The organism is Sporosarcina sp. E16_3 (assembly GCF_017347125.1).
GTDB lineage: Bacteria > Bacillota > Bacilli > Bacillales_A > Planococcaceae > Sporosarcina.
In genome coordinates, this window is sequence record NZ_JADPRX010000020.1 from 1 (window position 1) to 57671 (window position 57671).

The window sequence follows — 57671 nt, forward strand, 5'->3', positions numbered from 1 at the left end:
TAGACTCCAGGCGCCAGCCGCTCGGGTCATAAGCAATCCAGCTATGTGGCAAAGAGCGCCACGTCGCTGGATCGACTTATGCCCGTCGCGGGCCTACAGGATGTAGGTCATGCAGCTGTTGCCACAGGAAGTGGCGCACTTAAGCTGCGTTCCTTTTAGGCGCCTTGCGCATTTCTTATTATGCTTCGAACGAAAGAGGTGGATTACGCATGGATAATGGTTCGAAAAAAGATATCATGTTCGAGCGAATGCGTGAAAAGAAGAAAGAAGTGAAAATCGTTAGAAGGATTGTACTAGTAATCGTACTTGTTCTAGTGCTTATTGGCTTAATTGGTGGCCGCTACGTCTATAAATACATAACAGGGGCCCTTCAACCCATCGACCCGGATTCCGAAGAAGTAATTGAAGTTGAAATACAAATCGGGTCTGGCGTAGACACGATTGCAGCGAAACTTGAAGCAAAAGGAATCGTTAAAGATGCTCGTCTGTTCAAATATTACGTGAAGTTCAATAATAATTCTCAGTTTCAAGCAGGGACGTATGGCTTAACGAAATCGATGACGCTTGATGAAATCATTGAAAGTTTAAAAACAGGAAAAGTATATAGAGAACCTGTCTTTACAATGACTGTTCCAGAAGGACTGACATTGAAACAAATTGCTAAAATTGTCGAAAAAAGTACCGGAATTCCTGAAAAAGAATTCCTCGTCTATGTAAATGACGAAGCAACCATCAATATGTTGATGGGGAAATATTCAAAAATCCTGACAGAAGATATTAAAGCAGAAAACATTAAATATCCGTTGGAAGGTTATTTATTCCCAGCGACTTATCCGTTTTTTGAAGAAAAACCATCAATTGAAACAATAGTCGATGCGATGCTTCAAGGGACTGCGCTTAATGTAACACCTTATCTTGATTATCTTCAAAGCAATGAAAAATCGGTTCATTGGTTGTTGACGTTCGCTTCACTGCTTGAAGAAGAGGCGACGGCGCAATCAGATAGAGAAACGATTGCCAGTGTATTTTACAATCGCATGAAGATAGATATGCCACTTCAAACGGATCCAACAGTTCTTTACGCACTAGGCGAGCACAAAGATAGAGTGCTCTATAAGGATCTTGAAATAGAGGATCCATATAATACGTATGTCGTCAAAGGATTGCCACCTGGACCGATTGCGGGAGCAGGAAGGTCTTCGATTGAAGCAGTTATAGACCCATCTAAAACGAACTATCTATTTTTCTTAGCTGATAAAAAAGGTGTCAATCATTTTACGGATACTTATGATCAACATTTGGAAAACAAGGCACTTTATTTGTCAGGGGATTGACGGTTTTGAACTGGAGATGAACGCAATGGATAACTATAAGACATATGTTGCAAGTTTCGTGAAAGAAAAAGATCCGCTCATTGTCGAAATGGAACAGTTCGCTGTTGAACATCATGTTCCAATCATGGATAATGACGGTATCGATTTATTTATTAGCCTATTACGACTTCAAAATCCTGAACGAATCCTTGAAATCGGCAGTGCAATCGGCTATTCGGCAATCCGGATTGCTGGGGCACTGCCTAAGGCTTCAATTGTGACTATTGAAAGAGACACTGAACGGTATTTGAAAGCGGTTGACTACATCGCGCGGAGTGGTTTTGAACAACGGATTGCTATTATTGAAGCGGACGCGTTGTTAACGGACAGTGCTGACGTTCTTGATAAGACTTACGATGCTCTTTTCATTGATGCTGCCAAAGGGCAGTATAAACGATTCTTTGAAAAGTATGCGCCTACCCTCAATACTGGGGGCGTTATTTATTGCGACAATATGTTTATGCATGGTATAGTGCTGCTCGAAGATAAGGATATCCCAAGGCGAAACCGTACGATGATACGCAACTTGAAAGAATTTACTGAATGGGTTATGAATAATCAGGAGTACGAAACGTCTTTGCTTCCGGTTGGAGACGGGCTATTAATTGCAGTAAAAAAATAAGAAGACATTAATGTGGATATCCTAGAGTAAAGGGATATTCTGATGCGTAAAGGGAGTTTGAAATGAAATCTAGAAAACCTCTCGTCATCGGTATTGCAGGTGGCTCAGGATCGGGTAAAACAAGTGTTACCAATTCAATCTACGATGTGTTTAAAGAGCATTCTGTGGTCGTTATTGAACAGGATTATTATTATAAAGACCAGTCTCACTTGGAATTTGAAGAACGCTTGAAAACGAATTATGATCATCCACTGGCATTCGATACAGATCTACTAATTCATCATGTTGAAACGCTTATTGACCGAAAGCTCGTGGAAAAACCCGTGTACAATTATTCATTACACACGCGGTCTGAAGAAACGATTATTATCGAACCAAAAGATGTCATTATCCTAGAAGGGATTTTGGTTCTTGAGGACGAAAGGTTACGTGACCTGATGGATATCAAATTATTTGTCGATACAGACGGAGATTTGCGTATTATTCGTCGAATTATGCGTGACATTAATGAACGTGGTAGAACAATTGAATCGGTCATCGAGCAATATTTGTCCGTCGTACGCCCAATGCACAATCAATTCATCGAACCAACGAAGAGGTATGCCGATATTATTATTCCAGAAGGCGGCCATAATGAAGTCGCAATTGACCTAATGGTTACAAAAATAAAAACAATTCTTGAATCTGGAACAGAATTGTAATATGATAATGACAGAATTCTATACAGATTTAGCACTATGTCGCATACCTGTTGTAGGAGTGGCATAGTATTTTTATGAACAGGAATATTAGGGAGTGGTGTTGTAATGATTACAGAAAAGAAATTTCCAATGACTGCAGCAGGTAAACAAAAGTTAGAAGAAGAGCTAGACTATCTGAAATCGGTGAAACGAAAAGAAGTTGTCGAGCGCATAAAAATCGCGCGTAGTCACGGGGATCTTTCGGAAAACTCGGAATATGATTCCGCGAAAGAGGACCAAGGTTTCCTTGAAGGTAAAATTGTATCGATTGAGTCGATGATCCGCAATGCGGTAATCATCACTGCAGACGAACTAAATACTGACGAAGTACGCCTTGGAACAACTGTCACATTCAAAGAACTGCCAGACGGAGATGAGGAGACATACACGATTGTTGGTTCTGCAGAAGCGAATCCAATCGAAGGTCTTATTTCAAATGATTCACCAATTGCAAAAGGCCTTATCGGTCGTTCTAAAGGTGATCAAGTTAGAATTATTACACCGGGTGGAGAAATGTCAGTTACTATTCTTGATATAAAATGACTTACTGATAGCCGCCCTCTATTGTGAGGGCGGCTATCATATTTAATAAGTCAGAAGAACTTTATGGAACAAATTTCGTTGCTACTCGTCAACTACATACTGGCAGTTGTCAAAATCTTAATTGGAGTTGATATGCTTATGACGGAACGAGAACCTGAACTTTCGAGAGTTGAACGGAAAAAAGGCCGTAATCGAAATAAAGTATTGAATAGTATGATTGCGGTTGTTGTCGTACTTATTGTTGTCGCTACAGTAACAATTTTCACTGGCAACAAGAGTGATAAAGAACCAAGCGGTATTGAAGAAACGGCAAATGGTAGTCCTGTCAATGACGATGTGGCAGAAGACGTTAAAGAAGACGTTAAAGATGACGATAAGGATAACGGCATAGAAGATAGTAATTCAACTACGGAGGAAGAGACGTCTGAACCAGCGAACACGATAGAGACTGATAAAGCAGATGAAACAACTGCTGGAGACGATAGTGACGAGCCTAGTTCGGTTACATCCGTTCCTTCAGACGACGCAATCATTGCCGAGACGGTAACTGACACGGCATGGAAACCTATAGGTACGACACAAACGGGTGAGCATGTGTCTCAGTACGATGTCAAATCAGTTGATTGGAATGAGAAAAAACAAGCACTTGCCTATGCAACCGGTCTATCACAAGACTCAATGATCTTTTGGAAGATTAAAAACGGTGGTGGACCGCAGAAATCTATTGGAATCGTTTCATCAAGGGATAGCTCACAGAAATACCGTGTCTACCTCGAATGGGTGGATGGCGAAGGCTGGAAACCTGTAAAAATGGATAAATTGACGACATTGGACTTTAAGTATTAAATTGACATAAAGCAGTGTAGTGGAGGGATTACTATGAAGATAGCAATAATCGGTGCAATGGAAGAAGAAGTAACACTTTTACGTGAAGAAATCGATTCAGGTCTTGCGATAACAATTGCGGGGTGTGAATTCATCGAAGGAAAAATCGGTGAGCACAACGTTGTACTTGTGAAAAGTGGAATTGGTAAAGTTAACGCCGCGATTGCAACGACGCTTTTGCTAAGCAATTTCAAGCCTGATGTTGTTCTCAATACCGGCTCAGCAGGTGGATTCCATGAGTCACTTGAAGTCGGCACGGTCGTTATTTCCAATGAAGTGCGTCATCACGATGTCGATGTAACTGCATTCGGCTACGAGCATGGTCAAGTTCCAGGACAACCTGCAGCGTATCCAGCAGACTTAGGACTTGTGGAGGTAGCTCGTGCTGCTGTCGAAGAAATCGGAGCACATGCGCACGCGACAGGACTCATCGCTTCGGGTGACACGTTCATGAGCAATGCTGATCATGTTAAAAAAGTGAAGGAGACATTCCCACTGATGATTGCTGCGGATATGGAAGCATCGGCTGTCGCTCAAGTGTGTCATCAGTTTGGTACCCCGTTTGTTGTCATTCGTGCACTATCAGATATTGCAGGAAAAGAGTCATCAATTAGTTTCGAAGAGTTCCTTCCAGTTGCCGCACGTCATTCTACAGATATTGTTTTAAAAGTCATCTCGAAACTTTAAGCATTTCGTGGTAAGATAGGTATACGAATAGATCTTGCAGATATTCTTTTTTCGAGGAGGGATTTTACTATGTTATTTTTAATGGCAGGCGTATTTATCGCATCAACAATCATTGCAGTCGTCATCTCCCGTGAAGTTAGCGCGGACTGAGCTGTATAAGAAGAGGCGTTTCCTATGCTGGGATCACTCCCGCGTGGAAACGCCTTTTCTTTATTGCTTGGGGATTAATAAAATATCGTACTTTGGATAAGTTGTAACGTAGAGATTTTACGTCTAGACTCCAGGCCATCCGGGAGGGATTGTACTGAATCCCTCCTGCTTGTCAGGGCTGTACAGGTGCTTGCGCTTTTGTTCCTTAATTTAAATCATTGTATTCATGTTTGAATAACTGATACAGTTTAACGATTGCGCGTTTTTCGATACGAGAGACATAGCTTCTCGAAATGTCGAGCTGCTCGGCAATTTCTTTTTGCGTCATAGGCAGGTCATCTAACAGGCCATATCGTCTTTGAATGATTTCAAGTTCCCGGCCATCAAGCTTTCCAAGGTGTCTGTACAGCCTTTCTTTTCTTTCTTTCTCTTCGACGGCATCTACCGGGGAGTCATCATCAGTCTGAAGCAAATCAGCAATTTGTAAGGATTGACCATCTTTATCCATGCCGATTGGATCGAAGAGGGAGACGTCTTTTTGTACCTTTTTCTGTGTTCGTAAATACATGAGTATTTCATTTTCAATACAGCGGGCGGCGTACGTGGCCAGTTTCGTTTTGCGATCCGGGGTGAAACTGTTCACCGCTTTCATAAGTCCAATTGTTCCAATTGAGATATAATCATCAAGTAGTTCGTGTTTTGGGTGGAATTTTTTTACGATGTGGGCGACGAGCCGCATATTACGCTCAATCAATTCATCCCGAGCATCCTCGTCACCTTCTGCAAGACGTTGCAGGCAAGCTGCTTCTTCCTCTTTGGATAGAGGGCGCTGGAAAGCCTGCCCTCTAATATAGCCAATCACTGCAGGAATTTCGAGCCATAGCTGGACAATCGCCATGACAAACCCGCTCATCGGGCCACCTCCTGTGTCGTTGTATGACAGCATATGCGGTCGGGTCTTGCCGTATCACCGTTTTTTTAGTCGGACAGGCGATAAAGGATGTCCTTGTTTTGGCCAACTTAAGTGAGATGAATGTAACTTGCGTTTCTCTAATCGAGTCGCTGTCTAGACTCCGGGCGCCAGCCGCTCGGGTCATAAGCAATCCAGCTATGTGGCAAAGAGCGCCACGTCGCCGGATCGACTTATGCCTGTCGCGTCTAGCGGGCGCCCTCCGCTTTTCTTATAAATGCATGTAAGTTACGTTATTATGTTATAATTGTTTCAGATTAAGTACTATATCGGAGTGGATATCGTGTATAAGTATTTTTTGCCGGATGAGTATGTGAAAGACATTTTTCATATTCAACCTGAAGCACTAAAAAATAAGGGAATCAAAGGGGTAATCACGGACCTGGACAATACGCTAGTCGCGTGGGACAGGCCTGATGCAACACCTGAAATCATTGAATGGATAACATCAATGCAAGATGCTGGCATACAGGTTACCATCGTTTCGAACAACAATGAAATGCGTGTCAAAGCCTTTTGCGAACCTCTCGGCATTCCATTTATAAATGATGCACGCAAGCCAATGCGGAAATCATTCCAAAAGGCACTTAGCTCTATGAACGTCAAAAAAGAGGAAGTCGTCGTCATCGGTGACCAGTTACTGACCGATATACTTGGCGGTAACAGAAAAGGACTACACACGATACTCGTAGTGCCAGTTGCGACGTCAGACGCCGCCATCACGAAGTTCAACAGGAAGATTGAAAGAAGGATCATGGCGGGATTGAAACGCCGTGGCTTGATTAAGTGGGAGGAATAAGCTTGGAAGAAATTAAATGTATCGGTTGTGGAATAACAATCCAGACTGAAGACCCGAAATTGGAAGGCTTTACGCCGCCAGCTTCTTTAGAAAAAGAGGACGTTATTTGCAAGCGTTGTTTCCGACTGCGCAATTATAATGAATTACAACCCGTATCATTATCCGGCGATGATTTCCTTGCTATTTTAAATGGAATTGGTCAAAAAGACGGGTTGGTCGTTAAAATCGTCGATATTTTCGATTTCAATGGTAGCTGGATAAACGGTCTGCATCGCTTCGTTGGTGCTAAAGATATTTTATTAATCGGTAATAAAGCAGATATTTTACCGAAATCAATTAACCCGAACCGTCTTATCAACTGGATGAAAGCTGAAGCGGCTAAACTTGGCTTGAAACCTGTTGATGTTTTGCTTGTTTCTGCTCATAAAGGAAAAGGGATGGAAGAAGCACTCACAGCGATTGATAAACATCGCCGTGGGAAAGACGTGTACGTAGTCGGCTGCACAAACGTTGGGAAATCAACGTTCATCAATCGCATCATTAAAGGAGCGACTGGTATCGGAGAAGTAATTACGACTTCCCATTTCCCAGGAACAACTTTAGATCTTGTTGAAATTCCATTTGAGGATGGAAAAGCTATCTATGATACACCGGGGATTATTAATCACCATCAGATAGCACATCATTTAAATGCAAATGATTTGAAAGCAATCACACCTAAAAAAGAGTTGAAACCGTCAGTATTCCAGCTGAACGCTGAACAGACACTATACATCGCTGGTCTTGCGCGTTTTGATTTTATTTCTGGTGCCCGTTCGTCGTTTACAATTCATGTTTCGAATGAATTATCGATTCACCGGACAAAGCTTTCCAATGCGGATCATTTGTACAAAGAACACCTTGGCGGGATGCTATCACCGCCATCTGGTGAATCGCTTGAAACGCTACCGCCATTTGTGCGTCATGAATTTTCGATTAAAAAAGCGAAAACGGACATTGTTATTTCGGGGCTAGGTTGGATCACGATTCAGCATCCTAATGTAGTCGTCGCAATTCATGCACCTCGTGGGGTCGATGTTGTACTACGCCCTTCATTAATCTAGAGGAAGTTCAAAAAGTCCGGTGAAAATAAGTCTTCAGATTACGTTGTCAGCTTGCTACTCCGCTGCTCACGTGTATTGAGTGCATACGCTGCGCTGCTCGTTGCTGCGCTTCCTAGTACTCCTCGGCTCTTTTCATCCTCCTTTTTGAACCCTTATCTAAGGAGGGACTCATTATGAAAAAGTGGTATGCAGTTATCGGAGATCCAATCAAACAATCAATGTCTCCGGGTATGCACGAAGCTTGGTTTGATGAAGAAAGTATTGACGCATGCTATATTCCCATACATGTAACAGCAGACAGACTGCGGGAAGCGGTAGAGGGCTTGAAGAATTTGGGCTGTTCAGGGTGGAACGTTACAGTTCCGCATAAAAGTGCTATCATCCCGTTTCTTAATCAGTTGGATGCTTCCGCGCGACAAATGAACGCAGTGAATACTGTCCATGTACTCGGGGACGGCACGCTCGTTGGCTCCAATACAGACGGTAAGGGATTTGTCCGTTCGTTGGAAGAAGCCTATGGTGAGAAGTGTAAGGATAAAAAAGTTCTCGTTATCGGAGCGGGCGGTGCTGCACGCGGTATCTCCTTTGCACTTCAGTCCGCGGGATATGGCCCTATCTTTTTCACGAACCGTACACTTGAAAAAGCCATACAACTAGCAGATGACCTTTCCAATTCGGCGGTATTATCGGTATCGGATGCAGAATTATCTCTATCTGAATTCGGCTTGATCGTCCAGACGACATCGGTCGGTATGAACTTTTCGCAACTAGGAATGCCTTTAAATCCGGGAAATGTTTCTGAAGGAACTGTTGTGGCTGATATTATCTACAATCCCCTTGAAACGGAATTCCTTTCAGAATCCCGTAAAAGGGGAGCGCACACATTGAACGGGGTCGGCATGTTCGTCCATCAAGGAGCGCTTGCGTTCGAGACTTGGACAGAAGTACGCCCTGAAACAGGATTTATGATTGACAAAATAACGACAACTCTTGGAGGATAAATTACTATGTTAACTAATAAACAAAAAAGCTTTCTTCGTGGCGAATCAAATCGTCTACAACCACTTGTCCATATTGGTAAAAGCGGATTGACAGAATCGGTTATCACGCAGATTGAAGAAGCGCTTGAAGCAAAAGAAATTATTAAAGTAACAATTCTACAAAACTGTGACCAAGACAAAAATGAAATTGCGGCGAAACTTGAAGAACAAGTTGGAATTGAAGTCGTTCAAGTTATCGGCAAAATCATTGTTTTATATAAAGAATCAGTTGAGAAAAAACGGATCGAACTTCCATAAGGAGGTAAGCACCATATGAAAAAGATTGGCATTCTTGGCGGTACATTCAACCCGCCTCATATCGGACATCTGATTGTTGCGAATGAAGTAAAGCAATCTCTCGGTCTTGATGAAGTTCGGTTAATGCCGACAGCGGTTCCACCGCATAAAACTGCACCTGGTGATGCGACTGCTGAACAGCGATTGCAGATGGTGGAACTTGCTGTTCAGGCTATTGATGGCTTGACCGTATCCGCTTTTGAAGTGGAACGCGGCGGTGTTTCCTATACGTTTGATACGATGAAACAATTGATAGAGATTGAACCGCAAAGTGAGTTTTACTTTATCATCGGCGGTGATATGATTGATTTGTTGCCTAAATGGCACCGTATTGAAGAACTTGTCACGCTTGTCAATTTCGTAGGTGTTGGACGTCCAGGGACTATCGGAACAACAGATTTTCCAATTATTATGGTGGATATCCCACAAATTGAGTTGTCTTCTACATTGATTCGGCAACGCTTTTCCGACAATGGCGCCGTCCAATTGCTTATCCCGCCTGCGGTGGAAGCTTTTATTCGCAAGGAGGGTTTGTATGGAAGTTGAACAGCTGAAAATAGAAATCGCTAAACGTATGCCGATACGGCGTTATGAACACGTTTTACGGGTAACGGAAACGGCAAAAAGATTGGCTGAGAAGTACCAACTTCCAGTGATTAAAGCTGGGCAAGCGGCGCTATTCCATGATATTGCGAAATTCATGGACAAGGCTGACCTGCATAACGTTTTAAACACAGCAAACGAAGATTCACGGCTCTTGTCATTTCATCACGAGTTGTGGCATGCTCCAGTTGGGGCAATTATCGCTCGTGATGAATTTGGGATTTGCGACGCGGATATCCTGAACGCAATCCGCTATCATACAACCGGTCGGGCAACTATGTCCCCGCTTGAAAAGTTGATTTATGTTTCTGATATGATTGAACCTGGACGCAGCTTTCCAGGAGTGGATGAGTTAAGAGAAAAAGCTGAAGAAAATCTTGAAACAGCAATGGAAGCCTGCATTTATCAGTCAGTGCAATTTCTTGTGAATAAAAGAGTACCGGTTTTTCCGGATTCGATAGACTGTTACAATGAGCACCTTAAATAAGAAGGGAACAGTGAAATTATGACTACTACATTACTAGAAACAGCTTATAAAGCAATCGACGATAAAAAAGGCGAGGACATCGTAGTACTGAATATGGAAGGGGTATCGCTTATCGCGGACCAATTCATTATCTGTCATGCGAATTCAGGACGCCAAGTTCAAGCAATTGCAAAAGAAGTAGCTGACAAAGCTTCTGAAGCTGGATTTAACACAAAAAGAATAGAAGGAATGGACATGGCTAGATGGGTACTCGTCGATCTAGGCGATGTTGTTGTTCACGTATTCCACAAAGACGAACGTGGTTACTATAACCTTGAAAAGCTTTGGGGAGACGCACCAATGTTGGACATGGCTGAAGAGAGATGAATCAGGCTTATTCCGAATTCGCTTCTGTCTACGATGAACTAATGACCGACATTCCCTATGACGCATACATTGATATTATTGATGTAGCGGCAGGGGGGATTGACGGTAAACGTGTACTAGATATCGGATGTGGAACGGGCCTATTATCCATGAAACTTGCTAAGCAAGGAGCACAAGTGACTGGAATCGATCTTTCTGCCGACATGTTAGCGGTGGCAGAAGAGCGTGCACAGTCGCTTTCTTTGCCTGTGCAATTTATCGAACAACCTATGCAACAGCTTGAGGGGTTTGCGGACTATGATGTCGCTGTCATCGCCATTGATTCATTAAACTATTTACCGAATCGTGAAGATGTTCTGTCGACATTTCGTCAAATCCATTCGGCCCTTGCGGTTGGTGGAAAATTGATCTTTGATGTCCATTCAACTTTTAAAACGGATGTCATTTTCATGGAAGGTCCTTTTACGTTTGATAATGGTCGAATAACATACATGTGGATAACGGAAGAAGGCGAAGAACAACACTCCGTTTATTCTGAACTGGCCTTTTTCGTTAAGGGCGAAAGTGGTTTGTATAGGCGTTTTGATGAGGTTCATACGCAACGAACGTTTCCAGTAAGTGACTACGCAGATATGCTTATGGACACAGGTTTTTCGATTGAACGGATTTTTGCAGATTGGGAAGATGAAGCGCCACACGAAGAAAGTGAACGAATATTTTTCCAAGTACGAAAATAAACCTTTTCAATTGGTAGGCATTCATTTATAGTAGAATGAACTCCATATGGATGCCGCCGAAGAAAGGGTGACTGTACTGTTTCTTTCGTTTGTATCCGGTAAATGGCGTAAGATTATAACCCCAATTGCAGCGATCGCTGTCATATCCGCTTTTCTGTTCTTCCCCAAAGGACAGGCTGACGATGATACGTTTGTCATGAGCGACCAAAACCCATTCCCTGAATTAATTGAAGAAAAGATTGAAGAAGAAATTGTAAATAGCGTTCAAATTGTTCCAGCTCCCATCGTTGTCGATGTGAAAGGTGCTGTTAGGCACCCTGGTGTCTATGCGATGCAAGATGGAGACCGCCTGATTGATGCTATTAACGCAGCAGGAGGCTATTTGCCAAACGCTGATTCCAGAATGCTGAACCATGCTATGAAACTGGCAGATGAATTTGTAGTCTATGTACCGGTCGATGGAGAAGAAGTGCTAGCTATTTCCTTCACCCCAGTAAGTGGGACAAGTACGCCTCAAGATGACGGAAAAGTCAATATTAACACCGCGGATGAAACAGAATTGATGACAATCCCTGGTATAGGCCCGTCAAAAGCGGCTGCAATTGTTCAATACCGGACGGATAAAGGTTCTTTCAAATCGCCTGAATCATTGATGGAAGTGTCTGGGATTGGCGAGAAAACATTCGAAAAACTAGAGCCTAAGATTACAGTGAATTGATTGAAGTACAATCTAGGATGAGAATGTGCTAAATATGTTGAAAAAGTGAATACCTATATAAACTAAGCGAAGGCGCCTTAACAAGGGTAGCCGAAGCCATAAGTCTGACGGCGAAGCTGTCTGGCTTATGGCGAGAGGCATCCCCGAGCGCCGCAGCGAATTCATTGGGGTTCTTTATTTTTGACATATATAAACGAAATAAATATTGGAGGCATTCACAATGGAGCGAATAACGTGGGACCAGTTTTTCATGGCCCAGTGCCATCTATTAGCAGTTCGAAGTACATGTACAAGACTTTCCGTCGGTGCATCGATTGTCAGGGATAACCGAATCATTGCAGGCGGCTATAATGGTTCCATATCAGGGGGAGACCACTGTATCGACCACGGTTGCTATGTTGTCGGGAACCACTGTGTGAGGACTATCCACGCGGAAATGAACGCATTGCTGCAATGTTCGAAGTATGGCATACCTGTTGCAGGATCAACGCTGTATGTGACGCACTTCCCATGTCTGCAATGTTCAAAAGCAATTATTCAAGCAGGCATTAAGCATGTCATCTACGCAACAGATTATAAAAACGACGAATATGCATTAAAGCTTTTTGCGCAGTCGGATGTTTCCGTTCTGCATATTCCATTTGATGAAAAGAAAGTTGACTTTTCCAGTGAGGGTAAGTTAGAGCTTTTCAATGAAATGCTGCTAAAAATGCAGGCATTAGGCGCTGGAAATGAAGAACTCGCCCCTTACAAACAAAGGGTGGATAGCTTATTCGACAAATGATTTTACGTGTTCGTTTCATGTATCTAGCAATTCCGGTCGCCGTATCAGCATTTGCTGCATACGGTCCGGTTTATCTCCTACTCTGTAATCTGTTTCTTCTTCCCATCTTCTTGAGCAGAAAAGAAGATTTCCTCACACCTATCCTCGCGGTTGCGACCGCTCTCTTCTCTTTTTTCTATATTTCAGCGACGATTCCCATAATTAAAGAAACCGGCGATGCAACCCTTAGCCTCACTTGGACCGATAATGTAAAAATTGACGGCGGCAAGATGAAGGGGTTTGCGAAAACCTCTACCGATGAAATGGTTTACGCCATCTATACAATCAGCAGTGAACAAGAAAAAACTCGTTTTCTTGAGATGAATATCCCGTCCGTGACATTTACGATGTCAGGTTCATTTCGTGAACCGGATATACCTTCACATGATTATTCTTTCGACATGCTGAAATACATGAGAATGTACGGAGCATCGGCAATATTTGAATCCGACACAATTATTCAGGCAGATAAAAAATCTGGCATCTTGACACGATTATCTGAACAGAGACGGAAAGTGAAAAATCATATCGAAGCCACATTCCCTGAAACGTTAAAAGTGGAAGCAGAAGCATTGCTTATTGGCGACCGGAGCGGGATGGACGAAGAATTAGCAGCAAATTATCGCACCCTCGGCATTACGCATCTCTTTGCAATTTCAGGGTTGCATGTCGGACTGCTGACATTCATGTTACGGGAATTGCTGCTCAGGGCAACTATCAGGAAAGAAACAATCGATACACTTCTTATGGCCCTGTTGCCTCTGTATGCGGTTATGGCTGGAGGGGCACCTTCTGTCTGGCGTGCGGTATCCGTGACTATACTCGTTCTTCTTGCGTCGTCAGGAAGGGTAAAGGTGAGACTGGATGATGCACTTGCGATAAGTGCGGCTTGTTTTATCCTTTATCAACCATTTGTTGTATTTCAGCCAGGGTTTCAGCTGTCTTATCTAGCAGCCTGTTCACTCATCTACTCTTCAGGTATTTTAGCTAAAGCAAAGACTGCCATTGGAGTTTCGTTTCTCGTCACATCAATCAGCCAACTATCTTTGTATCCAGTCTTACTCGTTCATTTTCATGAACTGTCTATTTCATCATTTGTTGTTAATCTTGTTTATGTTCCACTGTATTCGCTCATCATTTTACCCGCAAACATTGTTTTACTGATAATGACATCAGTGTTGCCGAAGGTAGCTGGTCTATTATTCATGGTATATGAGCCTTTCAGGGGGATCGTAGGGGATGTAACCAGTTGGATTTCATCTTTACCCTATCAACTATGGACACCTGGAAAACCCGATGCGCTTTGGGCTTCTCTTGCTGTAGCGGGAGTCTTGTTGTTTTTCATTCGCTGTGAGGAAGGTGGCAATGTATTAAAATCGTTGCCAATTGTACTCGTTCCTGCACTCGTCATTCATTTCATACCGTATATGGACAGCTCGTTAAGAGTAACGTTTCTAGATGTCGGACAAGGGGACAGTATTGTTATCGAATTACCTTTTCGACAAGCGGTATATGTGATTGACACAGGCGGCACAATTACATTCGGGGAGCCGAATTGGAAAACACCTTTAAAACAGTTTGAAGTCGGTAGGAAGATCGTTGTACCTTATCTGAAAGGCCGTGGTATCACAACAATTGACAAATTGATTATTTCTCACGCAGATGCAGATCATATGGAAGGAGTAGATGAGGTTTTAGAAGAGATAAAAGTTGCTGAAATTCATATTTCACCAGGAAGTGAATTGGAAGTAGCGATGATAGAGATCATTCAGTTTGTAGGGGACAAACGCATTCCGATGTTGTCGATGAAAGAAGGAGTCTCATGGACAAAAGGAAATTCGGCTTTTTATTATGTGGCACCTAAAGAAGGAGAATATGATGGGAATGCAAGTTCACTTGTCTTATTCATGAAAACATCGGGGCCTTCGTTTTTATTGACAGGAGATATGGAAAAAGAGGGAGAAGCTCAATTTCTTCGCGACTATGGGAATTCTGATTTTGGTCCCGTCATTTTGAAGGCGGGGCATCATGGCAGCAGGACATCGAGTACGGAGCCGTTCGTAGATGCGCTTCGACCGGAGCTAACCATCTTTTCGGCAGGCAGGAACAGCAGATACGGACATCCTCATCCAGAGGTAGTTGAAACGTTTGTAAAAAAGGGGTTACCGACGATGTCAACGGCCGAATTTGGATCGATTACTGTAACTGTTAAAAAAGATCAATTTGAAGTCTCAAGCATGAAAAAGTAAAAAAACGGACACAACACCCTGGATAGGATGTATTGTCCGTTTTTTAAAAACATATTAGCCAGCGACTACGTCGATTATTGTAGCAACAACAAAAATAGCTGAGAATGCTACGAAAGCGACTATAAAGCCGATTCCTGAATCGATTAAATCATTACGTTTGGACTGTACATCGTGTTCAAACTCATTCATTGCTACACCTCCTGATTCCATTATAGTATAGATGATTCCGTAGCAAAAATCCATAGCAATCAACTTTTTAAACATGTCCGGCTGTAACTGACACAATTTGTTCATACAGTCGTTTTACTATACTGTATAATTGGAATGTACTAAATCGAAAGAGGTGGATAATGTGGCGAATGCAATATGGAAGAAAATAGCCGCAGGGGAAATCGATCCGGTCTACTTATTGACTGGTCTCGAACAACATCAATTCGACACCACAATTACCCGGCTGAAAAAAGCATTACCTGATATTGATGCTGCATCAGTCATTCGGTTTGACTTGGACGAGACTCCTGTAGAGGTGGTCATTGAAGAGGCAGATACACTACCATTCCTCGAAGACCGTAAATTGATCATAGCTGGAAACGCATCATTTTTAAAAGCGTCGGATAAAACCCGGGAAAAAGTGACACATAATTTGGAGATGTTGGAAGCATGGCTGGCAAATCCGTCACCGACAGCAACGGTTGTATTTATAGCACCTTATGAAAAATTGGATGCACGAAAACGGATTACCAAAATAATTAAAGAACATGCGACTGTCATTGAATCAAAACGACTGCAAGGGAAGGATCTGTTCACATGGATTCAGCAGGAAGCGGGGGCAAATGGGTCACGAATTGGATCCGCTGACGCAGAGTTTCTCGTGAAAATGGCTGGGGATGACTTGCTTACTTTGTCATCTGAAATTGGGAAAATGGCTACATATTTGAATGGTCTTGGGGACATCACGGCAGATGTGATTGAGTCGCTCGTACCACGGACACCAGAAATGGATGTCTTCCGATTAACGGATGCTTACGTTTCTGGAAAAGTGTCGAACACTGTAGCCATTTACCATGACTTATTACGTAACGGTGAAGAACCAATCATGTTGACCTCATTAATTGCTAGTCAGGTAAGGCTCATGGTGCATGTGGGTTTACTTCATAAAAAAGGATACCAGCAACATCAAATTGCAAAAACGTTAAGCGTCCATCCATACCGGGTGAAATTGATGATGGAGAATAGAAGTTTGCCTAGTTCTGAGCGTTTACTATTGATTTTAAGTAAACTCGCGGCCATTGACTATAAATTGAAATCATCAAGTGGAAAAAGGGAACGAATTCTGGAGTTGTTCTTTATGGAGCCATTAAGGAAATAAAAAAAAGGCCGTCCGATAATCGGGCGGCCTTTCTTAGATTAAAAATTAAAGTGCTTTTTTAGTAAGACGTGCTTTTTGACGTGATGCAGTGTTTTTATGGATAAGGCCTTTACGTGCAGCTGTATCCATTTTTTTGATCGCATCTCTTAGTAGGCCAGTAGCGTTTTCGTCTTTAGCGTCAAGAGCAGTTTCAGCTTTACGTACAGCAGTACGCATCGCATGCTTTGTATTCGAGTTTTGCTCGTTCGCAGCAGCGCTTTGTTTTACGCGTTTGATTGCAGATTTAATGTTTGGCATTTCATTCACCTCCAATTTCAGGTAAGGCAAGAGTGTTTCCACGAAGTTTAGGATATCACTTTCACAACAAGCATTATTTTATCAAATCAAGCGCCAGATTGCAAGAACAAAAGCGCAAGCACCTGTTCAGCGCCGCCAAGTATTAGACGTGAAATCCCCATGTTAGAAAATATCCACAAGTCAAGAGATTTATAAATTCCCTGGCAACTAGAAAATTTAAGGAGTGGTGGCCTAATTTCCTGGCGTTCTGCCGGCCTCTGAACATATAGCCGCTGAATACTGGATAATTAATCAAAGAACAAAGAATATTTCCTAGTCACATCGCACAAACTTAAAGGTGAGGTGATTGTATGGAGAAGTATGATTTTTATCGAACGGATCTTCTAGATGAGAGTGAAGAAATGGTCCGTCACCGAACGGCAAATGAAAAAAACAGGTTACAAGAATCGGATGGGGTTTTGTTTGGTGAAAAAAGATTAGGTCGGGTCATCGTGACTTCTGTAAAAGTCGATGCGCAAGGTGAGGAAAAAATCGGTAAGAAGCAAGGAACCTATATTACGCTGACTGTCCCAGCACTAACAGCGGATGATAGGGAAGGGCTTGCAGATATGGCGCGTGTGTTAATTGAAAAACTGGATGAGATCCTTGTGGATATCACAACGCTCAAAACGGGAAAGATTCTTTTGATAGGTCTTGGCAATCGTGACATCACCCCCGATGCTGTCGGCCCGCTGACGATGGACAGGTTGCGAGATATTGTGCCTGGCTATTATTCCGAAGAGGGTAGCAAAGTATTCGTCTATGCGCCCGGTGTGACAATTCAGACGGGTTTGGAAACAGCAGACTTTGTAAAAGCTCTTGTTACTGAAATAAAACCAGACCTACTTATCGTCATCGATGCACTTGCGGCAAGAGATAGCTCCAGGTTATGCCGAACGATACAGTTGACGGATACAGGTATCCATCCAGGCTCAGGCGTAGGCAATAGCCGAAAAGAAATATCGAAAGAGGTACTTGGAATACCTGTAATCGCAATCGGAATTCCGACTGTAGTTGACGGTCCTGTACTTATAGCGGATGCCATCAATTCAATGTTTGGTTATATTGCTTCGAAAATTGAGGAGAAGGACAGCCCTTCATCGCGCCTTTCCGTCACTCCATGGCTGCATACTGAAAATAAAGATGCTGACCGAGCCAACCTGCTACCAATTTTTGGCGATTGGGCGACGTGGCCACACGAAGATCGTATCCAGTTGTTTGAAGAAGTGTTGACGAACCATGAATTACGCACATTCGTTTCTCCGAAAGAGATTGATTCGTGGGTTGCTCTTTATGCGGAAACACTTGCCGATTCATTGACGAACTGGATCTCGACTATAAAAAACAGGCATTAACTCGTGTTCCAACGCATATAGTTGGAACACGGAGGGATGCCATTTGAAAAAAACACTGCAAATATGGGGCACACTTATCTTATTTCTCTTCCTGTTTCCAATGCTTATAACAACATTTCCAAAGGGACAGTCGGCGAAATCTTCTAATCTCGTGAAAGAGTCTACTTACATGGTATACGCCGCGAATATTTTGGAAGAGGAAATAGTGCCAGAGACAATAATAGAACCAGCACTAGAGCCAGCATCAGTGACCGAAGGGAAAGCGCTACTCTATTTTACCCATTTCCACGAAGCCTTTAAGCCGGTGACACAAGCGAGAGAAGGTAAAGTCACTGTATCCCACCAGACTGAAAACATTACAAAGTTTGGCGAGAAATTGAAAACGCAATTGCAATTCAATGGAATTGAAACGGATATGTTAGCTGTAGAAGTGCCCCATACCGGTGCCTATAATGCGATTAGACCACATGTCAAGAAAAAGATGCAGGAAAAAAAGTATGATTTGATAATCGATCTTCATAGGGATTCCGCTGGCCCGGATATAACAACTATTGCGTTCAATGATGAACAATATGCGAAAGTAGCATTTGTTATAGGCATGGAACACTCAAATTTTGAGCGTAATCGAGCAAATGCAGTTCTACTGAAAAATGAAATGGAACTGCTTGTGCCTGGAATTACACGAAATCTAGTCATGAAGCATGGAGCAAACGTTGATGGGAAGTACAATCAGGACCTTGATCCGTCTCTTCTTGTCGTGGAGCTTGGAGGAATCGGGAACACTGAAGATCAACTAAATCGAACAATTGCTGTCTTAGCAAAGGCGGCTGCAACTGTCATTGAAAATTCAAATCGCGCCGAATATTGAAGTATGCGCAGTTCAATTCACTAATTCTAATTAAAAACGAATTTAAATTTTAAACCATAGAGCACCAAAAGGTTGAAAGTCCTATTTTTTATGCATTATGTAGCATTAGAGGTTTTTTATTTTTCATCTGAGCCTCATTGTGACAGGCGAAAGAGAATCTGTATTTGCCCCATTGCCTTTGTAATCTAAATTTACTCATGAAGTCAGACATTATGAAAACTTGTCTTCTGCAAGTTGGGGCGTTTGTGTGATGTAAGTCATCAAGGGCTTTTTTTGGTGGCTCAGTAAATGTAATGAAGATTGAATAAATCACGTGGACTCGACTTCAAAATAAATTGAGGGTTACACGATTTGTTCAGACGTGTAACCCCCAATTTATTACTCTATAACATCGAACCATAATGGTGATTTATCTTCGGAATCCTCATTATAATTGATAGTGATTTCCTGACCATCCTCAATGTCAGCGATTGCATAAAAGTCGATTGATAGATTGTCTATATTATAGGTGAACATTGCATTTGGCGTATAGGAATGGTTATAAAGCGAACCATACCCAAGAGCAATTGCTGTATGTTCATAGTCGTCACCCCAGGTGAAGCAATAATTAAAGAGTATTGTCTTCTTCAAATACTTCCATTCATTTTTACATGAAATCAAAACAGGCGAAACCTCAATAAGTTCACCTGTTTTAATAGCCCGTGTAGCATATAGTCCTCTACCGTATTTCCCAGTATCTTTTAAACAGATTGGTAACACTGTAGTGTCTCCTTTCTACCATTCTTGATTAATGTATTGATTTAAAACAAGGTAGAAAAACCATAGACTCCGTTAGTTAAAATTGATTAGCTGCGTCTTCAAGTAGTTATTGCGGTCGCGGATGAATTGATAAATGAAATCCGGTTCACTATCGAATAGATCAATGGCGCTTTGTTTATAAGGATCGAGAAGAATATGTGGTCGTAAGGCTTCGTGCAAGGTAACTATTTTATTTTCCATATAGTCTACTGTAAATTTGGTTTCCAAAATTTCCGTCAAGATGTTTTTATAAAGTTTACGGAATTCTGGGACACGCATAAGAAGATAGCATAGATGGTTGTTCTTCTTTCCATCAATAGGGACGTATTCATAGTGCATGGCTCCTCCGTCGACTTTCCGACCCCAAGTACCATCATAATCCCAAGGGATGATTTCAAACAGACCTGTTTCACTATTACGGTACAGCGCATAATTATGAGTGAATCCATCATTATTCATTGAACAAACAGCTCCAGCGAGCCAGCGCAAGAACTTATCAATATCAATATATCGAGAAATTTCACTTGGGAAATCAGCAAGAGGTACCATGTTAATTTTATTTATCAACTCAATTACGATGTCGTCGTCTGACGGTTCTCCAAACGCTCGTTGATAGCCCAAAAGAAGAGATTTTTTCATCTTATCGTTATTTAGCAAAGAAAAGTTTGCGTTATTGTTGACTGCATAATAAATAGGACCTACGGGAAGGCCTCTATTTTTCAAGAAATATTCATCAACGGATTCTAATTGTAAATAGATACCTTTATGAGAGCCATTACGGTTTAAATTTATATGTTGACTCTTTGGTGATAAAACACCAATGTCATGAAGGAAGTCAAAAGAGAGTTTATTACGGATCAAAGAGGGGTCCTTGTATTCTGCGTTTAGGTGAATTTCGCGAGCACCCGCGAACATTTTCGGATCGATGAAATCAATTCGATAAGATCTTTTACGAAATTTCCGTGTATAAGATCCCCGATAGGCGATATCGATATCGTAGGAAATGCCTTCCGTATTCAAATATGCGGGAACAGGGTCGTTGTTCCATAAATCATCCCGTAAATCCTCTAAATTATTGTCTTCGATTTTTAACAGATAAGATGGAATTAGATAGGACATAAATTCTCTTTCCTTTCTATTATTCAATCCGTTAATAAAGAAATTCACTAATTATGGCTTGATAATGATAAATGCTTCCGCCTTATCAATGAATAATTGATTTAGCGGAAGCAATTACGTTATTTTCGGCTGCGACGTCCTTTACGTGGACCTTTCGGTGCGCCAGTGTTAGCGGTACCAGTGCCAGTACGAGTGCCAGTGCCGGTACGAGTGCCAGTACCAGTACCAGTACCAGTACCAGTGCCAGTACGAGTGCCAGTGCCGGTACGAGTGCCAGTACCAGTACCAGTGTTAGCAGTACCGGTGTTAGCAGTACCGGTGTTAGCGGTACCTGTTGTTGAAGTGCCCGTCGTTGAACGACGAGTTCTAGCTTTTTTCCCCTTTGGCATAAAAATCCCACCTTTTAATTTGAGTCTAATCCATTGTATTCAAAACATTCTTTACTGTGTCGGCAGCCTAACTAATACAGCATAAAGTCCACCGTTTTATTATGATCAACCCAATACATAAGAAACTAAGCGGACGCTCTTGATACTAAGGGGGTTCGCTTATTTTACATTTATCAACTTGAAAATCGAAAGCTAAGTCTGATTCTGCAGGAACTTAGGTGGTTTTTTGTACTTTCTTCTATATGTTTGTATCCCCGATTTTAAAGGTAAAGAGTTTTGTACTTGACCCACTATTCTAAATTGGGCTTTTGACCATCACTATGTCAACCCATGACACATATAGATAGCAGGACACTATAAAAGGGGGTTGGAATTTTATGAATACGGAAATGATCCATTCATTAGTTGATAGGGTAATAAAGGTAGATAGAGGAGGACCTGAATCCCGTGTTGGTAAGTTACTGGCAGCAGAAGAGGATTATATTACGTTGCTGAACGCAGAGGAAGGAATTATTTATTACAATACACAGCACATCAAAAGCCTAACTTATAATGCGAAAGATCAGGTGGAACTCGACGTTGATATTCCAAAAAACTTTACGTACATTCAAGCTAAAGATTTTAAAGGTGTTTTGGGAAAATTAACACTTCGGTGGGTGAAGATTAATCGCGGTGGACCAGAAACACTAGAAGGAATAATGGACATCGTTACTGATGATTTTGTAACAATTGTTGCAAATGAAGAAATTATCCGTGTTTCCCTGTTTCATATCCGCAACATAAGCTACGGAGTCAAAATTGATAAAGTAAAAAAAGCCGGCGAAAGTAATCAAGGAAAAACAAAAGAAAACAATAAACAAAAAGACGCATAAAAAGAAAGTAAATTACTATTTGATGCATTCGTCGCTTCTGTTAGCTGGAAGCGACGCTATTCTATTAAGGAGGGCCATAATATTGCATGAGCGAAAACTTCAACTAGCACTAAGCGACCTTATAAATATGGAAATTGGTTTGTTTCTTAGTGACAATCAATTTATTAGAGGGGTTTTGTTAGATGTTAAACAAGACCACATTGTTGTTGATGTGAATCAAAATATTTTTTATTTCGCACTGCAACATATTCAGGTTGTTTCAAATAATGCTAAAAATTTTTGTGTTCCGGCAGAAATCGTGTATTATATCGACAAAAACTATTTAGTGGATGTATTGAAAGCGTTGAGATATAACTGGGTGTCTATCAATGGTTTGAGTGACCAGGCGTTTTTCGGGGTGTTAAGCAGAATATACGATGATCATGTTACTTTAATAAATAATGCGGAATTACTCTATATCCCAAAATCCTGTATAGCCAATATTAATAGCAATCTATCCGAAGAACAGATTATTTTATTAAATTCACAGCAACAACTAGAAATCCAAAATTGTCAAAATGAAGATCAGGTGATCAGTGAACGTATACAAAAAACAACTATAGAAGTCCCTATTTTGGAGCTATCCGCAAGAGAGTGGTCGGAAGATGAAACTGTTACTAGTGAACAGCTGGAATTTCATCCGAAGACTAAAGTGGAAATGTATACCGAAATAGTAAAGTTGCTTAAACATAACATATTGAATAGGGATGTAGATAATGGGCTACGTGAAGACATCATTCAAAAAACAGCTATTCAAGGTTTCATTACTCACATAGATGATGAATCAAAGGGGCAGAATGACTTCACAGTTATAGATGAATCAGCAATGAAAGGAACTGAATTTGAAACAGTTACGAAAGAATACCCCGAAGTTTCATCACAGACTGTATCAATAGAAGTTACCATTCCATCAAAGTTGGTTGAACATGAATTAGTGGAAGTGGCTAACGAGTATTCACCGGAAGAGGATCATCCAGGTCTATTAGATTCAACTAATGAAGTAAGTATGGAAGAGCAATTATTCTTTACAGAATCCAAAATAAAACGTAGAAAAAAAAGATTGCTACTAACCGCATGGAGTACCATGAATAATGAACAACAGGCAATGGGAAAGCAAAACAATTTCGTCGTTGAAAATGAACCACCAGATAAAACTGAAAATGCCATAAAAACGGAACTATCTTTTGACCGTATTAATTCATTGATCCACCCTTTACATGATCAGTTTCCAACTGAGAACTTTGCAATTTTGGAAGAAAAACCTGACATTTCTGAAACGACTATCTACCAAATACCTGTAATTTATATTAACCCCAAAAAGGAAAAAGAAATGTTAGAAAAACAATACTTTGCTCTTATGAAGCATGCGGAAACAAATTGTTATTCTATAACTGAAAGACAAATAAATCTAACGGAAGAAGAGCAGTATCTTGCTTTAATGAAGCATGCAGCAAAAATGTACCGTGAATTTAGAAACTGACAACGCTATATATGGATTGGGGTCTTTTGAAAATAAATGAAAGATAGAAAAAGTCTTCATAGTTTATTCAGTCTATTTTATTAAGTTAAGAAGGAGGTGTGGGCTTGAATAATATTATTCAAAGCCTTGTCAAGCAAGTTGCGCAGATCGAAGTTTCCGGGAAGAAATTCATTAATGGTACTGTTATTGATTTAGGGAGCGACATGATAGTGCTTTTTAACGGGAAAGATTTTGTCTATATCCCATTAAATCATATTCAAAATTTTAAGGTTGATTGTGATAATATAAACGAAATAGAGGACCCAAAAGAGTTACCTAGTATACCTACGGAAGAAAATGAGGGAAATTTATCTTTTGGCGCGGTTCTTACACAAGCGAAAGGTAAGTATGTTGAAATCTATGTCGCTGGAGGCCGGCCCTTGCATGGTTATATTACGGCTATTATGAGTAATTACTTTGTATTCGAATCGCCCGTATATAAAACGATGTATATTTCATTAAATCATCTGAAGTGGCTGATTCCTTATGCTCAAAATGAAGGCCCTTATGGATTGGATAACCATGATGTTTCGTTACAACCGAATAGAGATTCGTTAGCAAACACCTTTGATATTCAAGTTGGAAAGTTAAAAAATAAAATTGTTGTATTTAATACTGGAGGAAATAAAAGTTATATAGGGAAAGTAAATGAAATCGAAGAACAAATCGTTGAAATTCAAACAGCAAGGGCAAATTTTATTTATCTAAACCTCGATCATATTAAAACAGTACACCAGGTGTAGTTCATATAGCATTTTGTTATATTGAAGGGTGAGTCAATTCGAGCTTCATCTTTATAATAAAATGATAAGAAGGGGATAATCCTTTCCAGGCTGACGAGAAATTATCGACAGCCTGTTTTTTTTTGGACAAGTACACTTCAGGTACCAGGCTTCTAATATACATATATTGCGTACCGTGATATGGACAATCCGGATGGTTGTCCATTTTAAAGGGAAAGTTGTGCAGTTTGAAAAGATATACATTTTGAGGGGGTTGGACATACATCCCGTTCCTGCTCGATTGAGGTGAATATACATACAAGGAAACGGACAAACAATGAAAGGTTAGTACTCTATTAAAAAGAAGGGATATGTATATGTATGAGTTTTCAAATTGTAATCACCGGTTTGGTGTTCCTAACGACTATGTTAGTGATATTTTGGAGACCTAAAGGAATGAATGAGGCGTGGCCCGCGTCAATTGGCGCGGCAATAATTCTATTAACAGGGATTGTTTCATGGGCAGACATTGTGGATATCATTGATAAGATCGGTGGTGCATCCATTACAATTATAGCTACGATTGTAATGGCTGTTATACTAGAGAGTTTCGGTTTTTTCCATTGGGCAGCTGCACTGCTTGCGAAATTATCAAAGGGTTCGGGCCACCGTCTATATTGGAATATCCAATTGCTATGTTTTTTAATGACACTTTTGTTTAATAATGACGGGAGTATCTTAATTACGACGCCTATATTAATTCTATTACTCAAAAACCTTCAATTAAAACCTCATCAACAAATACCCTACCTGTTAAGCGGGGCACTTATTGCAACGGCTTCTAGTGCACCAATTGGAGTAAGTAATATTGTTAACTTGATCGCCTTGGAAATTATTAATATGTCGCTTTGGATGCATACGGCTATGATGTTTGTCCCAGCAACAATAGGTTTATTATTTATGTCAGGCTTGATGTATTTAATTCTAAAAAATAGACTTCCTAAAAAATTACCCAGTTCTGCAAATGATATTGAAGAAGTATTTTTCAGTAAAAATTTCCACCCCTTAAAAACGAAGATATCGGTTGAGACAAAACAAAAACGTACTAAATTCATGATGAAGATTTTATTATTTGTCTTTATAATGCGTTGCCTACTTTTTGTTGCATCTTTTGCTAACATCCCAATTGAAATTGTAGCCGTACTCGGATCGGCAGCGTTGCTTTTATGGAGATGGTATCACTTACGTACTAACCCTGTGGATATCCTAAAGAAGACTCCTTGGCATATTCTAATTTTTGCTTTCTCTATGTATGTCATTATATACGGCTTACATAATGTGGGACTTACAGCTCTATTAGTAGAATTGTGTGAACCAATTGTGAATCAGGGATTATTTCAAGCTAGTTTTATTATGGGGGGATTAGTTTCAATGCTGTCCAACATTTTTAATAACCACCCAGCTTTAATGATTGGGACGATTACCCTAACTGAAATGGGGCTAGATCCAATTACATTAAAGACCATCTATCTCGCGAATATCATAGGGAGTGACATGGGATCTTTGCTGTTACCAATTGGAACACTTGCCTCTCTTCTGTGGATGCATATCCTAAGAAAAAATAAAATAAAAGTTACTTGGAAGGATTATTTAAGCGTAACGTTGATTGTTATTCCCATAACAACAATCGTAACGTTGACATTGTTATATTTTTGGGTACAATTGGTTTTTGCCAATTAAGATTGCTAGTTAATAATCTATATGAAGTGGGGCGGGGGATATCCAGATGAAAATATTTCCTGCTACTATAGTTTATAGGGAGAAAATGTTAATCGGATCCGAAAACAAACAATAAGAAGCCCAAATTGGAATCTAGGGAAAACTCCGGAAATGAATAAAGAACCCATCGTTAATAACGTCTTATTCCCTACTATTAAGAATTATAAAAGTAGTTAGGGGATTTCAGAGGTGATTAATAAGGATCCTTTTGTTAAATGTTTCAGCGGTTCTATATCTAGTAGGGTGGCAGTACTATTTTAACGTCAACTGATTAATTTACCGACGCGGCTCACAGAATTAGAATTCAAAGGTATAGGTTTGACCTAACCATTGAATCTTATGTGTAGTCGTTCTTTGTATGTATATGTTGTAATTGGAAGAAAAGGGACCAAATAATCCGCAATAACAATAATTAAACGACAAATGACGGTAATACTTAATATGCTCTAGAAAAAATCAATTCATCGATGTGTAAAGGGAATTAGTGGTACGATGATGCCTGGTTTGATGCCATAAGTTATTTAAGGTAGTATGAAACGGTACAAAATAGATCAAGTCGAATCATTATAAAGCCTGTTATATAAAGGTTTTAACACAAATATATAACAAGATGGACGGATATCTGCTATAATTCATATAGCTAAAATAGGAGTGAACTGACTATGAATCATGAACAGAGAGCAGCACGTCAAAAGAATATCCGGAACTTTTCCATCATCGCTCATATCGATCACGGGAAATCAACATTGGCGGATCGTATTCTAGAACAAACCCAAACGTTAACAGCAAGAGAAATGAAGACGCAAACGTTGGATTCGATGGATCTTGAAAGGGAACGCGGAATCACAATTAAATTGAATGCGGTGCAGTTGACGTATGCAGCTAAAGACGGGCAGGAATATACATTCCACCTGATCGATACGCCAGGACACGTCGACTTTACATACGAAGTGTCTCGAAGCCTTGCAGCTTGTGAAGGTGCAATCCTTGTTGTCGATGCGGCACAGGGAATCGAAGCGCAAACGCTGGCAAACGTTTATTTGGCAATCGATAATGAACTTGAAATTTTGCCGGTTATCAATAAAATTGATTTACCTGCAGCAGACCCAGAACGTGTGAGAAAAGAAATTGAAGATGTTATCGGACTCGATGCTTCAGAAGCAGTCCTTGCATCTGCAAAAGCGGGTATTGGAATCATAGATATCTTGGAACAGATTGTTGAGAAGGTTCCTGCTCCACAAGGGGATCCGGATGCTCCGCTTCAAGCGCTAATTTTCGACTCGCACTATGACCCGTACAAAGGGGTTATTGTTAATATCCGCATTATGCAAGGTTCGGTGAAGCCGGGCGATATGATTCATATGATGGCGACTGGTAAAAATTTCGAAGTTCTTGAAACAGGCGTTTTCACACCGAAAATATCGCCCCGAGATGAATTGACTGTCGGAGACGTAGGCTATTTATCCGCTTCGATTAAGAATGTTGGAGATACACGAGTTGGGGACACGATTACAAGCGTGAAAAACCCTGCAAGTGAACCACTAGCTGGTTATCGACGAATGAATCCAATGGTGTTCTGCGGACTATACCCAATCGATACATCGAAATACAATGACCTGCGTGACGCACTTGAAAAGTTAGAGTTGAATGACTCTGCACTTGAATACGAGGCAGAGACATCGCAAGCCCTTGGTTTCGGTTATCGTTGCGGATTCCTAGGCTTATTGCATATGGAAATTATCCAGGAACGTATTGAACGTGAATTCAATATCGACTTGATTACAACAGCGCCAAGTGTTATTTACAATGTAGTACTAACTGATGGTACTGAAATGAAAGTGGACAACCCTGCAATGATGCCGGATGCACAAAAAGTCGATTATGTTGAAGAACCATATGTAAAAGCATCTATTATGGTGCCTAACGAATATGTCGGTTCTGTTATGGAGCTGTGCCAGCAAAAACGCGGGAACTTCATGACAATGGATTACCTGGATTCAACACGCGTCAATATCATTTATGAACTGCCTCTTGCAGAAATCGTTTATGACTTCTTTGACCAATTGAAATCAGGTACAAAAGGGTATGCGTCACTTGACTATGAACTGATTGGCTACAAACAATCGAAACTCGTCAAAATGGACATCCTCTTGAATGGCGAGCACGTCGATGCATTCAGCTTCATCGTCCACAAAGACTTCTCATACGAGCGCGGAAAAGCAATCGTTGAAAAGTTACGTAAACTAATCCCAAGACAACAGTTTGAAGTACCTGTACAGGCAGCCATCGGACAAAAAATTGTCGCACGTTCGACAATCAAGTCAATGGGTAAAAACGTTCTTGCTAAATGTTACGGAGGAGATATCTCCCGTAAACGTAAACTTCTTGATAAACAAAAAGAAGGTAAAAAACGTATGAAACAAGTAGGGTCAGTTGAAGTACCTCAAGAAGCATTTATGGCTGTATTGAAGATGGATGAGGATTAAAGGCTGTAGATATGGGGTTTGTAATTGTTGCAAATCTTGTACTCAGGATTGAATTTAGTATAAAATGCACCGTATTTAAGCTTGTTTTTCATAAGCTTAATACGGTGCTTTTTAATTTTTCAAATTTACCTATAGAGTAAGCTACAAAGCTGATACAGACAATTAATCACGCTTTTTCGATTGAGTCAAGACACATGCCCTTTTTCAATAACAATTAACAAAAGCTAGAAATAAAATACTCCCTTGTACCAGACTGTTCGTCCAATCATTGCTCGTACTCATCCATATACTACGTAGAAGGCTGGCCAGCTTTAAAGAACAGCAAAGGGGGGATAGGATATGTGTTTTGAAAATCGGAATCGTCGGGTAGAGTTAGTCTGTAAGTGTCGGGAAGTAAGGTCTGATCGAGACTTTGATAATAGACGTCATTGTGATCGCGACTTTGATAATAGAAATCGTTGTAATCGCGACCGCGACGATAGATGTCGTTGTAATGAGAATCGTCGTAGACGTTGTAACTTTTGTAATTTTGGCTGGTAAACGTATTGGATTTTAAAAGTGTGAAATGAAAAAATTGCAATGCTTGCGGCAACTATGAAATTAAAGGCGACCATTCCATTACGGAATGATCGCCTTTTTTCGTTTATTTCTTCCAAAAGAAAATCTATTTATAATGTTACATGCATCGGCTTCTTCCAAAACAGTGCAATAATCGTGCCGATTGCTAATACGATAGCGGCAAAATAGTAGGGGTAGTTTAAGTCAACATCGAATAACACACCACCGATAATCGGGCCGAAAATATTACCAATACTTGTGAAGGTTGAGTTCATACCGCCGATAAAGCCTTGTTCATTGCCCGCAATTTTAGATAAATACGATGTAATGGCTGGACGAATTAGATCGAATCCAACAAACAGGAAGAATGTTGTCAGTAATATTGTGAAGTATGAGCTCACGAAGGTCATCAATAGGACAAGAATCGCTGATAAGGCTAAGCTGTAGCGAATAAGATTAATTTCACCAATGCTTTTAGATAAGCGATCAAACAACAATAGTTGCGCAAGAGCACCTACAATTCCGCTACCTGTAATGACGATGGCGATATCTTTTGGTGTGAAGCCGAATTTATGGTCGACGAATAAGCTGAAAAACGATTCAAACGCTGCGAGGCCAAATGACAATACGAAAATTAAGATAAACGCAATGGCATACATCGGAATGAAAAGACGACGAAAGCCTGTTTTTTGTCCTGGGATAGGCGCTTCTTCAGCTACGCGTTCGGGTTCTGTTAAGAGAATAAGTGATAGAATCGCTGCAACCGCTCCGAGTACACCTGCCGAATAAAAGGGTACTCGTGTGCCAATCTCAGCTAAAAACCCACCAATCCCGGGTCCGATAATAAAGCCTGTGCTAATCGCGGCGGACATATAGCCAATGGCTTTTGGTCTAGTGGCGTTTGTGGTAATATCCGCGATAAAGGCTGTTACAGCAGGCATAATAAATGCTGCACTGACCCCACCGAGCATGCGTGAGATAAATAATACCTCAACAGATTTACCAAATCCGAACAAAAACTCGGAGAAACCGAATACAAACAGGCCGAGTACAATCATAATTTTACGACCGTATTTGTCAGCCCATCGACCGGCAAACGGTGAGACGATAAGTTGTGTAATCGCAAATGCCGCCATCATATAGCCGACAACCGTACCGTTAATGTTTAGCTCGTTCATGATTGTAGGGAGGACGGGAATAACAAGCCCGATACCAAGAAAGGCGATAAATAAATTCAGTAGTAAGATGGCTAATGTGACTTTTTGATTTTTCAAAAAAAAACTCCTTTACATTTTAGTTGTTATAAACCACTTCTTTCAATTGGTTTTATAAAGCTTACAATTGATAACTATAATATGTTGAAGAAATGAGTAGTCGTTTACAGGATTTAAGCTTTGTGCGATACACCATAATGCTGTATGATACAAGTTAGTACATCCAATTAGCAAGAAGTATTTATTGCTGTCTTGGAGATGGAAGAGGATTAATTAATAAATGAAGAAGGGGGCGTCGAGCCCTCTTTTTTCCATGTATAGACTCTAACGCCTAGAAGTTCGGGGTCATTAGCCTTGAACTAGGCGTTAATTAAAGGAAGGAAGTGACGGTATGAGGGGTATGTATATCCACATTCCGTTTTGCCATCAAATTTGTCATTACTGTGATTTTAATAAAGTATTTTTCAAAAATCAGCCTGTCGATGAGTATATTGAATCAATGGGTCAGGAATTGGCGATTATGCGGCAGGAAGGTATTTCATTCAAAGAAGTGGAAACGGTTTTCTTAGGAGGCGGCACACCGACTTCGCTGTCTGAAAAACAGCTTGAACGGTTGCTAGAGATTATCCATGAATATGTAGATGTCAGTTCATTGAAAGAGTTTTCGACGGAAGCAAATCCGGACGAGCTAACATACGGCAAATTGATTGTCCTGAAAAATGGCGGCGTGGATCGATTGAGCATCGGTGTTCAGTCATTCGACGCGGACTTATTGAAGAAAATTGGTAGGACGCATAGTCCAGACGACGCTGCCCGTGTTGTTGGAGAAGCGAGAAAAGCTGGATTTGATAACCTGAGTATTGATTTGATTTACGGGTTGCCGGGGCAAACAATTGCACAATGGCAGGATACTCTTGATAAAGCACTTGCCCTCGATCTTCCCCATTATTCAGGGTACTCGCTTATTGTTGAGCCAAAAACGGTCTTTTATAATTTGATGAATAAAGGCAAGTTGCCGCTCCCAGGTGAAGACATCGAAACGGAAATGTTTACGATGTTGATTGAACAAATGGAAAGTAAAGGACGCAAGGGTTACGAAATTAGTAATTTTGCAACTCCAGGTCACGAATCAATTCATAACCTTATCTATTGGGAAAATTCCACGTACGCTGGTGTTGGTGCAGGTGCACATGGCTATGTAGATGGCATCCGGTATTCGAACATCGGACCGATTGCGAAATATATGGAGAAAACGGCATTGGGTGAACGACCTGTCCAACAGACACATCTAGTGACAGAAACGGAAGCGATGGAAGAGGAAATGTTCCTTGGCCTCCGCAAATCAAATGGCGTATCCGTCTCTTTATTCCAAGAGAAGTTCGGACAGTCGCTTGAAGAGGTTTACGGCGAAACATTGCACTCGCTTATCAAAGACGGGCTTGTCGAGCGATTGGATGATACGGTTAAGTTAACGCACCGTGGTGTTTATAGAGGAAACGATGTATTTCAGCAATTTCTTAACTAATTCTGAGTCAATTCGTTGACACTTCGATCTGCATTTGTTAAATTATCAGTAGTATTAGCACTCGCAGTTATAGAGTGCTAACAGGAGTGATGACTATGTTGACGAACAGACAATTGCTTATATTGCAACTGACGGTTGACGATTTCATCGAATCCGCACAACCCGTCGGATCGAGGCAGCTATCCAAAAAGCCGGAAGCCCCATTTAGTCCAGCGACAATACGGAACGAAATGGCTGACCTAGAAGAGATGGGTTATCTTGAAAAGACCCACACTTCATCCGGCAGAATACCATCTGAAAAAGGGTACAGGTTTTATGTAGATAATTTATTAACAAAAGAAAAGTTGAACACAGAAGACAGCATTCACCTGCGCTCGGTTTTTCGGGAAAAAATTGTGGAGACTGAAGAGTTAATACGAAAGTCGGCCACAATATTGTCCGATTTGACAAATTATACTTCGATTCTCCTTGGACCCGATACATCGCTGCATGCAGTGAAGCGTTTTTCAATCGTTCCATTAGATGAGAAGACGGCTGTCGCTATTATTGTCACGGACAATGGACGTGTTGAGAATAGGCTCTTCAATGTACCGGAAGGCTTTACAGCGTCTGATATTGAAAAAATGGTTAACATCCTGAACGAGCGGCTTATTGGCACTCCGCTTGTCCATATTCAGAAGATACTTGCTCAGGAGACGAAAACGGTGTTGGAACGTCATATTCATCATGCAGGCGACTTGTTCGCTTCATTCCAACGGGCGATTTCAATCGAACCGCAGGAACGGCTGTTTTTTGGTGGTAAAATGAACATGATGAAGCAACCCGAATTCAATGATATCCACAAGATGAAAACAATTTTTGAATTAATGGATAAGGGCGCACCAGCAATGACGTTTTTTCAGGAAGGTATAACAGGTATTCATGTCCGCATCGGTTCTGAAAACAATCACAATGCTATGGAAGATTGTAGTGTGATTACAGCGACATATTCGGCCGGCGACAATATGACGGGTTCCATCGCAATCATCGGACCAAAACGGATGGATTATGCAAGAGTAATCACCATGCTTGATTTAATGAGCAGTGATTTGTCCAGAGAGTTGGCGAGGCTGACAATCGGCGGAACAGCAGGGAGGAACGACTAATGACAACTGTAAACGATGAATTTAAAGAGAATGAAGAAGCAGTAGTAATTGAAACGCCCGATAATACAGACGACATAATCGAATCAGGTGAAAATACCGAGGAGAATGAAATCGTTGAAAACGGGGAAGACACGATTGTGCAAGAACTGACTGACAAGCTACAAGAAGAAGAGAATAAGCGGTTTAGACTTCTTGCAGATTATGAAAACTTCAAGAGACGTGCTTCGCTTGATAAAGAAGCGCTACAGAAGTATCGCGCACAGAATGTCGTGACGAATCTAATACCAGTTCTTGATAACTTTGCACGGGCACTTACTGTGGAAGCAAAAACTGAAGAGGCTCAAACGATGATGACGGGATTAGATATGATTTACCGTACATTCGTTCAAGCCCTTGAAGATGAAGGTCTCGTTGAAATTCAAGCCTTGGATCAGGAGTTTGATCCGAATTTCCATCAGGCAATTATGACGGGTTCGGATGAAGATAAACCATCGGGCATCGTACTTGAACAAATGCAAGCTGGTTATATGTTGAAAGATCGTGTATTGCGACCAGCAATGGTTAAAGTAAACGAATAAAAAATGTAACATATATATAGGAGGAATTTGATTATGAGTAAAATTATCGGTATTGACTTAGGGACAACAAACTCAGTAGTAGCAATTTATGAAGGCGGAGAGCCGAAAGTTATTCCAAATCCAGAAGGTAACCGTACAACTCCATCCGTTGTTGCATTCAAGAACGGCGAACGTCAAGTCGGGGAAGTAGCAAAACGCCAATCAATCACTAACCCAAACACAATCATGTCTGTAAAACGTCATATGGGATCTGACTTTAAAGTGAAAGCGGAAGACACTGAATATACACCACAAGAAGTTTCGGCAATGATTCTTCAGTATTTGAAGGGCTATGCGGAAGAGTACCTAGGAGAAAAAGTAACGAAAGCAGTTATTACAGTTCCTGCTTACTTCAGTGATGCACAGCGTCAAGCAACACAAGATGCTGGTAGAATTGCAGGCCTAGAAGTAGAACGTATCATCAACGAGCCAACTGCGGCTGCACTTGCATACGGTCTTGACAAAACAGATGAAGACGAAACGATTCTTGTTTATGACCTTGGTGGCGGTACGTTCGACGTATCAATCCTAGAACTTGGCGACGGAGTATTCCAAGTTAAATCAACAGCGGGCGATAACAAGCTAGGCGGAGACGACTTTGATGATGTTATCATCGACTTCCTTGTTCAAGAATTCAAAAAAGACAACGGCATTGACTTGTCGAAAGATAAAATGGCGATGCAACGTTTGAAAGATGCTGCTGAAAAAGCGAAAAAAGACCTTTCTGGCGTAACAACTTCACAAATCTCATTGCCGTTCATTACAGCTGGCGATGCAGGTCCGCTTCACTTGGAGATTTCACTTTCACGTGCGAAATTCGATGAATTGACTGCTCACCTTGTTGAACGTTCAATGGTACCAACTCGTCAGGCAATGAAAGATGCTGGCCTTACTGCATCTGAAATCGACAAAGTAATTCTTGTTGGTGGATCGACTCGTATTCCTGCAGTCCAAGAAGCAATCAAAAAAGAAACAGGTAAAGAGCCATATAAAGGCGTTAACCCGGATGAAGTAGTTGCACTTGGTGCAGCTGTTCAAGGATCAATCTTAAGTGGAGACGTTACAGACGTTGTTCTTCTAGACGTAACACCTCTTTCACTAGGTATTGAAACAATGGGTAACGTGTTTACTAAGCTAATCGAACGTAACACGACAATCCCGACTAGCAAATCACAAGTATTCTCAACAGCGGCAGATAGCCAGCCAGCGGTTGATATTCATGTATTGCAAGGGGAGCGTCCAATGTCTGTGGACAACAAAACGCTTGGTCGTTTCCAATTGACGGACATTCCGCCAGCACCACGTGGTGTTCCACAAATCGAAGTAACATTCGATATTGATAAAAACGGTATTGTTACAGTTAAAGCGAAAGATCTTGGAACACAAAAAGAGCATAATATTACAATCCAAGCAAGCTCAGGTCTAACTGACGAAGAAATTGAACGCATGGTGAAAGATGCTGAAGCAAATGCTGAAGCGGACCAAAAGCGTAAAGAAGAAGCAGACTTGAAAAACGAAGCTGACCAACTTGTATTCATGGCTGAAAAGACATTGAAAGATCTTGAAGGAAAAGTTTCAGAAGAAGAAGTGAAAAGTGTCGAAGAAGCAAAAGAAGAGTTGAAAACTGCGCTCGAAGCTGCTGATTTTGACGAAATCCGTACTAAAAAAGACAAGTTGAATGAAATTATCCAACAAATGACTATGAAAATGTACGAACAGGCAGCAGCTGAATCTGCTGAAGGCGCTGAAAACGCAGGCGAACCTAAAGACGACGATGTCGTCGACGCAGATTTTGAAGAAGTAATCGACGAGAAAAAGTAAATAAGAATGATCGTTGACGGAAAAGTCAAAGTCCGATATTCCGGCTTTGGCTTTTCCGATTTTTATTAGGTGATCTTGACTTCAGCACCTAGCCCCTAGGCCAACACGAAGTTGGTCATGCAGTCTAGCTGATAAAGGTAAATAACGCTTTTATCTTCAAGTCTTTCAGCGCTTTTTAAGGCTGATCGGGCGCTTACGCTTTTCAGTTCTTAATGGTACAATAGGCAATATCCAAAGTATTTCGGGAGAGTGAAGTAATGAGTAAAAGAGATTATTATGACGTGCTTGGTATAGCGAAATCGGCTTCAAAAGATGAAATCAGGAAAGCGTATCGTTCGCTTTCGAAAAAATTCCATCCAGACTTGAACAAAGCAGATGATGCAGTTGATAAATTTAAAGAAGTGACTGAAGCATTTGAAATACTGAGCGATGATTCGAAAAAAGCCAATTACGACCAATTCGGGCATACCAATCCGAACCAAGGATTTGGTGGTGGTGGAGGAGCTGACGGATTCGGCTTCGATGATATATTCAGTTCATTTTTCGGAGGAAATACACGACGACGCGATCCGAATGCCCCTAGAAAAGGCGACGATTTACAGTATTCGATGAACATTGATTTCATGGAAGCTGTTTTCGGGAAGGAAACGGAAGTTGAAATACCGAGAGAGGAAGACTGCGATACTTGTGATGGTTCAGGCGCTAAAAAGGGGACCAAACCTACGACATGTACACATTGTGGTGGTTCGGGACAAATCAGCGTTACGCAAAACACACCACTTGGCCAAATGGTCAATCGTCGAGCGTGTCAGCATTGTCGAGGAACTGGTAAAATAATTCCTGAGAAATGTTCAACTTGTCACGGCGCAGGTAAAGTAACCAAAAGGAAGAAAATTAAAGTAACGATTCCTGAGGGGGTCGATGATGGTCAACAACTTCGTGTATCAGGACAGGGAGAACCAGGTCATAAAGGTGGACCTTCGGGCGATTTATATATCGTTTTCCGCGTTAAGGCGCATGAGAAATTTATCCGTGAAGACGACGACATCTATTTGGAACTTAACCTAACCTTCCCCCAAGCTTCACTTGGTGATGAAATCGAAGTGCCGACTGTGCAAGGCAATGTGAACTTGAAAATTCCGGCAGGCACGCAAACAGGAACGCGATTCCGCTTAAAAGGCAAAGGTGTTAAAAATGTCCATGGCCGAGGAATTGGAGATCAGCACGTTGTAGTGAAAGTGTTGACGCCTAAGAAAATGACAGAAAAACAGAAAGAACTGATGCGTGAATTTGCTGCAATTAGCGGAGATTCACTCGATGAGTATTCAAGTTCACTGTTCGATAAAATCAAACGGTCAATTAAAGGCGACTGAAAGGGATGAATTCATTTGAAATGGTCGGAAATATCTATTCATACGACGCATGAAGCAACTGAAGCAGTAGCGAATATTTTACACGAAGCTGGTGCAAGTGGAGTTGTTATCGAAGATTCAGCAGAACCAAATCGAGTCCACGAAGACCGGTTCGGTGAAATATGGGCACTTGACAAGAACGATTTCCCAGTGGATGGCGTTATCTTAAAAGCCTATTTACCAGTCAATAGTTTTCTGATTGAAACGGTGAAAGATATAGGTCAGTCAATCAGCGGCTTATCGGAATTTGGAATAGATGCAGGGGAAAATGCCATTCAAACAAATGAAGTCGATGAAGAAGATTGGGCAACTGCCTGGAAAAAGTACTATCATCCTGTCAAAATTTCAGGTCGCTTTACAATTGTACCGACATGGGAAGAATATGAACCTGTCGAATCAGATGAATTGATTATCGAATTAGATCCTGGCATGGCATTTGGAACGGGCACTCATCCTACAACGGTTATGTGTTTACAAGCGCTTGAGAAATACGTCAAGCCGGGAGACACAGTTGTAGACGTGGGAACAGGTTCTGGTGTGTTATCTATCGGGGCAGCACTTCTAGGTGCTTCACGTGTCCATGCACTTGATTTGGATCAGGTTGCAGTTGTAGCTGCACAAGAAAACATTGAGCTGAATCATGTTGAAGAAACGGTAGAAGTGAAGCATGGCAATCTTCTAGACTCTGTAAAAGAGCCCGCAGACATCATCATCGCAAATATCCTGGCAGAAGTTATCATGTCCTTTTCACAAGATGCGTATTCAATTTTACCGCAGAATGGCCTGTTTATTGTTTCGGGAATCATTGGCCAAAAACGCGATTTAGTTAAAGACGATCTGATTAGCAAAGGATTTGAGATTGTCGAATCTGTTCTTATGGAAGACTGGGTTGCTATCATCGCTAAAAAAAGGAGCGTGTAACGATTTGCAACGTTATTTTCTGCAAACTCCTTTTGATGAATACGGAAATGCACTAATTACTGGTGATGACGGTAAACATATCGTGCGTGTCATGCGGATGACTGTTGATGATGACATTATTGCTGTTACTAATGGAGAAGCCTTCGTTTCCCAAATTACAGAGATTTTACCTGACGGCGTCGTAATCCATCGCAAAGAAGAACCACTTCAGTCAAACGAAATGCCTGTTAAAGTAACAGTAGCTTGTGGTCTGCCAAAAGGTGATAAACTCGATTTAATCGTTCAAAAAGGAACGGAACTCGGTATGGCAGGGATTTTTCCGTTTCAAGCCGAGAGATCTATAGTTAAATGGGATGACAAAAAAGGTGACAAAAAAGTTGAACGACTTCGCAAAATTGCCAAAGAGGCTGCGGAGCAATGTCATCGCACAGTTATCCCGGAAGTAAGGAATCCATTCTCTGTTAAGCAGTTAATCGCTGAATCAGAAAAATTTGACGTCCTTCTGTTTGCTGATGAAGAAGACGCAAAAAGTGGAGATCCACATAAAATTGCGGATCGTCTAAAAAATGTCTTACCTGGTCAAACGGTACTTGCTGTATTTGGACCTGAGGGCGGGCTGTCGAGGACAGAAGCCGAAACACTACGTTCTGTAGGATTTTTACCAATAGCATTAGGTCCGCGCATACTGCGGACGGAAACGGCTCCTTTGTATTTATTGTCCACAATGTCTTACGAATTTGAATGAAAGTGGTGAGCAGTTGTGTCTTCGGTCGCATTCCATACGTTGGGCTGCAAGGTGAATCATTACGAAACTGAGGCGATCTGGCAGCTTTTTAAAGAAGCTGGTTACGTCCGCGGTGACTTCGAAAAAAATTCTGATGTTTATGTCATTAATACATGTACAGTGACGAATACCGGTGATAAAAAAAGCCGGCAAGTCATTCGTCGTGCTGTTCGGAAAAATCCGGACGCTGTAATTTGCGTAACAGGTTGTTATGCACAAACGTCCCCTGCGGAAATTATGGCGATTCCAGGAGTAGATATCGTCGTCGGAACACAAGATCGGGCTAAACTTCTCGGACTCATTGATGAATTCCGTATGGTGCGTCAGCCAATCAATGCTGTCCGTAATATCATGAAAAACAGGATCTATGAAGAACTCGACGTCCCTACATTTTCAGATCGTACACGTGCATCCCTTAAAATCCAAGAGGGTTGCAACAACTTCTGCACGTTCTGCATCATTCCTTGGGCACGTGGATTAATGCGTTCCCGTGATCCGCAAGAAGTCATTCGTCAAGCGCAACAGCTTGTTGATGCGGGCTATCTTGAAATTGTATTAACCGGTATACATACGGGCGGTTATGGTGAGGATTTGAAAGATTATAATCTTGCTCGTCTGCTCCGTGACCTTGAAACACAGGTCAAAGGACTGAAACGTCTACGTATCAGTTCGATTGAAGCAAGCCAACTGACGGATGAAGTGATTGAGGTCCTCCGTGAGTCAACAACTATCGTCCGTCATCTGCACATTCCAATTCAGTCCGGTTCAGACACAGTATTGAAGCGTATGCGCCGGAAGTATACAATGGCGTTTTTCGCAGACCGTCTAGATAGACTTCGTGAAGCGTTGCCGCAACTGGCGATCACTTCAGACGTCATCGTCGGTTTTCCAGGCGAGACGGAAGAAGAGTTTATGGAAACGTACAACTTTATACGTGATCATAGATTCTCTGAACTTCATGTTTTTCCTTATTCAAAACGAACAGGTACTCCAGCTGCTAGAATGGAAGATCAGGTTCAAGAAGAAGTGAAAAACGAGCGTGTTCACCGTTTAATCGAATTAAATGATCAGCTAGCGAAACAATATGCGTCTACTTTTGAAGATGAAGTGCTTGAAGTAATTCCAGAAGAGAAATATAAACTTGAACCGGATAGCGGACTGTATGAAGGTTATTCAGATAACTATTTGAAAGTTGTTTTCCCAGCCGATGAATCAATGGTGGGCAAAATAGTTCGTGTGAAAGTTGCTAAAGCAGGTTATCCATATAACGAAGGGCAGTTTGTCCGCGTTGTGGAGGAAGCAACACAACTTGTTTAAGGTTTCAATTAAGCTATACCTACTTTATTTTGAGTAGGTATAGCTTTTTTCGTGCAGAAATGAATTGTTCTTGATATGATGAAAGAAGTACGGACAACTTGAGGAGGTATTCATTTGAATACAAATTTTGCAACTTATATTGATCATACAATATTGAAAGCTGACGCAAAGAAAAACGAAATCGAAACATTATGTGAAGAAGCTCGAAAATACACATTTGCATCAGTATGTGTAAACCCAACTTGGGTGAAAACAGCAGCGGCTGCGCTAGAAGGAACACTTGTTAAAGTATGTACAGTAATTGGTTTTCCTCTGGGAGCTTCAACTTCTGAAGTGAAAGCGTTCGAAACTGGGAATGCAATTACAAACGGTGCAAAAGAAATCGATATGGTTATCAACATTGGCGCTCTTTGCGGTGGTGATGATGAAACTGTGAAAAAAGATATTGAAGCGGTAGTTAATGCTGCAAAAGGAAAAGCAATTGTTAAAGTCATCATTGAAACATCCCTTTTAAACGATAAGGAAAAAAGGAAAGCATGTGAACTTTCTGTCCTTGCAGGTGCTGATTTCGTGAAAACATCGACAGGTTTCTCAACAGGCGGTGCCACAGAAGAGGATGTCAAGTTAATGAGAGCAGTTGTTGGACCTGATATGGGTGTTAAAGCATCAGGTGGTGTCCGAAACTTAGCGGATATGAAGAAAATGATTGATGCAGGGGCGACAAGAATCGGCGCCAGTTCAGGCGTTCAGATCATGCAGGGCCTTGAATCCCAATCTGATTATTAATTTAAAAGTTTTATATTGACCAATAGTTAAATTCGCGGTATAATTTATGAGTACATGGCACTTGGTCATGTTATAGAAGTGTGTTTGGAGGGAGGGACAAGAGATATGTCGAAAACTGTTGTTCGTAAAAACGAATCGCTTGAAGATGCTCTTCGCCGCTTCAAACGTACTGTATCCAAAAGTGGAACAATACAAGAGGTAAGAAAGCGTGAGTTTTATGATAAGCCAAGTGAAAAACGTAAAAAGAAATCTGAAGCTGCAAGGAAACGTAAATTCTGATTTCCTGTGGTGATGAGTTCGACCTTGTTTTAAAACTAAAATTTGGTAAACCGGAAAATCCTTTATGGGTTTTCCGGTTTATTTGTATATGAGGTAAAACAAAACTTTTTAAGGGAAAGTGAAACTTCCGAGCAATCTAAACGTATATAGAGATATAATAGAATCTATAAAGAGAGAGGTGAAAAAAACTATGCATAAAATGATAGGAAGGATTATCCTTTTCATTTTATTCGTATCGGCATTCGCATTCCCACTCTTAGAAACAGGAGCGGCAACTTCGAAAGTCTATAAAGTTCCAGTTGAAAACGTTGTTGAGAAGGGATTGTACGCTTTTTTAAAGCGGTCATTCGAAGAAGCGGAAGAGGCTGGAGCAAAGGCTATCATTCTGGAAATTAATACTCCAGGTGGATTTACCGATGCGGCTGACCAAATCGCTAAGCTGATGGATGAGAGTCCTTTAAGAGTAATCGCTTACATTAATAATAAAGCAATCTCTGCTGGTGCATTCATAGCGCTTTATGCCGATGAAATCTATATGTCACCTACCGCAACAATGGGAGCCGCACAAGTAATCGATTCTGCGGGAAATGCGGCGGATGTCAAAGCTCACAGTGTATGGGTTGCAGACATGATAACTGCTGCTGAGTCGAAGAAAGGCCGAGAACCGATATATGCAGAAGCGATGGCAGAACCTGAAACTAATCTACCTGATTATCGGGCTGGAGTAGGAAAACTGTTAACGCTAAAAGCGGATGAAGCAAAAAAAGTCGGTTACAGTAACGAAACAGTGGGGTCTTTCAATGAATTGCTAAAAATTACAGGACTTGAAAATGCGGATATCATTTCAACAAAAGAAACATTTGCTGAGAGTATTGCACGTTTCGTCACAAACCCGATTGTTGTACCAATCCTCTTATCGATTGCAGGATTAGGGTTTGTACTTGAATTATACTCACCGGGATTCGGTGTACCAGGAACAATGGCTGGAATTTCGTTGGTTTTATTCTTTTACGGACATCTTGTTGCGGGGCTCGCGGGTTACGAAACGATTATCTTGTTCCTTATTGGGGCGGGTCTGGTCGTTGCAGAAATTTTCCTGCCACATGGTATAGCAGGGGTCATTGGATCGCTCGCAATTATTGGAAGTATTATTATGGCGGGCGGCAATCCGATGTATATGGCGATTTCTGTCCTTATCGCGGTTGCTATCGCTGTTATAGGGATGGTGATTATTATGAAATTTTTCGGTAAAAAATTGCACTTGCTCAACAAAGTTGTGCTAATGGATACAACTGATACGGATAGTGGTTATGTTTCGAATGTGAACAGGATTGAATTACTTGGACGCATTGCTAAAACATCTACACCGCTAAGACCATCTGGAGCAATTGAGCTTGATGGCGAGCGAATTGATGTCGTTTCTGAAGGAAGCTACATTGGCAAAGGAATAAGTGTTATCATTGTAAAGGTTGAAGGTTCCCGGACAGTAGTAAGGGAATCAAAAGAGAAAGGGGAGAATGAATAATGCCAGCAATCGCAGGTTCAGCAGGTTTAATAGGTATTGTAGCAATCGTTGTTATCGCAATAATTGTATTGTCCGTATTTTTCACACTCGTCCCTGTAGCGCTATGGATTTCTGCCATGGCAGCAGGAGTAAGAGTAAGCATCTTCACACTGATTGGTATGCGTCTCCGCCGGGTTATCCCGAGCCGGATCGTCAATCCGCTAATTAAAGCACATAAGGCTGGACTCGATGTAACAATTAACCAGCTTGAAAGTCATTACTTGGCTGGAGGGAACGTCGACCGTGTTGTCAACGCCCTAATCGCTGCACACCGTGCAAATATCGAGCTTACATTTGAACGTGCTGCGGCTATCGATCTTGCAGGTCGTGACGTTTTAGAGGCAGTTCAAATGTCCGTTAACCCGAAAGTTATTGAAACTCCATTCATCGCCGGCGTGGCAATGAACGGAATTGAAGTAAAAGCAAAAGCGCGTATTACAGTCCGTGCAAACATCGACCGTCTTGTCGGTGGTGCTGGTGAAGAAACAATCGTTGCCCGTGTTGGTGAGGGTATTATCTCGACAATCGGTTCATCTATTGACCATGCAAAAGTACTGGAAAATCCAGATATGATTTCTCAAACTGTTTTAGCAAAAGGTCTTGACTCAGGTACTGCATTTGAAATTCTATCAATTGATATTGCAGACGTTGATATCGGTAAAAACATCGGTGCAGAACTTCAAACTGAACAAGCTATGGCTGATAAAAACATCGCACAGGCAAAAGCAGAAGAACGCCGTGCAATGGCTGTTGCAAATGAACAGGAAATGAAAGCGAAAGTTGAAGAGATGCGTGCGAAAGTTGTCAGTGCTGAAGCAGAAGTACCGCTAGCTATGGCAGAAGCGCTACGTAACGGTAATATTGGTGTTATGGATTATGTAAATTATAAAAATATCCAGGCAGATACTGGAATGCGTGATTCAATCAGTAACTTTGGTGGAGATAAGGAAGCGACAGAAATTAAGAAGAACTAATACTTGAGAAGCCATTTCCTGGAAAGGGGATGCACGAATGGAACAGCTAATCATTTTTATCATTTTGGCTCTTGTCGGATCTTTCTTTAGGGGCAAGAAAAAAGAACCTGAGAAGGGGCCGCAGCCTAAGCCGGTGACGGCAACGGGGCGCGCTTCAGAGGGGCCGACAACTAAACTAAAAGAGATGTACCGTGAATTGCAGAGAGAAATGGCAGGAGCAGATGCGGAGCCGCCTAGCCGTCAGCTACCAAAGCAGCAGCAGCAACAAACAACAGTAACGGTTTCCCCTGCTCCTAAAGTAGCGCCACCTGCAAGACCAACTGCTGATAGAAAAGAACGTGGTAATTCATCAGCGAATCGACACATCGAACGCCCGGATTCATCTACGAATCGACATAGTGGAAGATTGTCTGCACATGGTGGTCAACGTCCAACTATGTCCACTATACAATCGCACGAGTTAATGCCGAAAAATCAAAATGACTTGCTGAAAGGCATTGTATTCTCTGAAATTTTTGGCCCACCGAAATCAAAAAGATAAGCATTGACCCTCTATCCGAATCATACGATGTGGATAGGGGGTTTTATATTTTGAAAAGACTATTTCAAACCGGTTCATCAGTTACAATTGAAGATTTCGCTTCATTACGGATTAATGGCCCTTATTCTTTGTTGAAACTCGGCCCCGATTTCGCGATCATCAGCAGTGGAGAGTACAGGATTGAGGCGATAGGTACCGATTTAACAGTTGAAACGTTATCAGAAGAAGTTGCTGTTTTCACATTCACTTCAATTACTACCATGAATGTGACGACAGGTGCAGACAAGGAAGCGGAGCGCAATGCGTAAACGCTATGCTGTTAGAATTTCAGGCGACGGTAACCTTTCTGGATTCCTCACGAAACTTGTAACAATTGGAACAAAAATAACATCGCTATCAGTTGTAGATGGGGTGGCACGTTTTCGAACAGATCGTAGCGGGCTTCGTGCTATCCGGCGTAATAGAAGGCATTATCGATTAAAAGTGGCCATTTCGATTGCGAATCTTGAGTCAGGATCAATTGGACTTTTCACATCAAGCCGCTTTCTCATCGCATGTCTCATTCCTTTTGTTGCCTCATTTTTCCTTTGGACAGTAGATGTTGAATCGGATATGCCGGAAGTCGTGGACAGAATTGAAAAGAAACTTGAAAAAAGTTCAATCGTTTTGTTAAGACCCTTGGCTTTAATTCCTGATGAAGGTGAAATCCGCCGCGAGCTCATGCTCGATGATCCCGCTTTATCATGGGTTAGATTTAGACGGGTTGGAACATCTCTGACAATTATTCCGATGTTATCACCTCCTACAACTAACATTGTTGAAACGAAGGAACCGCCGTCTCACCTTGTAGCACGTACAGGGGGTGTTATAACGCGTTTCGAGTTAGAAAAGGGGGAACGGGTCGGTCATGTTCATCAGACTGTTAAGGAAGGGGACGTGCTAGCAACAGGTATACTGGAACAAGGTGATAAAACGACAGTTGTTGGAGCGGACGGTGCCGTGTATGCTGATTATTGGGTCGAATACACGTTTACTCTACCGAAAAAAATCAATTTCCAGTTACAAGGTGATGAAATTGTGAACTATACTTTTAACCTCCCATGGAAGCAGCAAGGAAAAGAAGGATGGACTCTAGGGTCTCTCATCGAAACCGAAAGACATATGGAAGAAACCGCAGGGCACTTTGAATTGGTTGAAGGTATGGAAGAAACGGTTATAATTCCTTTGTTAAAAAATAAATTAATGTCGGAATCTTTTTCGAATGCAATTATTAAAGATGAAAAAGTTTTACACGTGACATTCGATAATGATAAAGTTAGAGGGACAATATTGTTTCTTATTAATGACAATATTGCTGTTAAAAGACTGATTCCCAAGGAGACTGAGCCTATTGGATGAGCAAATGATTCAACTACATGTTGAAGACCCTAATGAAACAGTAATGCTTCTCGGAATTTCTGATCAAAATATGAAACTGATTGAAGAGCAGTTAAACGTTTCAGTATTGACTAGAGGCGACACAATTTCAATCAGTGGCGCTGAAGATAGTAGGAATTCGGCCAAAGCGCTTTTGGAACAGTTATTGAAAGTAATACGTAAAGGCATTAATATCAATCAACGTGATGTCTCGACTGCTCTCGAGATGGTGAAGAGTAGCACAATTGAATATTTTGCAGAGTTGTACGATGAAGAAATTTCAAGGAATATGAAAGGAAAAGCGATTCGTGCAAAGACTATCGGTCAGCGTGAATATGTCAGCGCGATTCGATCGCGAGATCTTGTATTTTGTATCGGGCCAGCTGGGACTGGGAAAACGTACTTAGCGGTCGTACTAGCTGTTTTAGCGATGAAGACGGGTTCTGCGAAGCGGATTGTCCTAACACGTCCCGCAGTCGAAGCAGGAGAGAGTCTGGGCTTCCTCCCAGGCGACTTGAAAGAGAAAGTTGACCCATACCTTCGTCCGCTTTACGACGCGCTACACGATGTCTTGGGGGCGGAACAAACAGATCGACTTATGGAACGAGGTGTTATCGAAATTGCACCGCTGGCTTATATGAGAGGACGGACACTCGATGATGCCTTCATTATTCTTGATGAAGCACAGAATACAACAAAAGCACAAATGAAAATGTTTTTAACACGTCTCGGTTTCGGGTCGAAAATGGTAATTAACGGGGACAAAACGCAAATAGACTTGCCAAGAGGAACTGAATCGGGACTTATTGTCGCTGAAAAAATTCTTAGTAAAGTAGAAGAAATCCATTTCCAATACTTGGAGCAGGGTGATATCGTACGTCATCCAATCGTTGCAAAAATAATTGAAGCATACGAACAGGAGCAGTCATAGAAAGTGACTGCTTTTTCTTTAGTATCATCGCTGCTCTGATTATAGCTATAGAGAAGTAGGGGGAGAGATTCCAATGTTCCAACCAATCAGGAAGCTATTTAAATCACTTAAATTCAATTATTTATCCTTGTTTTTAATCGGTCTATCCACTATACTTCTGTTTTCTTTCATGTATGGCAGTGTGAAAAAAGAAACATATGAATTGGAATCTTTTCAAATTGCACCAGATACCATTCGTTCCTTAAAAACGGTTGAGGACACAGTGAAAACCGAACAGGATAGGGAACGTGCCGCTAATGAAGTAGGCCCTTCATATGTATTTTCAGAAGACGTTGTAAAAAATAGACAAGCAATCGCGACGTCATTGTTCGATTTTCTAACCGAAGTAAAAACCCAAGATGAGTACGATCAAACTAATTCGGAGAATGCTTCTAAGTCATCCAAAGAATTAGTCGCAGAAATGCGCACTAAACTTATCAGTTTGGAAAAAGAAGAGCCTAGTCTGCGACTTAGTGATGATGCCATAGCTAATCTTTTAACCCTGAGTACAGACGCTCTACTGAACGCGCAAAGCGTATTAGTCGGTGTACTAGGAGAGGAATTATCGAAACCAGTACGAACAGCGGATCTGTCAACTGTCCGCTATGAAGCGGAACGGAAAATTAGGCTTACAGATTCGGTTCCACCTTCAATCTTACAGACGTTAATAACACTTAGCCGCTACCTAGTTGTAGAGACGGAATCGATTCATGAGGAAATGACAAAGGCTAGGATTGGACAGGCACGGGAAAGTGTCGAACCTACGCGCATCTTGCAGGGACAAGTAATCGTCCGTGAAGGGCAGGTTATTGACAAAGAAATATATAGGCAATTAGAGCTGGCGGGCGTATTGTCAAATCAGTCGTCTATGAAACCGCTGGCGGGCCTAATTTTATTTGTCCTGTTCGTAGGTGCGATTATTTATATGCATTTCCTGTCATGGAGTGAAAATAGAGTTGTGAAGAAAAAGGCATTGCTCATTGTATTAGTTGTTTTTTTCCTGCTCGTTATCATAATGAAGCTCATTTCCCTTATTGAAAAAGACTTTGATGTTCTATTGGCATTCCTGTTCCCGACAGCACTCGCTCCAATGCTTATTAAGCTACTGACGAACGAGCGACTTGCGCTGATGACGACAATTATCACCGCGGCAACAGCGGGCATTCTGCTACAAGAAGGTTATGCGGCAATCATTCAGATGGAAGTTGCATTGTACATACTTTTCGGAGGTATTGTGAGCTTGTATTTACTAGGAGACAATGGCAGACGATCGAATATTTTACGGACAAGTTTAGGGGTTTCCGTTTCAAATATGATGTTCATCGCATTTTACCTCTTGATGACACAGTCATCTTACGATTTGACGGAATTAGTGTATTATATGATAGCGGCAATTGTTTCGGGCATATTGTCAGGAGCACTTACAATTGGGCTCATGCCCTTTTTTGAGTCTGCCTTTCGGCTATTATCGGATATGCGACTTATCGAACTATCGAATCCGAATCACCCGCTTCTGAAAAAAGTGCTAACTGAAACGCCAGGTACTTATCATCACAGCGTTATGGTCGCAAATCTTGCCGATACGGCATGTGAATCGATTGGTGCGAATGGACTTCTTGCCAGGGTGGGAAGTTATTATCATGACATAGGAAAAACGCTAAGACCTGGTTACTTCATTGAGAATCAGCATGCTGGTCAAAATCCACATGACTCATTATCACCAGAAAAAAGCAGGGATATCATTATTGCCCATGGAGAAGACGGTGCGAAACTTCTTGAAAAGCATAAAATGCCAGTAGAAATCATTGATATCGCTCGTCAGCATCATGGAACGAGTACGTTGAAATATTTTTACTTTAAAGCTAAGGAATCTGGGGAAGATGTAAAAGAAGAGGATTTCCGCTATGCAGGACCAAAACCTCAAACAAAAGAAATCGCAATCATCTCAATAGCAGACAGTGTTGAAGCAGCTGTACGATCAATGAAAGAACCGACTTCAGAAAAAATTGCAGCACTCGTACGATCTATCGTTAATGATAAAATGAACGATGGCCAATTCGATGAATGTGATCTTACTATGAAGGAATTGAAGAAAGCGGAAAGAGTTATGTGTGAAACGTTAAATGGGATTTTCCATAACCGGATTGAATATCCGAAGTGAGTACGAAGGGAGCTAGTTGTAAATGTTGAAAATATATTTTGAGGACGAAACAGCTAGGGTCGATGACAAAATCGAGGATTTGATCCGGAAGTTGTTAAATCATGCTACTAAAGAAGAAGAATTAGCAGGCGAAATGGAAGTTTCGGTAACATTCATGACGGATGCAGACATTCAGGAAGTGAATGCAACCTATCGAGGTAAAAATGTACCGACGGACGTTATTTCATTTGCACTAGAAGAATTAACGGAAGGCGAAGTAGCTATTATTCCTGAAGAAGGCATGCCAACCGCTTTAGGTGATATACTTATTTCAGTGGAAACAGCTGAGCGGCAAGCAGGGGAATACGGCCATGATTTTAATCGTGAAATTGGATTTCTTGCGCTTCATGGCTTCCTTCATCTTCTTGGCTATGATCATATAACTGAAGAAGAGGAAGCTGAGATGTTCGGCAGGCAAAAGGAGATTCTCGCTTCATTTGGACTCGAGAGGTGATTGATCGATGCGGAAGTTCCTTCAATCTTTTGTCTACGCGTGGAATGGAATCTGTTATGGCATAGGAGCAGAACGGAATGCGAAAGTGCATGTGATGGCCGCAATCATCGTCATTGTAGCGGGTTTTATGACGGGCCTTTCGCAGTCAGAGTGGTTCATCGTCATTATTCTGATTTGCGGAATGCTGGCGCTTGAGCTGATGAATTCTGCGGTCGAACGTGTCGTCGATCTACTAACAACTGAACGTCATATACTCGCGAAACAAGCGAAAGACCTCGCAGCAGGCGCGGTCTTAGTGTATGCGATTGGAAGTGCAATAATCGGTTTAATGTTATTTGTTCCGAAATGGTTTAACTAAATTGAAGAGGTGTCAATATGGATGTAGAAAAATTAATTGCTGAATCGAAAAAAGCGCGGGAGAAAGCGTATGTCCCGTATTCGAAATTCCCAGTTGGAGCGGCGCTGTTAGCTGAAGACGGGACTATCTATCACGGTTGTAATATTGAAAACTCAGCTTATAGCATGACCAATTGTGCTGAACGAACAGCGTTTTTTAAAGCTGTTTCCGATGGCGTACGTAGCTTCAAAGCGCTTGCGGTAGTTGCAGATACAGAAGGGCCTGTTTCCCCGTGTGGAGCATGCAGACAAGTGATTGCAGAGTTTTGCGATGGCTCGATGCCTGTCTATCTCACGAACTTGAATGGGGATGTAGAAGAAACAACTGTAGCAAAACTATTACCAGGCGCGTTTTCAAAGGAGGATCTTTCATATGCAGCAGAACAACAATAAAGGGTTCAAATCGGGATTTATCTCGATCATAGGACGTCCTAACGTAGGTAAATCGACATTTCTTAACCATGTAGTCGGACAAAAAATTGCGATTATGAGTGACAAACCACAGACGACTCGCAATAAAGTACAAGGTGTCGTCACGACAGAAGAATCTCAAATCATCTTCATCGATACACCGGGGATTCATAAGCCAAAACATAAACTTGGTGATTTCATGGTGAAAACGGCCCGCAACACATTGAAAGAAGTAGATGTGGTCATGTTCATGGTCAATGCAGATGAACCGATTGGCCGCGGTGACCGTTTCATAATGGAACTTCTTGAAAATTCAAAGACACCGGTATTCCTTATCATCAATAAAATTGATTTAGTTCATCCGGATGAACTATTCAAAATCATCACTTCGTATACAGCAGAGTATGACTTTGCTGAAATCGTACCAATCTCTGCGATAAACGGAAATAATGTGGAACGTCTTCTTGAAACGATGATTAAATACTTACCTGAAGGACCTAAATATTATCCAGACGATCAAGTAACGGATCACCCGGAACGGTTCATCATTTCCGAATTAGTTCGTGAAAAGGTATTACATCTAACCAGGGAAGAAATTCCACACTCTATAGCGGTTGTTATTGAGAAGATTGAACGCGAAGAAGGACGGGAAATGGTCAATGTAATGGCGACAATTGTCGTCGACCGTGATTCCCAAAAAGGCATTGTCATCGGTAAAAAGGGTGCATTGCTAAAAGAAATCGGAACGAATGCTAGACATGACATCGAAATGTTACTTGGTTCGAAAGTGTTCCTTGAGTTATGGGTAAAAGTGCAGAAAGACTGGCGCAATAAACCCGGCCATCTGAAGGAATTCGGATTTAGGGATGACGAGTATTAAGTAATTGAACGCATCCTAAGTGCGCCGCGTCCTTCGAAAACGGATGCATGACCCACTTCGTGTGGGCACAATGTTGAAGCGGCCTGTCGTGTCAGGCTGCTGAAGCGGGACAAAGAAATACGGTCTATGTTCGCAAGTATTTAAGGGCTAGACAAAAAAATGAGGTGATTGCTTCGCTGAACAAATGGGAAGGAATCATCCTAAGAGGTATTCCGTACGGGGAGTCTAACAAAATTGTCACGCTCTTTACTCGTGAAGGCGGTAAGATGACAGCGATGGCGCGTGGAGCGAAGAAACCTGCAAGCAGGCTAGCTGCTGTGACGCAGCCATTCACACATGGTTCATTCCTGATTCGTACTGGTAGAGGGATGGGAACACTGGAACAAGGTGAGGCCATCGATTCAATGCGACATATTCGCGAAGACTTGGAAGCAACAGCTTATGCAAGTTATGTTGTTGAACTGATTGATAAGTTAACGGAGGATAATGAGCGTATTGCTGGTATCTATGGATTGTTGTATGAAGCGCTTCACGCTATCAATGAACAATACGATCCAGAAGCAATTGCATTGTTTGTCGAGTGGAAAATGTTGCCGGTTGCCGGTATCCATCCAACACTCCATCAATGTGCAAATTGCGGAGCGACTGAAGGCGAGTTTGCTTTTTCATTCATGCAAATCGGCTTCATTTGTCATCGGTGTTTCCAGGTAGATAAGCATTCGATTCGGATTTCACCTAGTCAATTGAAATTGATTCGGACATTTTATACGGTCCCTATCAATCGGGTCGGTAATTTGACGTTGAAGAAGACGACAAAAAACTTCATGAAAAGACTAGTCCGAACAATTTATGATGAACAAGTAGGAATTCGATTAAAATCGAGATCATTCCTTGATCAGCTCGACTCAACACCCGAACTGCTACCTAGAAAAGAAAAACCAGAAGAGAGTGGCGAATAGTCCTCTTTACAATAAACCCCGAACCTTGGATCCTATGAAATAAAGTCCAAGGTTCGGGGTTTTGTTTGTAAATTATTTCTTACTTACACATTAGTGACCCGTTTAAATTCAATAAATCGCGTGCCTTGGAAAGTGATCATTCCAGCATCACCATCAGCCAACATACCATATTGGGAACCGTTTACTGCTAGTTCCATACGATCTCCGCTCTTTACTTGAAACGTGGCATAATACCAAGTGCTTGCCGATGAATCGCCTGATCCGCCGGAAGTTTTTGTTCTTTTTGTAACAACTTCGGCTGGCACAGTTAGTTGTGGGGAATTATTATTCGAATTCCACGTACCGATGGATTTCACAACGGCGAAAATAATTCCACCAAAAACGATAATTGCAATTATACCGATAAAGATGGGGATAATCGTAAACATAGCATCTCCCATAGGTGAATACATATACAAAGCCTCCTGATATATTTTAATAGTTGTATAGATGTTATACGCGCCATTTTTGAAATAGTTTCATAACGCCTTTGATATTTAACTTAGATATCCTTATACTGATACGAAAGGAGGCGGGAATTACCTATGAAATACATAAAAACAACTCCTCAAATAATTGCCTTATATGGTTTTGTCCTGATAGGGAACTGGATTCAAGATTTTCTTCATTTGCCGCTTCCGGGAAGCATAATTGGACTGTTAGTATTGTTGGCTGCCCTTTCATTGAATGTATTTCAGCTTGAATGGGTTGAATCGGGCTCTTACTTCCTTTTATCTTATTTGCCATTATATTTTATCCCAGCGACCGTAGGCGTGATGAATTACGGACATGTCTTTGCGGGAAAAGGATTTCTGTTAATACCTATCACGATGATCAGCACGTTTTTGACGATGTGGATCTCTAGTAGTATAAGTCAATTTCTTGCCAATAAATCGGCCAAGAAGGAGGAGGTTTCATGCAAATAATACTGTTTTCCATCCTCTTTGTTAGTATAACAATTGCTGTTTATCTAACTATGAACTTATTATATTTTAAATACCACAAAGCGTTCTTCATACCAATACTAACAACAACAGTAGGCATTATTTTGATTCTTGTTCTTTTTAATATTCCTTACGAAACGTATATGCTAGGAGGAATGTGGGTTGACCTGTTGCTGGGGCCCGCGATTGTATCATTGGCCATCCCATTATATAAACAAAGGGAGTTAATCAAACAGAATATGCTTCCCATACTTGGCGGTGTATTGACGGGCGTTCTTGTTGGCATGATTAGCGGTGTGCTTTTTGCAAAACTGATGGGATTTTCAAAAGAAATCATATTTTCACTATTACCTAAATCGATTACAACACCTATAGCCATACAGATTGCTTCGGCATTGGGCGGCGTAACTTCGCTTACAATCGCTTTTGTCATGATTGCGGGGTTTACTGGTATCATTCTAGGGCCGACATTTTTGAAATGGTTTCGTATCGATACTGCAATCGGTCGTGGAATCGGGCTGGGAGCTACGGCTCATGCATTAGGTACGTCGAAAGCGATCGAACTGGGGGAACAGGAAGCATCTTATAGTTCCATTGCAATGACGCTATCTGCGATTATTGGCTCTATCGTTGGGCCGGTTATGGCTTGGTTTTTTTATTGAACTCGAAAAAGATTGTTGCAACTATGATCCAATTTCTTATTCAATAGGGCGAGGAAATTGAGTTCAAAAGAGAATGTTATTCGGGCATTGCCAAGAAAAGTAATAGCTTTGGCGATACCGTACTTCAACGAAAGTAACGTGCAATCTTCATGGCGGAATGTAGAAGTAAAGTTAGTAACAACGCTAGGTTACAAGCTATACAATTTTCCAGTCATTCTCCTATACGGGTTGTTAACTTCTATAGTGAGCAACTAACCATCATCCATTTTATCGAAAAATAGGTCTTTAAAGTTGGAGTGTTTACTGTCGTTACTTTTTCATTTGATTTTCGGACTACTATGACTTTGGGTAAGACTTCTAGCGGCTATCATTAACTTTATGATAGACAGGTATTTAAGGAAAAGAAAAAGTCTGTATAAATGGAGCAAAACCAATAAAAGTTTAATTACTCAAATTGGGTTATTACTATATGTTTAAAGCAATTTTAATAGTTTCAGATTTTATTGCGAACTGGAAAGAATATATGGCCTTTTGATTCACTATCACCATGGCTTTTTTGAAGGAATGGGGTAATATTTATGGAGGTTAGGTTAGAAAAAGCAAGAGAATATGATGCGCAATCTATTTTTGAAAGTCAAGTAAATGCATTTTTACCGTTACTTAATGTTTATAAGGACTATAGTACTAATCCGGCGAATGAAACAATCGGAAGTACGATAACGAGGATAAATAATCCTTCGGGAGGACTTTTTAAAATTGTAATGGATAGTACTCTTGTTGGTGCTATTGGAGTCTCTTGTAAAAAGGAAACGCAATTTTGGATTAGTCCAATGTTTATTCTACCAAAATATCAGGGGCAAGGAATTGCTCAGAAAGCGATAACACAAATAGAAAAAAGTTTTCCTCAAGCAGTGAGTTGGGAACTAGCTACAATAGCGGAAGAAAAACGTAATTGTTATTTATATGAAAAAATGGGCTTCACAAAAACAGGTCTAATTAAGAAAATAAATGATGGGATGACACTTGTTTATTTTAAAAAACTTTTATAATATATATATATATATTTGTTTTCAAAAGCACTATTAGTAAAAAACGGATATCACGTCAATCGACGAGAATACCCGCTTTTCGTAAAGCTTCTTCTGCATTTTTAATATATTCTTCATCATCCGCCATTATCGTATGAAGGTGAATACCGCCATCTGTTAGTTTTGATAAATAAATAGCATCTGCCTCTTTGATTCGTTTGATGAATTCTTTCACTTCATTCCGATTAGAAACCATGATTGAAGCGCTAAGATCTCCATATACAGGATGCTCGATTTTGACATCTTTCACTGTAACACCATTATCGACAAGGATATTCAGTTCATCTATCGTCTGATCCGGAGTGTGTTTGCAAACAATTGTTTTTTCAACTCTTTCGGGTGTCGCCTGAATAGGCATAAAAATGTAACCTTGACTTGTAGCGACAATCGGTTCGTTTTTTGCTTTTAACAAAGTAATATCTCCGACAATCACCTGACGGCTTACATTTGTCATTTCTCCAAGTACTCTTCCCGTTATGGGTTTTTCGGACGCTTGTAACGTATCGACGATAAATCGGCGGCGTTCATCCCCAAGAATTTTTTCTTTCTCATTCATCATAAAACCACCTCACGTAGCCATTTTACCATATTTCGCAACTGAATCGCAGTCCATGGAATTGTTGTACAACTTCGACAAGGAGACGGGTCGAAGTTGAAATGAGGCGATTGTAGGTAAACCAGTAAAAGCCACGGTAAAACTCAGTGCATAAATTGGATTCCACAAACGTGTATGTTAAGTTAGTAGTTATGGTGTTAATACTTTGGGTAATAGAGGAGAATTGAAATGATCATCAAAGAAATCAACATTCGAAAAATGAAAATGACTATGAAGACTCCTTTTATTACGGGCTTGGGAACTTTTCAAGAAAAGGACTTCTTGATTTTAGAAGTGAAAGATGAGCTAGGAAATACAGGATGGGGAGAGTCAGTCGCATTCTCTACGCCTTGGTACAGCGAAGAAACACTGGGAACGAACTTACATATGATCAAGGATTTTATGATTCCTATTGTATTAGGAAAGGAAATCGGGCATCCAGACGAAGTAAGTCAATTATTCGCAGCAATTCGTAAAAACAATATGGCAAAATCTGCTGTTGAAGGTGCGATTTGGGACCTTTACGCTAAGCGCAATAAAATGACGTTGGCGCATGCACTGGGTGGCGAACAGGTCAAAATCGAGGTCGGCATCAGTATCGGCATCCATGAAAATGTGGCGGATCTAGTTGCAACAGTACGTGGTTTTATCAAGGAAGGCTACAAACGTATAAAAGTGAAAATTAAACCAGGTCATGATATTGAAGTGCTACGCGAACTCAGAAGAAACTTCCCGGACGTCCCCCTCATGGCAGATGCTAACTCGGCCTATACACTTGATGACATTGAACTTCTTAAACAGCTAGATGAATTTAATTTGACAATGATTGAACAGCCACTTGCATCAGACGATATTATCGATCATGCAACGTTGCAAAAACAATTGAAAACAGCTATCTGTCTGGATGAAAGCATTCATTCGCTTGAAGATACGCGGAAAGCAATCGAACTCGGTAGTACGAAAGTTATTAACGTTAAAATCGGTCGTGTGGGTGGCTTAACAGAAGCAAAGAAAATCCATGATTATTGTAAGGAGAAAAACATCCCAGTTTGGTGTGGCGGCATGCTTGAATCAGGAATTGGCCGTGCACATAATATCGCACTGACGACTCTTCCGAATTTCATCCTCCCGGGTGATACCGCAGGATCTTCCCGCTACTGGGAAAAGGATATCATCAGTCCTGAAGTCATTGTGGAAGACGGCTATATAACTGTGCCGACTGCCTATGGTATTGGTTATGAGCCAGATAGTGAAGCTATGGATACCTATACTGTAGAATATACGCAGTTCAAAGCTATGAATACAAATTAACTTACGGAGACATCTTGCTAGTGAAGCAAGTGTTTTCTATCGTTTGAACCAAGCCAATTAGTGGTATATGAATTATATGACCTCAGTAGTAGGATGGAGTAAGTTGACACGTGAGGAAGAAGAACTATAATTGATTGATATTATCAATTAATGTAGTAAAGGGGAACCGATTTTGTTTACTCATCCTTCTATCGAATTATATAGTGTAATTGTTGGAGAATATTCTTTTTTAATCATTCTTTTGTCCGTAGCAATTGCTAGTTTTTCTTGTTATACGGCGATATCTATGAATGAACGAATGCAAGAGAATAGTTTCTTCCATCACAATTTGTGGCTCATGTTAGCATCGATTGCTATGGGGTTTGGCATATGGTCGATGCATTTTGTTGGAATGGGTGCCTATTTACTTCCCATTTCGATGACTTATGAACCTAGTCTCACATTCTTGTCGATTATACCAGCCATTGCAAGTTCATTTTTAGTGTTTTATTTAGTCAACCGCATGCGGAAATCGATTGGATTAAATCTGATTTCGGGGGTTACGATGGGAATTGGCATTTCAGCCATGCATTATATTGGTATGGCGTCTATGGTATCAGATGCTATTTACACGTATGACATCACGATTTTTACCGCATCTGTTGCGATTGCGATTAGTATTTCTTTTATCGCAATCTATATATTTTCTACCCTTCAGCATCTTATGAAAAATAGACTCTTGAAAATGTTTACTTCTCTGGTTATGGGTTTAGCGATTTCTAGTATGCATTATACCGGACTTATGGGGACTACTTACTATATTCATCATGACAAAATTGATAGTTTGCATGAGAGTCATCAAATGAATATGAACTATCTAAACATATCAGTTTCAATTGGTTTGGGTTTGTTGCTGCTCTTATTACTGTTGTCGAGTTTTATTGACCGGTATATTGATTACCGCGTAAACTATTTCGAGTCTTTAACAAGAATTCCAAACAGACGCAGCTTTGAAAAAATGTTGAACAGTCCTACCTATGATGGATGTCTGGCAATGTGGTATATT

At 41.1% G+C, this 57671-nt stretch carries 61 protein-coding genes (1 of these 61 running past the window's edge); 52 read left to right on the plus strand and 9 right to left on the minus strand.

The window, feature by feature from the left end:
* The first annotated feature begins 209 nt into the window (after window positions 1–209).
* From mltG to mtnN, 6 genes are all read left to right on the plus strand, one after another.
* Window positions 210–1334, plus strand: coding sequence for an endolytic transglycosylase MltG (gene mltG / locus I2483_RS12330; protein ID WP_207277456.1), 1125 nt, complete (start codon window positions 210–212; stop codon window positions 1332–1334).
* Window positions 1335–1359: 25 nt separating this feature from the next.
* Window positions 1360–1995, plus strand: a complete 636-nt coding sequence (locus tag I2483_RS12335; RefSeq protein WP_207277457.1) for an O-methyltransferase — start codon at window positions 1360–1362, stop codon at window positions 1993–1995.
* A 62-nt stretch (window positions 1996–2057) separates the two neighbouring features.
* A complete protein-coding gene (udk, locus tag I2483_RS12340; protein ID WP_207277458.1) occupies window positions 2058–2696 on the plus strand; it encodes a uridine kinase in 639 nt (212 codons plus the stop codon).
* A 105-nt stretch (window positions 2697–2801) separates the two neighbouring features.
* Window positions 2802–3278, plus strand: a complete 477-nt coding sequence (greA, locus tag I2483_RS12345; RefSeq protein WP_186668657.1) for a transcription elongation factor GreA — start codon at window positions 2802–2804, stop codon at window positions 3276–3278.
* A gap of 63 nt (window positions 3279–3341) precedes the next feature.
* Window positions 3342–4124, plus strand: coding sequence for a YrrS family protein (locus I2483_RS12350; protein WP_255550424.1), 783 nt, complete (start codon window positions 3342–3344; stop codon window positions 4122–4124).
* A 33-nt stretch (window positions 4125–4157) separates the two neighbouring features.
* Window positions 4158–4850, plus strand: a complete 693-nt coding sequence (gene mtnN / locus I2483_RS12355) for a 5'-methylthioadenosine/S-adenosylhomocysteine nucleosidase (RefSeq protein ID WP_207277459.1) — start codon at window positions 4158–4160, stop codon at window positions 4848–4850.
* Window positions 4851–5205: 355 nt separating this feature from the next.
* Here mtnN and sigK read toward each other — a convergent pair whose 3' ends face one another.
* Window positions 5206–5913, minus strand: a complete 708-nt coding sequence (sigK, locus tag I2483_RS12360) for an RNA polymerase sporulation sigma factor SigK (RefSeq protein ID WP_186668661.1) — start codon at window positions 5911–5913, stop codon at window positions 5206–5208.
* Between the two features lie 337 nt (window positions 5914–6250).
* Between sigK and I2483_RS12365 the strand changes: the two genes are divergently transcribed.
* The 11 genes from I2483_RS12365 to I2483_RS12415 all read left to right on the plus strand — a co-directional run bounded on the left by I2483_RS12365 (window position 6251) and on the right by I2483_RS12415 (window position 15192).
* Window positions 6251–6769 carry a YqeG family HAD IIIA-type phosphatase gene (locus I2483_RS12365; RefSeq protein WP_186669560.1) on the plus strand — a complete coding sequence of 173 codons (519 nt, stop codon included), beginning with the start codon at window positions 6251–6253 and terminating at the stop codon, window positions 6767–6769.
* A 2-nt stretch (window positions 6770–6771) separates the two neighbouring features.
* Entirely contained in the window at window positions 6772–7872 is a 1101-nt protein-coding gene (gene yqeH / locus I2483_RS12370; protein ID WP_186668663.1) for a ribosome biogenesis GTPase YqeH, read from the plus strand.
* Window positions 7873–8045: 173 nt separating this feature from the next.
* Complete coding sequence (aroE, locus tag I2483_RS12375) at window positions 8046–8873, plus strand: shikimate dehydrogenase (protein WP_207277460.1); 828 nt, start codon at window positions 8046–8048, stop codon at window positions 8871–8873.
* Window positions 8874–8879: 6 nt separating this feature from the next.
* Window positions 8880–9170 (plus strand): ribosome assembly RNA-binding protein YhbY, encoded by a 291-nt coding sequence (gene yhbY / locus I2483_RS12380; protein WP_186668667.1) that lies wholly within the window; start codon window positions 8880–8882, stop codon window positions 9168–9170.
* 15 nt (window positions 9171–9185) lie between these two features.
* Window positions 9186–9755 carry a nicotinate-nucleotide adenylyltransferase gene (locus I2483_RS12385; protein ID WP_186668669.1) on the plus strand — a complete coding sequence of 190 codons (570 nt, stop codon included), beginning with the start codon at window positions 9186–9188 and terminating at the stop codon, window positions 9753–9755.
* Complete coding sequence (yqeK, locus tag I2483_RS12390; protein WP_207277461.1) at window positions 9745–10299, plus strand: bis(5'-nucleosyl)-tetraphosphatase (symmetrical) YqeK; 555 nt, start codon at window positions 9745–9747, stop codon at window positions 10297–10299. Before I2483_RS12385 ends, yqeK begins: the two co-directional genes overlap by 11 nt.
* 18 nt (window positions 10300–10317) lie before the next feature.
* Entirely contained in the window at window positions 10318–10665 is a 348-nt protein-coding gene (rsfS, locus tag I2483_RS12395) for a ribosome silencing factor (protein ID WP_186668673.1), read from the plus strand.
* Window positions 10662–11402 carry a class I SAM-dependent DNA methyltransferase gene (locus I2483_RS12400; RefSeq protein WP_207277462.1) on the plus strand — a complete coding sequence of 247 codons (741 nt, stop codon included), beginning with the start codon at window positions 10662–10664 and terminating at the stop codon, window positions 11400–11402. The genes rsfS and I2483_RS12400 overlap by 4 nt, the downstream gene beginning before the upstream one ends.
* Window positions 11403–11448: 46 nt before the next feature.
* On the plus strand, window positions 11449–12120 hold the full coding sequence (locus I2483_RS12405; protein WP_218624952.1) for a helix-hairpin-helix domain-containing protein: 672 nt from the start codon (window positions 11449–11451) through the stop codon (window positions 12118–12120).
* A gap of 220 nt (window positions 12121–12340) precedes the next feature.
* Complete coding sequence (locus I2483_RS12410; protein ID WP_207277463.1) at window positions 12341–12904, plus strand: ComE operon protein 2; 564 nt, start codon at window positions 12341–12343, stop codon at window positions 12902–12904.
* Window positions 12901–15192 (plus strand): DNA internalization-related competence protein ComEC/Rec2, encoded by a 2292-nt coding sequence (locus tag I2483_RS12415; protein WP_207277464.1) that lies wholly within the window; start codon window positions 12901–12903, stop codon window positions 15190–15192. Before I2483_RS12410 ends, I2483_RS12415 begins: the two co-directional genes overlap by 4 nt.
* A gap of 54 nt (window positions 15193–15246) precedes the next feature.
* Here the strand turns inward: I2483_RS12415 and I2483_RS12420 are convergent, their stop codons facing one another.
* The gene (locus tag I2483_RS12420) at window positions 15247–15381 is read right to left on the minus strand and encodes a YqzM family protein (protein ID WP_207277465.1); all 135 of its coding nucleotides are present in this window, start codon (window positions 15379–15381) and stop codon (window positions 15247–15249) included.
* A gap of 163 nt (window positions 15382–15544) precedes the next feature.
* Between I2483_RS12420 and holA the strand changes: the two genes are divergently transcribed.
* Entirely contained in the window at window positions 15545–16561 is a 1017-nt protein-coding gene (gene holA / locus I2483_RS12425) for a DNA polymerase III subunit delta (RefSeq protein ID WP_207277466.1), read from the plus strand.
* 45 nt (window positions 16562–16606) lie between these two features.
* Here holA and rpsT read toward each other — a convergent pair whose 3' ends face one another.
* Window positions 16607–16858 carry a 30S ribosomal protein S20 gene (gene rpsT, locus I2483_RS12430; RefSeq protein ID WP_186668685.1) on the minus strand — a complete coding sequence of 84 codons (252 nt, stop codon included), beginning with the start codon at window positions 16856–16858 and terminating at the stop codon, window positions 16607–16609.
* 350 nt (window positions 16859–17208) lie between these two features.
* Between rpsT and gpr the strand changes: the two genes are divergently transcribed.
* Both gpr and spoIIP read left to right on the plus strand, forming a co-directional pair.
* A complete protein-coding gene (gene gpr, locus I2483_RS12435; protein WP_207277467.1) occupies window positions 17209–18252 on the plus strand; it encodes a GPR endopeptidase in 1044 nt (347 codons plus the stop codon).
* A 43-nt stretch (window positions 18253–18295) separates the two neighbouring features.
* Window positions 18296–19120 (plus strand): stage II sporulation protein P, encoded by an 825-nt coding sequence (spoIIP, locus tag I2483_RS12440; RefSeq protein WP_207277468.1) that lies wholly within the window; start codon window positions 18296–18298, stop codon window positions 19118–19120.
* A gap of 378 nt (window positions 19121–19498) precedes the next feature.
* Here the strand turns inward: spoIIP and I2483_RS12445 are convergent, their stop codons facing one another.
* The 3 genes from I2483_RS12445 to I2483_RS12455 all read right to left on the minus strand — a co-directional run bounded on the left by I2483_RS12445 (window position 19499) and on the right by I2483_RS12455 (window position 21426).
* A complete protein-coding gene (locus I2483_RS12445) occupies window positions 19499–19879 on the minus strand; it encodes an SET domain-containing protein-lysine N-methyltransferase (protein WP_207277469.1) in 381 nt (126 codons plus the stop codon).
* A gap of 72 nt (window positions 19880–19951) precedes the next feature.
* Window positions 19952–21037, minus strand: coding sequence for a CotH kinase family protein (locus tag I2483_RS12450; protein ID WP_207277470.1), 1086 nt, complete (start codon window positions 21035–21037; stop codon window positions 19952–19954).
* A gap of 119 nt (window positions 21038–21156) precedes the next feature.
* A complete protein-coding gene (locus tag I2483_RS12455) occupies window positions 21157–21426 on the minus strand; it encodes a hypothetical protein (protein WP_207277471.1) in 270 nt (89 codons plus the stop codon).
* A gap of 377 nt (window positions 21427–21803) precedes the next feature.
* Here I2483_RS12455 and I2483_RS12460 point away from each other — a divergent pair, with 377 nt between their 5' ends.
* From I2483_RS12460 to lepA, 5 genes are all read left to right on the plus strand, one after another.
* On the plus strand, window positions 21804–22298 hold the full coding sequence (locus I2483_RS12460) for a hypothetical protein (protein WP_207277472.1): 495 nt from the start codon (window positions 21804–21806) through the stop codon (window positions 22296–22298).
* An 82-nt stretch (window positions 22299–22380) separates the two neighbouring features.
* Window positions 22381–23817 carry a DUF2642 domain-containing protein gene (locus tag I2483_RS12465; RefSeq protein ID WP_207277473.1) on the plus strand — a complete coding sequence of 479 codons (1437 nt, stop codon included), beginning with the start codon at window positions 22381–22383 and terminating at the stop codon, window positions 23815–23817.
* A 104-nt stretch (window positions 23818–23921) separates the two neighbouring features.
* The gene (locus I2483_RS12470; RefSeq protein WP_207277474.1) at window positions 23922–24599 is read left to right on the plus strand and encodes a DUF2642 domain-containing protein; all 678 of its coding nucleotides are present in this window, start codon (window positions 23922–23924) and stop codon (window positions 24597–24599) included.
* Window positions 24600–24959: 360 nt separating this feature from the next.
* Complete coding sequence (locus tag I2483_RS12475) at window positions 24960–26318, plus strand: arsenic transporter (protein WP_207277475.1); 1359 nt, start codon at window positions 24960–24962, stop codon at window positions 26316–26318.
* A 701-nt stretch (window positions 26319–27019) separates the two neighbouring features.
* A complete protein-coding gene (gene lepA / locus I2483_RS12480; protein WP_186668691.1) occupies window positions 27020–28843 on the plus strand; it encodes a translation elongation factor 4 in 1824 nt (607 codons plus the stop codon).
* A gap of 668 nt (window positions 28844–29511) precedes the next feature.
* On the opposite strand, the gene norA is transcribed toward lepA, so the two are convergent.
* Window positions 29512–30675: a multidrug efflux MFS transporter NorA gene (gene norA / locus I2483_RS12485; RefSeq protein ID WP_207277476.1), complete on the minus strand. Its 1164-nt coding sequence runs from the start codon at window positions 30673–30675 to the stop codon at window positions 29512–29514.
* 331 nt (window positions 30676–31006) lie between these two features.
* Between norA and hemW the strand changes: the two genes are divergently transcribed.
* The 22 genes from hemW to recO all read left to right on the plus strand — a co-directional run bounded on the left by hemW (window position 31007) and on the right by recO (window position 51987).
* Window positions 31007–32140, plus strand: a complete 1134-nt coding sequence (gene hemW, locus I2483_RS12490; protein WP_207277477.1) for a radical SAM family heme chaperone HemW — start codon at window positions 31007–31009, stop codon at window positions 32138–32140.
* A 95-nt stretch (window positions 32141–32235) separates the two neighbouring features.
* On the plus strand, window positions 32236–33285 hold the full coding sequence (hrcA, locus tag I2483_RS12495) for a heat-inducible transcriptional repressor HrcA (protein ID WP_207277478.1): 1050 nt from the start codon (window positions 32236–32238) through the stop codon (window positions 33283–33285).
* Window positions 33285–33863, plus strand: a complete 579-nt coding sequence (grpE, locus tag I2483_RS12500) for a nucleotide exchange factor GrpE (protein ID WP_186668700.1) — start codon at window positions 33285–33287, stop codon at window positions 33861–33863. The genes hrcA and grpE overlap by 1 nt, the downstream gene beginning before the upstream one ends.
* 33 nt (window positions 33864–33896) lie before the next feature.
* Window positions 33897–35723 carry a molecular chaperone DnaK gene (dnaK, locus tag I2483_RS12505; RefSeq protein ID WP_186668702.1) on the plus strand — a complete coding sequence of 609 codons (1827 nt, stop codon included), beginning with the start codon at window positions 33897–33899 and terminating at the stop codon, window positions 35721–35723.
* A 257-nt stretch (window positions 35724–35980) separates the two neighbouring features.
* Window positions 35981–37096, plus strand: a complete 1116-nt coding sequence (gene dnaJ, locus I2483_RS12510) for a molecular chaperone DnaJ (protein WP_186668704.1) — start codon at window positions 35981–35983, stop codon at window positions 37094–37096.
* A 15-nt stretch (window positions 37097–37111) separates the two neighbouring features.
* Window positions 37112–38056 (plus strand): 50S ribosomal protein L11 methyltransferase, encoded by a 945-nt coding sequence (prmA, locus tag I2483_RS12515; RefSeq protein WP_207277479.1) that lies wholly within the window; start codon window positions 37112–37114, stop codon window positions 38054–38056.
* Between the two features lie 4 nt (window positions 38057–38060).
* Complete coding sequence (locus tag I2483_RS12520; RefSeq protein WP_207277480.1) at window positions 38061–38801, plus strand: 16S rRNA (uracil(1498)-N(3))-methyltransferase; 741 nt, start codon at window positions 38061–38063, stop codon at window positions 38799–38801.
* A gap of 15 nt (window positions 38802–38816) precedes the next feature.
* The gene (gene mtaB, locus I2483_RS12525; RefSeq protein ID WP_207277481.1) at window positions 38817–40157 is read left to right on the plus strand and encodes a tRNA (N(6)-L-threonylcarbamoyladenosine(37)-C(2))-methylthiotransferase MtaB; all 1341 of its coding nucleotides are present in this window, start codon (window positions 38817–38819) and stop codon (window positions 40155–40157) included.
* A gap of 114 nt (window positions 40158–40271) precedes the next feature.
* Window positions 40272–40943 carry a deoxyribose-phosphate aldolase gene (deoC, locus tag I2483_RS12530; protein WP_207277482.1) on the plus strand — a complete coding sequence of 224 codons (672 nt, stop codon included), beginning with the start codon at window positions 40272–40274 and terminating at the stop codon, window positions 40941–40943.
* Window positions 40944–41048: 105 nt separating this feature from the next.
* Complete coding sequence (rpsU, locus tag I2483_RS12535) at window positions 41049–41222, plus strand: 30S ribosomal protein S21 (protein ID WP_067208368.1); 174 nt, start codon at window positions 41049–41051, stop codon at window positions 41220–41222.
* A 190-nt stretch (window positions 41223–41412) separates the two neighbouring features.
* On the plus strand, window positions 41413–42747 hold the full coding sequence (locus I2483_RS12540; RefSeq protein ID WP_207277483.1) for an NfeD family protein: 1335 nt from the start codon (window positions 41413–41415) through the stop codon (window positions 42745–42747).
* On the plus strand, window positions 42747–43760 hold the full coding sequence (floA, locus tag I2483_RS12545; RefSeq protein WP_207277484.1) for a flotillin-like protein FloA: 1014 nt from the start codon (window positions 42747–42749) through the stop codon (window positions 43758–43760). The genes I2483_RS12540 and floA overlap by 1 nt, the downstream gene beginning before the upstream one ends.
* Window positions 43761–43797: 37 nt before the next feature.
* On the plus strand, window positions 43798–44301 hold the full coding sequence (locus I2483_RS12550; RefSeq protein WP_207277485.1) for a hypothetical protein: 504 nt from the start codon (window positions 43798–43800) through the stop codon (window positions 44299–44301).
* Window positions 44302–44351: 50 nt separating this feature from the next.
* Entirely contained in the window at window positions 44352–44609 is a 258-nt protein-coding gene (locus tag I2483_RS12555) for a hypothetical protein (protein WP_067208378.1), read from the plus strand.
* Window positions 44602–45699 (plus strand): sporulation protein YqfD, encoded by a 1098-nt coding sequence (locus I2483_RS12560; RefSeq protein ID WP_207277486.1) that lies wholly within the window; start codon window positions 44602–44604, stop codon window positions 45697–45699. Before I2483_RS12555 ends, I2483_RS12560 begins: the two co-directional genes overlap by 8 nt.
* A gap of 4 nt (window positions 45700–45703) precedes the next feature.
* Window positions 45704–46648, plus strand: a complete 945-nt coding sequence (locus I2483_RS12565; protein ID WP_481886344.1) for a PhoH family protein — start codon at window positions 45704–45706, stop codon at window positions 46646–46648.
* 73 nt (window positions 46649–46721) lie between these two features.
* Window positions 46722–48848 carry an HD family phosphohydrolase gene (locus tag I2483_RS12570; RefSeq protein ID WP_207277488.1) on the plus strand — a complete coding sequence of 709 codons (2127 nt, stop codon included), beginning with the start codon at window positions 46722–46724 and terminating at the stop codon, window positions 48846–48848.
* Window positions 48849–48870: 22 nt separating this feature from the next.
* Window positions 48871–49341 carry an rRNA maturation RNase YbeY gene (gene ybeY, locus I2483_RS12575; RefSeq protein WP_207277489.1) on the plus strand — a complete coding sequence of 157 codons (471 nt, stop codon included), beginning with the start codon at window positions 48871–48873 and terminating at the stop codon, window positions 49339–49341.
* Between the two features lie 7 nt (window positions 49342–49348).
* Window positions 49349–49699: a diacylglycerol kinase family protein gene (locus I2483_RS12580; protein WP_207277490.1), complete on the plus strand. Its 351-nt coding sequence runs from the start codon at window positions 49349–49351 to the stop codon at window positions 49697–49699.
* Window positions 49700–49716: 17 nt separating this feature from the next.
* A complete protein-coding gene (locus tag I2483_RS12585; protein ID WP_186673475.1) occupies window positions 49717–50130 on the plus strand; it encodes a cytidine deaminase in 414 nt (137 codons plus the stop codon).
* A complete protein-coding gene (gene era, locus I2483_RS12590) occupies window positions 50111–51028 on the plus strand; it encodes a GTPase Era (protein WP_207151020.1) in 918 nt (305 codons plus the stop codon). Before I2483_RS12585 ends, era begins: the two co-directional genes overlap by 20 nt.
* A 176-nt stretch (window positions 51029–51204) precedes the next feature.
* A complete protein-coding gene (gene recO / locus I2483_RS12595) occupies window positions 51205–51987 on the plus strand; it encodes a DNA repair protein RecO (RefSeq protein ID WP_207277508.1) in 783 nt (260 codons plus the stop codon).
* An 83-nt stretch (window positions 51988–52070) separates the two neighbouring features.
* Here recO and I2483_RS12600 read toward each other — a convergent pair whose 3' ends face one another.
* Window positions 52071–52439, minus strand: a complete 369-nt coding sequence (locus I2483_RS12600; protein WP_207277491.1) for a DUF2500 domain-containing protein — start codon at window positions 52437–52439, stop codon at window positions 52071–52073.
* Between the two features lie 132 nt (window positions 52440–52571).
* Between I2483_RS12600 and I2483_RS12605 the strand changes: the two genes are divergently transcribed.
* The 3 genes from I2483_RS12605 (at window position 52572) to I2483_RS12615 (ending at window position 54681) form a co-directional block, all read left to right on the plus strand.
* Window positions 52572–52952, plus strand: a complete 381-nt coding sequence (locus tag I2483_RS12605) for a CidA/LrgA family holin-like protein (protein ID WP_207277492.1) — start codon at window positions 52572–52574, stop codon at window positions 52950–52952.
* Window positions 52943–53632 carry an LrgB family protein gene (locus I2483_RS12610; protein WP_207277493.1) on the plus strand — a complete coding sequence of 230 codons (690 nt, stop codon included), beginning with the start codon at window positions 52943–52945 and terminating at the stop codon, window positions 53630–53632. The genes I2483_RS12605 and I2483_RS12610 overlap by 10 nt, the downstream gene beginning before the upstream one ends.
* Before the next feature lie 578 nt (window positions 53633–54210).
* Window positions 54211–54681, plus strand: a complete 471-nt coding sequence (locus I2483_RS12615; protein WP_207277494.1) for a GNAT family N-acetyltransferase — start codon at window positions 54211–54213, stop codon at window positions 54679–54681.
* Between the two features lie 55 nt (window positions 54682–54736).
* Here the strand turns inward: I2483_RS12615 and I2483_RS12620 are convergent, their stop codons facing one another.
* Entirely contained in the window at window positions 54737–55276 is a 540-nt protein-coding gene (locus I2483_RS12620) for a transcription repressor NadR (protein WP_207277495.1), read from the minus strand.
* 228 nt (window positions 55277–55504) lie between these two features.
* Between I2483_RS12620 and menC the strand changes: the two genes are divergently transcribed.
* Together menC and I2483_RS12630 are read left to right on the plus strand one after the other, a co-directional pair.
* Window positions 55505–56626 (plus strand): o-succinylbenzoate synthase, encoded by a 1122-nt coding sequence (gene menC / locus I2483_RS12625; RefSeq protein WP_207277496.1) that lies wholly within the window; start codon window positions 55505–55507, stop codon window positions 56624–56626.
* 172 nt (window positions 56627–56798) lie between these two features.
* Window positions 56799–57671, plus strand: partial view of a bifunctional diguanylate cyclase/phosphodiesterase gene (locus I2483_RS12630; protein WP_207277497.1) — the 5' portion only. Its footprint extends 1167 nt past the window's final position; the window shows 873 of its 2040 coding nt (coding positions 1–873); it begins with the start codon at window positions 56799–56801; its stop codon lies off the right edge, out of view.

Bases quoted from the DNA above. Each gene is read 5' to 3' on its own strand.
- I2483_RS12350 (WP_255550424.1), top strand. From the start codon at position 3,342: ATGGAACAAATTTCGTTGCTACTCGTCAACTACATACTGGCAGTTGTC.
- I2483_RS12400 (WP_207277462.1), top strand. From the start codon at position 10,662: ATGAATCAGGCTTATTCCGAATTCGCTTCTGTCTACGATGAACTAATG.
- I2483_RS12420 (WP_207277465.1), bottom strand. From the start codon at position 15,381: ATGAATGAGTTTGAACACGATGTACAGTCCAAACGTAATGATTTAATC.
- sigK (WP_186668661.1), bottom strand. From the start codon at position 5,913: ATGAGCGGGTTTGTCATGGCGATTGTCCAGCTATGGCTCGAAATTCCT.
- I2483_RS12415 (WP_207277464.1), top strand. From the start codon at position 12,901: ATGATTTTACGTGTTCGTTTCATGTATCTAGCAATTCCGGTCGCCGTA.
- I2483_RS12570 (WP_207277488.1), top strand. From the start codon at position 46,722: ATGTTCCAACCAATCAGGAAGCTATTTAAATCACTTAAATTCAATTAT.
- yqeK (WP_207277461.1), top strand. From the start codon at position 9,745: ATGGAAGTTGAACAGCTGAAAATAGAAATCGCTAAACGTATGCCGATA.
- I2483_RS12620 (WP_207277495.1), bottom strand. From the start codon at position 55,276: ATGAATGAGAAAGAAAAAATTCTTGGGGATGAACGCCGCCGATTTATC.
- menC (WP_207277496.1), top strand. From the start codon at position 55,505: ATGATCATCAAAGAAATCAACATTCGAAAAATGAAAATGACTATGAAG.
- yhbY (WP_186668667.1), top strand. From the start codon at position 8,880: ATGTTAACTAATAAACAAAAAAGCTTTCTTCGTGGCGAATCAAATCGT.
- greA (WP_186668657.1), top strand. From the start codon at position 2,802: ATGATTACAGAAAAGAAATTTCCAATGACTGCAGCAGGTAAACAAAAG.
- I2483_RS12605 (WP_207277492.1), top strand. From the start codon at position 52,572: ATGAAATACATAAAAACAACTCCTCAAATAATTGCCTTATATGGTTTT.
- mltG (WP_207277456.1), top strand. From the start codon at position 210: ATGGATAATGGTTCGAAAAAAGATATCATGTTCGAGCGAATGCGTGAA.
- hemW (WP_207277477.1), top strand. From the start codon at position 31,007: ATGAGGGGTATGTATATCCACATTCCGTTTTGCCATCAAATTTGTCAT.
- dnaK (WP_186668702.1), top strand. From the start codon at position 33,897: ATGAGTAAAATTATCGGTATTGACTTAGGGACAACAAACTCAGTAGTA.
- I2483_RS12550 (WP_207277485.1), top strand. From the start codon at position 43,798: ATGGAACAGCTAATCATTTTTATCATTTTGGCTCTTGTCGGATCTTTC.
- I2483_RS12610 (WP_207277493.1), top strand. From the start codon at position 52,943: ATGCAAATAATACTGTTTTCCATCCTCTTTGTTAGTATAACAATTGCT.
- I2483_RS12455 (WP_207277471.1), bottom strand. From the start codon at position 21,426: ATGCCAAAGGGGAAAAAAGCTAGAACTCGTCGTTCAACGACGGGCACT.
- lepA (WP_186668691.1), top strand. From the start codon at position 27,020: ATGAATCATGAACAGAGAGCAGCACGTCAAAAGAATATCCGGAACTTT.
- dnaJ (WP_186668704.1), top strand. From the start codon at position 35,981: ATGAGTAAAAGAGATTATTATGACGTGCTTGGTATAGCGAAATCGGCT.
- rpsT (WP_186668685.1), bottom strand. From the start codon at position 16,858: ATGCCAAACATTAAATCTGCAATCAAACGCGTAAAACAAAGCGCTGCT.
- I2483_RS12600 (WP_207277491.1), bottom strand. From the start codon at position 52,439: ATGTATTCACCTATGGGAGATGCTATGTTTACGATTATCCCCATCTTT.
- I2483_RS12615 (WP_207277494.1), top strand. From the start codon at position 54,211: ATGGAGGTTAGGTTAGAAAAAGCAAGAGAATATGATGCGCAATCTATT.
- I2483_RS12335 (WP_207277457.1), top strand. From the start codon at position 1,360: ATGGATAACTATAAGACATATGTTGCAAGTTTCGTGAAAGAAAAAGAT.
- I2483_RS12385 (WP_186668669.1), top strand. From the start codon at position 9,186: ATGAAAAAGATTGGCATTCTTGGCGGTACATTCAACCCGCCTCATATC.
- I2483_RS12585 (WP_186673475.1), top strand. From the start codon at position 49,717: ATGGATGTAGAAAAATTAATTGCTGAATCGAAAAAAGCGCGGGAGAAA.
- I2483_RS12410 (WP_207277463.1), top strand. From the start codon at position 12,341: ATGGAGCGAATAACGTGGGACCAGTTTTTCATGGCCCAGTGCCATCTA.
- grpE (WP_186668700.1), top strand. From the start codon at position 33,285: ATGACAACTGTAAACGATGAATTTAAAGAGAATGAAGAAGCAGTAGTA.
- I2483_RS12450 (WP_207277470.1), bottom strand. From the start codon at position 21,037: ATGTCCTATCTAATTCCATCTTATCTGTTAAAAATCGAAGACAATAAT.
- hrcA (WP_207277478.1), top strand. From the start codon at position 32,236: ATGTTGACGAACAGACAATTGCTTATATTGCAACTGACGGTTGACGAT.
- gpr (WP_207277467.1), top strand. From the start codon at position 17,209: ATGGAGAAGTATGATTTTTATCGAACGGATCTTCTAGATGAGAGTGAA.
- rpsU (WP_067208368.1), top strand. From the start codon at position 41,049: ATGTCGAAAACTGTTGTTCGTAAAAACGAATCGCTTGAAGATGCTCTT.
- rsfS (WP_186668673.1), top strand. From the start codon at position 10,318: ATGACTACTACATTACTAGAAACAGCTTATAAAGCAATCGACGATAAA.
- I2483_RS12405 (WP_218624952.1), top strand. From the start codon at position 11,449: ATGGATGCCGCCGAAGAAAGGGTGACTGTACTGTTTCTTTCGTTTGTA.
- udk (WP_207277458.1), top strand. From the start codon at position 2,058: ATGAAATCTAGAAAACCTCTCGTCATCGGTATTGCAGGTGGCTCAGGA.
- I2483_RS12565 (WP_481886344.1), top strand. From the start codon at position 45,704: ATGATTCAACTACATGTTGAAGACCCTAATGAAACAGTAATGCTTCTC.
- era (WP_207151020.1), top strand. From the start codon at position 50,111: ATGCAGCAGAACAACAATAAAGGGTTCAAATCGGGATTTATCTCGATC.
- I2483_RS12580 (WP_207277490.1), top strand. From the start codon at position 49,349: ATGCGGAAGTTCCTTCAATCTTTTGTCTACGCGTGGAATGGAATCTGT.
- floA (WP_207277484.1), top strand. From the start codon at position 42,747: ATGCCAGCAATCGCAGGTTCAGCAGGTTTAATAGGTATTGTAGCAATC.
- ybeY (WP_207277489.1), top strand. From the start codon at position 48,871: ATGTTGAAAATATATTTTGAGGACGAAACAGCTAGGGTCGATGACAAA.
- I2483_RS12460 (WP_207277472.1), top strand. From the start codon at position 21,804: ATGAATACGGAAATGATCCATTCATTAGTTGATAGGGTAATAAAGGTA.
- I2483_RS12540 (WP_207277483.1), top strand. From the start codon at position 41,413: ATGCATAAAATGATAGGAAGGATTATCCTTTTCATTTTATTCGTATCG.
- I2483_RS12475 (WP_207277475.1), top strand. From the start codon at position 24,960: ATGAGTTTTCAAATTGTAATCACCGGTTTGGTGTTCCTAACGACTATG.
- aroE (WP_207277460.1), top strand. From the start codon at position 8,046: ATGAAAAAGTGGTATGCAGTTATCGGAGATCCAATCAAACAATCAATG.
- mtnN (WP_207277459.1), top strand. From the start codon at position 4,158: ATGAAGATAGCAATAATCGGTGCAATGGAAGAAGAAGTAACACTTTTA.
- I2483_RS12560 (WP_207277486.1), top strand. From the start codon at position 44,602: ATGCGTAAACGCTATGCTGTTAGAATTTCAGGCGACGGTAACCTTTCT.